Annotated in this window: 48 protein-coding genes (1 of these 48 cut by a window edge); 25 read left to right on the forward strand and 23 right to left on the reverse strand. The window is 71.7% G+C overall.

The genetic code is table 11. The features are described 5' to 3' along the window. Positions 1-210: 210 nt before the first annotated feature. Genes ACZ45T_RS29905 through ACZ45T_RS29915 form a run of 3 tightly spaced genes read right to left on the reverse strand, consistent with a single transcriptional unit; the run spans position 211 to position 993 of the window. Positions 211-591 (reverse strand): nuclear transport factor 2 family protein, encoded by a 381-nt coding sequence (locus ACZ45T_RS29905; RefSeq protein WP_468446718.1) that lies wholly within the window; start codon positions 589-591, stop codon positions 211-213. 44 nt (positions 592-635) lie between these two features. Further along, positions 636-845 (reverse strand): hypothetical protein, encoded by a 210-nt coding sequence (locus tag ACZ45T_RS29910; protein ID WP_468446719.1) that lies wholly within the window; start codon positions 843-845, stop codon positions 636-638. Next, a complete protein-coding gene (locus ACZ45T_RS29915; protein WP_468446721.1) occupies positions 838-993 on the reverse strand; it encodes a hypothetical protein in 156 nt (51 codons plus the stop codon). The genes ACZ45T_RS29910 and ACZ45T_RS29915 overlap by 8 nt, the downstream gene beginning before the upstream one ends. A gap of 134 nt (positions 994-1127) precedes the next feature. Between ACZ45T_RS29915 and ACZ45T_RS29920 the strand changes: the two genes are divergently transcribed. Beyond that, complete coding sequence (locus ACZ45T_RS29920) at positions 1128-2471, forward strand: hypothetical protein (protein ID WP_468446723.1); 1344 nt, start codon at positions 1128-1130, stop codon at positions 2469-2471. 2 nt (positions 2472-2473) lie between these two features. Here the strand turns inward: ACZ45T_RS29920 and ACZ45T_RS29925 are convergent, their stop codons facing one another. After that, complete coding sequence (locus ACZ45T_RS29925; protein WP_468446725.1) at positions 2474-3493, reverse strand: helix-turn-helix transcriptional regulator; 1020 nt, start codon at positions 3491-3493, stop codon at positions 2474-2476. Between the two features lie 50 nt (positions 3494-3543). Between ACZ45T_RS29925 and ACZ45T_RS29930 the strand changes: the two genes are divergently transcribed. Next, positions 3544-3996: a hypothetical protein gene (locus ACZ45T_RS29930; protein ID WP_468446727.1), complete on the forward strand. Its 453-nt coding sequence runs from the start codon at positions 3544-3546 to the stop codon at positions 3994-3996. Between the two features lie 102 nt (positions 3997-4098). Here ACZ45T_RS29930 and ACZ45T_RS29935 read toward each other — a convergent pair whose 3' ends face one another. Further along, positions 4099-5721 (reverse strand): alpha/beta fold hydrolase, encoded by a 1623-nt coding sequence (locus ACZ45T_RS29935; protein WP_468446729.1) that lies wholly within the window; start codon positions 5719-5721, stop codon positions 4099-4101. A gap of 322 nt (positions 5722-6043) precedes the next feature. Between ACZ45T_RS29935 and ACZ45T_RS29940 the strand changes: the two genes are divergently transcribed. From ACZ45T_RS29940 to ACZ45T_RS29970, 7 genes are all read left to right on the forward strand, one after another. After that, complete coding sequence (locus tag ACZ45T_RS29940; RefSeq protein ID WP_468446731.1) at positions 6044-6853, forward strand: TIGR03084 family metal-binding protein; 810 nt, start codon at positions 6044-6046, stop codon at positions 6851-6853. Positions 6854-6921: 68 nt separating this feature from the next. Next, a complete protein-coding gene (locus tag ACZ45T_RS29945; RefSeq protein WP_468446886.1) occupies positions 6922-8778 on the forward strand; it encodes an acyclic terpene utilization AtuA family protein in 1857 nt (618 codons plus the stop codon). Then, entirely contained in the window at positions 8775-10373 is a 1599-nt protein-coding gene (locus ACZ45T_RS29950; protein ID WP_468446733.1) for an acyl-CoA carboxylase subunit beta, read from the forward strand. The genes ACZ45T_RS29945 and ACZ45T_RS29950 overlap by 4 nt, the downstream gene beginning before the upstream one ends. Positions 10374-10380: 7 nt before the next feature. Further along, complete coding sequence (locus ACZ45T_RS29955) at positions 10381-12300, forward strand: acetyl/propionyl/methylcrotonyl-CoA carboxylase subunit alpha (protein WP_468446735.1); 1920 nt, start codon at positions 10381-10383, stop codon at positions 12298-12300. Continuing rightward, the gene (locus ACZ45T_RS29960; RefSeq protein ID WP_468446737.1) at positions 12297-13514 is read left to right on the forward strand and encodes an acyl-CoA dehydrogenase family protein; all 1218 of its coding nucleotides are present in this window, start codon (positions 12297-12299) and stop codon (positions 13512-13514) included. The genes ACZ45T_RS29955 and ACZ45T_RS29960 overlap by 4 nt, the downstream gene beginning before the upstream one ends. 170 nt (positions 13515-13684) lie before the next feature. Further along, positions 13685-14422, forward strand: coding sequence for an enoyl-CoA hydratase family protein (locus ACZ45T_RS29965; protein ID WP_468446739.1), 738 nt, complete (start codon positions 13685-13687; stop codon positions 14420-14422). Further along, entirely contained in the window at positions 14410-15021 is a 612-nt protein-coding gene (locus ACZ45T_RS29970; RefSeq protein ID WP_468446741.1) for a TetR/AcrR family transcriptional regulator, read from the forward strand. Before ACZ45T_RS29965 ends, ACZ45T_RS29970 begins: the two co-directional genes overlap by 13 nt. Positions 15022-15120: 99 nt before the next feature. Here ACZ45T_RS29970 and ACZ45T_RS29975 read toward each other — a convergent pair whose 3' ends face one another. Then, entirely contained in the window at positions 15121-16227 is a 1107-nt protein-coding gene (locus ACZ45T_RS29975; protein WP_326589623.1) for a citrate synthase 2, read from the reverse strand. 200 nt (positions 16228-16427) lie between these two features. Here ACZ45T_RS29975 and pdxH point away from each other — a divergent pair, with 200 nt between their 5' ends. Continuing rightward, complete coding sequence (gene pdxH, locus ACZ45T_RS29980; protein WP_468446744.1) at positions 16428-17090, forward strand: pyridoxamine 5'-phosphate oxidase; 663 nt, start codon at positions 16428-16430, stop codon at positions 17088-17090. A gap of 199 nt (positions 17091-17289) precedes the next feature. Here the strand turns inward: pdxH and iscB are convergent, their stop codons facing one another. Continuing rightward, positions 17290-18693, reverse strand: a complete 1404-nt coding sequence (iscB, locus tag ACZ45T_RS29985) for an RNA-guided endonuclease IscB (RefSeq protein WP_468446746.1) — start codon at positions 18691-18693, stop codon at positions 17290-17292. Between the two features lie 646 nt (positions 18694-19339). Between iscB and ACZ45T_RS29990 the strand changes: the two genes are divergently transcribed. Continuing rightward, on the forward strand, positions 19340-20644 hold the full coding sequence (locus ACZ45T_RS29990; protein WP_468446748.1) for a PAS domain-containing protein: 1305 nt from the start codon (positions 19340-19342) through the stop codon (positions 20642-20644). 24 nt (positions 20645-20668) lie between these two features. On the opposite strand, the gene ACZ45T_RS29995 is transcribed toward ACZ45T_RS29990, so the two are convergent. After that, positions 20669-21424 carry an SIS domain-containing protein gene (locus ACZ45T_RS29995; RefSeq protein WP_468446750.1) on the reverse strand — a complete coding sequence of 252 codons (756 nt, stop codon included), beginning with the start codon at positions 21422-21424 and terminating at the stop codon, positions 20669-20671. 234 nt (positions 21425-21658) lie between these two features. On the opposite strand from ACZ45T_RS29995, the gene ACZ45T_RS30000 reads away from it, so the two are divergent. Together ACZ45T_RS30000 and ACZ45T_RS30005 are read left to right on the forward strand one after the other, a co-directional pair. Continuing rightward, on the forward strand, positions 21659-22351 hold the full coding sequence (locus ACZ45T_RS30000; RefSeq protein ID WP_468446752.1) for a metal-dependent transcriptional regulator: 693 nt from the start codon (positions 21659-21661) through the stop codon (positions 22349-22351). Positions 22352-22635: 284 nt separating this feature from the next. Next, the gene (locus ACZ45T_RS30005; RefSeq protein WP_468446754.1) at positions 22636-23526 is read left to right on the forward strand and encodes an alpha/beta fold hydrolase; all 891 of its coding nucleotides are present in this window, start codon (positions 22636-22638) and stop codon (positions 23524-23526) included. 78 nt (positions 23527-23604) lie between these two features. Here the strand turns inward: ACZ45T_RS30005 and ACZ45T_RS30010 are convergent, their stop codons facing one another. The 3 genes from ACZ45T_RS30010 to ACZ45T_RS30020 all read right to left on the reverse strand — a co-directional run bounded on the left by ACZ45T_RS30010 (position 23605) and on the right by ACZ45T_RS30020 (position 26911). Beyond that, positions 23605-25263, reverse strand: coding sequence for a transporter (locus ACZ45T_RS30010; RefSeq protein ID WP_468446756.1), 1659 nt, complete (start codon positions 25261-25263; stop codon positions 23605-23607). Then, on the reverse strand, positions 25260-26102 hold the full coding sequence (locus tag ACZ45T_RS30015) for an ABC transporter ATP-binding protein (RefSeq protein ID WP_468446758.1): 843 nt from the start codon (positions 26100-26102) through the stop codon (positions 25260-25262). The genes ACZ45T_RS30010 and ACZ45T_RS30015 overlap by 4 nt, the downstream gene beginning before the upstream one ends. Positions 26103-26224: 122 nt before the next feature. Further along, entirely contained in the window at positions 26225-26911 is a 687-nt protein-coding gene (locus tag ACZ45T_RS30020) for a bifunctional DNA primase/polymerase (protein WP_468446760.1), read from the reverse strand. A gap of 214 nt (positions 26912-27125) precedes the next feature. Between ACZ45T_RS30020 and ACZ45T_RS30025 the strand changes: the two genes are divergently transcribed. Next, entirely contained in the window at positions 27126-28508 is a 1383-nt protein-coding gene (locus ACZ45T_RS30025) for a transcriptional regulator (protein WP_468446762.1), read from the forward strand. 585 nt (positions 28509-29093) lie between these two features. Next, on the forward strand, positions 29094-30407 hold the full coding sequence (locus ACZ45T_RS30030) for a hypothetical protein (RefSeq protein ID WP_468446764.1): 1314 nt from the start codon (positions 29094-29096) through the stop codon (positions 30405-30407). 16 nt (positions 30408-30423) lie between these two features. Here the strand turns inward: ACZ45T_RS30030 and ACZ45T_RS30035 are convergent, their stop codons facing one another. After that, positions 30424-31713 carry an ABC transporter substrate-binding protein gene (locus ACZ45T_RS30035; protein WP_468446766.1) on the reverse strand — a complete coding sequence of 430 codons (1290 nt, stop codon included), beginning with the start codon at positions 31711-31713 and terminating at the stop codon, positions 30424-30426. A gap of 73 nt (positions 31714-31786) precedes the next feature. Further along, positions 31787-31930 carry a hypothetical protein gene (locus ACZ45T_RS30040; protein ID WP_468446768.1) on the reverse strand — a complete coding sequence of 48 codons (144 nt, stop codon included), beginning with the start codon at positions 31928-31930 and terminating at the stop codon, positions 31787-31789. 50 nt (positions 31931-31980) lie between these two features. Here ACZ45T_RS30040 and ACZ45T_RS30045 point away from each other — a divergent pair, with 50 nt between their 5' ends. Together ACZ45T_RS30045 and purU are read left to right on the forward strand one after the other, a co-directional pair. Beyond that, complete coding sequence (locus tag ACZ45T_RS30045) at positions 31981-32427, forward strand: SCO4402 family protein (protein ID WP_468446888.1); 447 nt, start codon at positions 31981-31983, stop codon at positions 32425-32427. 14 nt (positions 32428-32441) lie between these two features. Then, complete coding sequence (purU, locus tag ACZ45T_RS30050) at positions 32442-33341, forward strand: formyltetrahydrofolate deformylase (RefSeq protein WP_468446770.1); 900 nt, start codon at positions 32442-32444, stop codon at positions 33339-33341. Positions 33342-33593: 252 nt separating this feature from the next. Here purU and ACZ45T_RS30055 read toward each other — a convergent pair whose 3' ends face one another. After that, positions 33594-34112 carry an EF-hand domain-containing protein gene (locus ACZ45T_RS30055; RefSeq protein ID WP_468446772.1) on the reverse strand — a complete coding sequence of 173 codons (519 nt, stop codon included), beginning with the start codon at positions 34110-34112 and terminating at the stop codon, positions 33594-33596. Positions 34113-34413: 301 nt separating this feature from the next. Here ACZ45T_RS30055 and ACZ45T_RS30060 point away from each other — a divergent pair, with 301 nt between their 5' ends. The 3 genes from ACZ45T_RS30060 to ACZ45T_RS30070 all read left to right on the forward strand — a co-directional run bounded on the left by ACZ45T_RS30060 (position 34414) and on the right by ACZ45T_RS30070 (position 37553). Then, a complete protein-coding gene (locus ACZ45T_RS30060; RefSeq protein ID WP_468446774.1) occupies positions 34414-34992 on the forward strand; it encodes a sigma-70 family RNA polymerase sigma factor in 579 nt (192 codons plus the stop codon). Beyond that, the gene (locus ACZ45T_RS30065) at positions 34989-36338 is read left to right on the forward strand and encodes a maleylpyruvate isomerase N-terminal domain-containing protein (protein WP_468446776.1); all 1350 of its coding nucleotides are present in this window, start codon (positions 34989-34991) and stop codon (positions 36336-36338) included. Before ACZ45T_RS30060 ends, ACZ45T_RS30065 begins: the two co-directional genes overlap by 4 nt. A 357-nt stretch (positions 36339-36695) precedes the next feature. Further along, positions 36696-37553: a hypothetical protein gene (locus ACZ45T_RS30070; protein ID WP_468446778.1), complete on the forward strand. Its 858-nt coding sequence runs from the start codon at positions 36696-36698 to the stop codon at positions 37551-37553. Here the strand turns inward: ACZ45T_RS30070 and ACZ45T_RS30075 are convergent. The 3 genes from ACZ45T_RS30075 to ACZ45T_RS30085 form a co-directional block, all read right to left on the reverse strand. Next, entirely contained in the window at positions 37544-38389 is an 846-nt protein-coding gene (locus ACZ45T_RS30075) for an aldo/keto reductase (protein ID WP_468446780.1), read from the reverse strand. The genes ACZ45T_RS30070 and ACZ45T_RS30075 overlap by 10 nt on opposite strands. Continuing rightward, entirely contained in the window at positions 38323-39534 is a 1212-nt protein-coding gene (locus ACZ45T_RS30080) for a JmjC domain-containing protein (RefSeq protein WP_468446782.1), read from the reverse strand. Before ACZ45T_RS30080 ends, ACZ45T_RS30075 begins: the two co-directional genes overlap by 67 nt. 91 nt (positions 39535-39625) lie before the next feature. Then, the gene (locus tag ACZ45T_RS30085) at positions 39626-39781 is read right to left on the reverse strand and encodes a hypothetical protein (RefSeq protein ID WP_389592851.1); all 156 of its coding nucleotides are present in this window, start codon (positions 39779-39781) and stop codon (positions 39626-39628) included. Positions 39782-40404: 623 nt separating this feature from the next. Here ACZ45T_RS30085 and ACZ45T_RS30090 point away from each other — a divergent pair. Then, entirely contained in the window at positions 40405-41763 is a 1359-nt protein-coding gene (locus ACZ45T_RS30090; protein ID WP_468446785.1) for a hypothetical protein, read from the forward strand. Here the strand turns inward: ACZ45T_RS30090 and ACZ45T_RS30095 are convergent. Next, positions 41733-42266: an NUDIX hydrolase gene (locus ACZ45T_RS30095; protein WP_468446787.1), complete on the reverse strand. Its 534-nt coding sequence runs from the start codon at positions 42264-42266 to the stop codon at positions 41733-41735. The genes ACZ45T_RS30090 and ACZ45T_RS30095 overlap by 31 nt on opposite strands. Positions 42267-42457: 191 nt before the next feature. Next, positions 42458-44014, reverse strand: coding sequence for a class I adenylate-forming enzyme family protein (locus tag ACZ45T_RS30100; RefSeq protein WP_468446890.1), 1557 nt, complete (start codon positions 44012-44014; stop codon positions 42458-42460). Positions 44015-44172: 158 nt separating this feature from the next. Between ACZ45T_RS30100 and ACZ45T_RS30105 the strand changes: the two genes are divergently transcribed. The 4 genes from ACZ45T_RS30105 to ACZ45T_RS30120 all read left to right on the forward strand — a co-directional run bounded on the left by ACZ45T_RS30105 (position 44173) and on the right by ACZ45T_RS30120 (position 48262). After that, the gene (locus ACZ45T_RS30105) at positions 44173-45414 is read left to right on the forward strand and encodes an amidohydrolase family protein (protein WP_468446789.1); all 1242 of its coding nucleotides are present in this window, start codon (positions 44173-44175) and stop codon (positions 45412-45414) included. Continuing rightward, complete coding sequence (locus ACZ45T_RS30110; protein ID WP_468446791.1) at positions 45405-46559, forward strand: acyl-CoA dehydrogenase; 1155 nt, start codon at positions 45405-45407, stop codon at positions 46557-46559. The genes ACZ45T_RS30105 and ACZ45T_RS30110 overlap by 10 nt, the downstream gene beginning before the upstream one ends. A 5-nt stretch (positions 46560-46564) precedes the next feature. Further along, entirely contained in the window at positions 46565-47467 is a 903-nt protein-coding gene (locus tag ACZ45T_RS30115; RefSeq protein ID WP_468446793.1) for an acyl-CoA dehydrogenase family protein, read from the forward strand. A gap of 330 nt (positions 47468-47797) precedes the next feature. Continuing rightward, on the forward strand, positions 47798-48262 hold the full coding sequence (locus tag ACZ45T_RS30120) for an ATP-binding protein (RefSeq protein ID WP_468446795.1): 465 nt from the start codon (positions 47798-47800) through the stop codon (positions 48260-48262). 239 nt (positions 48263-48501) lie between these two features. On the opposite strand, the gene ACZ45T_RS30125 is transcribed toward ACZ45T_RS30120, so the two are convergent. From ACZ45T_RS30125 to ACZ45T_RS30140, 4 genes are all read right to left on the reverse strand, one after another. Then, complete coding sequence (locus ACZ45T_RS30125) at positions 48502-48897, reverse strand: colicin immunity domain-containing protein (RefSeq protein ID WP_468446892.1); 396 nt, start codon at positions 48895-48897, stop codon at positions 48502-48504. Next, positions 48891-53453: a putative T7SS-secreted protein gene (locus ACZ45T_RS30130; protein WP_468446797.1), complete on the reverse strand. Its 4563-nt coding sequence runs from the start codon at positions 53451-53453 to the stop codon at positions 48891-48893. The genes ACZ45T_RS30125 and ACZ45T_RS30130 overlap by 7 nt, the downstream gene beginning before the upstream one ends. After that, positions 53450-54085, reverse strand: a complete 636-nt coding sequence (locus ACZ45T_RS30135) for a hypothetical protein (RefSeq protein WP_468446799.1) — start codon at positions 54083-54085, stop codon at positions 53450-53452. The genes ACZ45T_RS30130 and ACZ45T_RS30135 overlap by 4 nt, the downstream gene beginning before the upstream one ends. Before the next feature lie 681 nt (positions 54086-54766). Next, positions 54767-56257, reverse strand: the 3' portion of a protein-coding gene (locus ACZ45T_RS30140; RefSeq protein ID WP_468446801.1) for a S1 RNA-binding domain-containing protein. It continues 60 nt past the right edge of the window; only the last 1491 of its 1551 coding nucleotides appear in the window; the start codon falls outside the window, past its right edge; it ends in the stop codon at positions 54767-54769.

Below are 56257 nucleotides of genomic sequence, written 5' to 3' on the forward strand. Positions count from 1 at the left end.
GTCTTCGTATGTCCGTGGCGGGACGGTCGGTCAAGGGTGGCCGAAGGCCATCGCGTAGCGACGCGACGTAGGAGCGCCCTTGAGGGACCGGCCCGCCACGGACATACGAAGACTGCCGGGAAACCCCCATACACAGCTCTGATGCCGCCTGAGGGGCTCCCGCCCACACCCGACCCCGCCGCACGTCCCGTCCCGTCCGCAGGCTTCCGGTTAGCCGGCCTTAGGCGGGATGGGGGTGGCCTGGTGGTAGTACATCTGCCAACCCGCGCTCTGTTTGCGCCAGAGCGAACTGCGCCGTGCCCGGTGACCGCCGATCATGGTCTCGTAGGTCAGATGTACCAGCCCGGGCGCCAGCACGACACCGACCATGCCCGAAGGTTCGTAGCGCGGGCCGTCCTCTGACGCGCCGTCCATCTCGGGCAGCGCGGCCAACATTTCCTCGTACGTCCAGCGCCGGCCCGAGGCGCCGACCTCGACGAAGTCCGGGTCGAGGAGTTCCCGGGCCAGCGACCGGGACACGCGCACGTCGGGGTCCATCAGACGCAACTCGCCCGCGATCGCTTCGCCTACCTCGTCGGCTTCTCTGCTCATACGGGCATCTTCGTCCACGGGAGCAGAACAGCGACGAGCGGCTGTCATTCGGCCGGCTCGACGTTGTCGACCGAGGTGGAGAACTCACGGCCGGACGCGCCGCGGATGTAGGCCAGCTCCATCCAGTGCTGGTGGACGGAGTCGGACACGTTCTCGTTGATCACGGCCATCAGCTCGCCCTCGACCCCGGACGCGACATCGCGTACGCGGCGGCGCAGCAGTCGATGAGGCACGTACTCGTACTGCTCAGTCATCGGTCAGCTCCTCAGCGGTGTCGAGGAAGCGTTCCCAGCCGGTGAGTGCGCGGTCGAGGAGGGCCTGGCTGGGCTCGGGCCAGGGGCCCTCCGGGATGTCGATGCCACGCACGCCCATGGCGCAGCTGTGAATGATGTGGCTGGACATGACCACTCCCTGGAGGCGATTAACTTCCGCTTGATCACTGCTCGTTGTGAAGAGGTAACCGCATGCAACCCCGCCGCGAGTACCGTTGGAGGGTCGGAGAAGCATGCAAGCCATGCACCTGTCGGGAGTTGCTCATGGCGCGACACTCACGCACACCCAACGCTGGTCTGCCGAAGCTCCTTGAGCAGGCCGGATGGTCCAGAAGTCAGTTCGCTTCGATCATCAATCGCATGGGAGGGGAGGCGGGCCTCACCCTCAAGTACGGTCAGCCCGCTGTGTCCCAGTGGATTGCAGGTCACCAACCCCGGCCGCAGGTCAGGGCGCTGATCATCGAGGCGTTCGAGCGGAAGCTGGCGCGGCCGGTCACCTACGCCGAGGCGGGGCTCACGTCGCTGGGCAGCGCCGGCGAGGCGGACACTGTCCGGGACCTCGTAGATCTCGGGAGGGCCGACATGGATCCGTCCAGGCGGCGTGTGATTGCCGCAGGAGTCTTCTCCGCCGCGCTGGCCATTCCCCTGTTCCCGGGCCTGGCGCGGGCCGACGGGCCCGAGCCGGTGAGGCCGGGCAAGGCGACAACGCGCGTGGGACAGGCGCAGGTTGCCACCGTGCACGCGATGACGGACCGGATCGCCGACATCCTCGACGAGCTCGGGGCCGGGCACGCCCGGCCCATGGCGGCAGCCTTCCTCGTGAACACCGTAGGGCCCTGGCTGAAGGCCGAGGCGGCCGCTCCGGTGCGGCGGAGCATGCTCGCGGCGGCTTCCGACCTCGTGTACCTCACGGGCTGGATGGCGATGTACGAGCGGCAGCACCGGCTGGGTCAGGACTACTACGTGTCCGCACTCAAGCTGGCGGGGGAGGCGGAGGAGCACGTCACGTACTGCCGGACCCTGCGCGGTATGTCTCTCCAGGCGTCCAACCTTGGATACGGTCGGCGCGCCCTCGAACTCGCCGACTCGGCGGCGGAGGCGGCTCCCGTGGCCGGGCCGCGGCTCGTTGCCTTCCTGCGGGGGCAGCAGGCTCATGGCGCGGCGATGGTGGGGGACAAACGGCAGGCCTTCGCCCGTCTCCGGGAAGCGGAGGAAGCGCTCGCGCGCGCCGACGACCGGCGGGAGTCGATCGGCGGGTACGACCGGACCGCCTATCTGTTCCACGTCGCTCATGTGCAGAACGAGACCAAGGACGTGCCCGGTTCGGTCCGGACGCTGCGGGAGTCGATCCGGGTACAGCCCGCGAACGAGCGGCAGGGCCGCCTGCATGCGTACGGGCTTCTCGCCCAGCGTCAGCTGTCCATCGGGCACGTGGAGGCGGCGTGCGAGTCGTGGGGCCGCTTCCTGGACGAGTACGAGGTGCTCTCGTCGGCGCGGGGTGACGAGCACTTCGAGGTGATGGCTCTACGGCTCCGCTCGTACGGCACGGTCCGGGCGGTAAAAGACCTGCGCGAGCGGGCCCGGCACGTTGGCGCGCTCAAGGGGTGAGGTCAAGGACCGGGATGCCGGTCCGGCGCGTCGGCCGCCCCGGACAGGACCTGGCCGTAGCGGGTCGTCATCGCCGTCAGGGTGGTTCGGATGCGGGCGCGCAGGGCCGGTGGGGAGAGGACCTCGGCTTCCGCCGCCAGGGAGAGGAACTGTGCCTCCGCCTGGGACTGCGACTCGATCGGGAGCACCGCGCGCGTCCAGCCCGGCAGGTCCGGGTCCGGTTCGCCCGTGGCGGCCAGGGCCCGGGCCTGGGCGCCGGTCAGCCGGTCCGCGGCCCGCGCCGAGAGGCGTACGACCGCCTCCTCCGGGTGGAGCCGCGCATGGAAGTCGGCCTGGGTCCGGCGCCAGTGGGCCGCGAGGTCGAAGCCGTCCGGGAGTTCCGCCGACCGGTTCGTCTCGGTGACCGTGAGGATCTGGTCCACCCGGTAGGTGCGCGGCTGCGGCTGCCCGTCGGCGGGTCCGGCCACCAGGTACCAGCGGCCCGCCTTCAGGACCAGCCCGTAGGGGGCGAGGCGGCGGTCCACCTCCCTCGGTTCCTTCCAGCGCCGGTAGCGCACCTCGATCACCCGGCCCCGCCACACCGCGTCGGCGACCTGCGCGAGGTACGGGGTCTCCTCGTGCTCCGCGTACCAGCCCGGCGCGTCCAGGTGGAAGCGCAGCCTCATCCGGTCCGCCTGCGCGCGCAGTTCGGCGGGCAGCGCCGCCCGCAGTTTCAGCTGGGCCGCCGACAGGGCCCGGCCGAGGCCCAGTTCGGCAGCGGGGCCCGGCATCCCGGTCAGGAACAGCGCCTCCGCCTCGCCCGGGCTGAGCCCCGTCAGGCGGGTGCGGTAGCCGGCGAGGAGCTGGTAGCCGCCGCTGTGCCCGGGGTCCCCGTACAGCGGTACGCCTGCGGCGGCCAGCGCCTCCGCGTCGCGGTAGACCGTACGCACCGACACTTCCAGCTCCTGCGCGAGCTCGGCGGCGGTCATCCGGCCCCGGGTCTGGAGCAGCAGCAGGATGGAGAGGAGACGGCTGGACTTCATCGCGACTTCACTGACACAGGATGTCAGTGGAGGGCTCTTACCGTCCTCGCATGAACGAATTCGACTTCCTCGTCGGCACGTGGGACGTGACCAACCGCTGGCGCACCGACTTCCTCGACGCCGACAGCGCCTGGGAGGAGTTCCCGGCCGTGTCCCGCGTCTCGCGGCACTTCGAGGGCGGCGCCAGCTTCGACGAGATCGACTTCCCGACGAAGGGCTTCGGCGGGCTCACGCTGCGGCTGTTCGACCGGGAGCGCGAGGAGTGGTCGCTGTACTGGTCGAGCCGTCGGACCGGGACGCTCTTCCCGCCCGTCGTCGGTCGGTTCACCGACGGCACCGGCGTGTTCGAGGGTGAGGACACGCACGACGGGAAGGCTGTCCGCGTGCGGTTCGTGTGGTCGGAGATCACCGCCGACTCCGCCCGCTGGGAGCAGTTCTTCTCCGTCGACCAGGGCGGGACCTGGCTGCACAACTGGACGATGGACCTCGCCCGTCGCCCCTGAAAGCCGTACGCCCGCCCCGCCGGCCACGGGGGACGGTGGGGCGGGCGTACTCCCTCAGCCGCGCGGCCGGTCAGTCGAGCGGCCGGTCAGCCGGGCGGCCGGTCAGCCGAGCGGCAGGTCCAGGTACGAGGGCGTCGCCTCGGGCGAGGTGAACGCCAGCGTCGCGCGCGGCAGGTTGGCGTCGCCGTAGAACGGGTCGCGGGCGTCGATCACCAGCATCAGCCGGTTGCCGCGCGGCATGTCGTACGCCGTTGCCTGGAGTTCGATGTCCGCGCAGATCAGGCTGTCGGGCGGCGAGTCGAGGTCGGTGTACGGGGCGTGCGTGACGATGTGGGCCGTGCCCTCGGGCGTCACGTCGAGGAGGTACGCGACGAAGGTCGACCCGGGGTTCGCCGCCCGGTAGGTCACGCGCAGCCGCGGTGTGCCGCGCAGCCGGGTGATCTCCGCGGCCGGGGCGGCGGCCCATACGGCGGCGACGGTGCGGTCGATGTCGTCCGTCGGGTAGGCCTTCGGGCTGCCGGCCATCTCCGCGTACCCGGACTCGACGACCTTGTCGGCGACGGTCGCCGGGGTGTCCACCCCGCACAGGACGGTCGCCGTCCAGCCCGCCTGCGCGTCGTCGGCGAGTTCCCCGTCGCCCGCCAGGTACACCCGCTGTACCTGTTCGGTGAGGGAGGGCCAGGTGGGCCGGGGTTCGAGGGTCTTGCTCCACATGACCTCGCCGACGACCTGCCCCTCGGCGCCGATGCCGTCGTCGATCTCCTTGAGGTGGAGGTCGAACCAGCGGTGGGCGTCCGTCCAGATCCGGTTCGGCAGGCCGAGCATGCCCGTCATCTCGGGGCCGGAGTGGTCGCCGATGGAGATGGCGAGGCGCTTGGGGCCGGTCAGCTCGTTGAACATCTTCAGGGTCTGGTTGGACGGGAAGAGCGTCTCGTGCCAGGCGTGCGAGAAGAAGACCGGCACCTGGCGGCGGTTGAGCTCCTTGATGTGGGTGAAGGGCGAGCGCTCCTCCGCCCAGCGCAGGGTCCCCGGTATGTCGCGGTTCGCGAGGACGTTGTCGAAGACGGTCTGCGTCTGCGGGCTCAGCCGCGCCTTCGCGGCCGCCGCGAGCAGCGCCCGTACGGCAGCGACGTGGCGGGTGGAGTTCTCGTAGAACGCCTCCCCGAGATCGCCCCACGAGCTGAGCGCGACCACGGCGTGGACGCGGGTGTCGTGCGCGGCGACCAGCTGGCTGATGCCGGAGCCGTACGAGTCGCCGAGGAAGCCGATCTTCGTCACGGGGCCGGTGCTGCGCTCGATGATGTGGTCCAGGGCCCGGCTGCCGTCGATGACGTCGAGCGGGCCCGCCACCTCGACCTGGCCCTCGGAGCCGCCGAAACCGCGGGCGGAGTAGGCGATGACGTTGTAGCCGCGGAGGGCGAAGACCGTGGCCTGGACGGCGTACGTGAGCCAGCCCAGGCTGGTCCAGGGCGAGGGCATGACGATCACCGGGCGGGGCTGGGCTCCGGTGTGCCGCCAGAGCGCGGCGTCGAGGAGGTCCCCGTCGGCGCCGGTGACCTTGCCGCGGGTGAAGACGGCTATGGAGCGGACCTCGGCGACCTCGGCGGCGCGGGAGGGGGCGAGGCCGGTGACGTCGCCGCTCTCCAGGGCGGTGACGAAGGCGCCGAGGGCGGTCGCGTCGAGTTCGGGATAGAGGGAGAAGGGGGGCTGGGCGGCTGAAGTCACGTCATTCCATCCTCTTCGTTGAGGGACACGAACACGAACATGCAGCGGAACGTCCGGTGCCAGTGTCGGACGGACATCCGTGACGTATCGCGGGTTTCCGGCTTACGGCCTGAATCGCCCCCTGTGTGCCCGGTGGCCGCCGCGCCGTGGGACCTGCGGTCGGCCGGGGCGCAGGGCAACTCCCGTTCGATTAAGGCGCTTTGGTGCGGGTGGCGGGAAGGTGCCGCCCGCGGAGGCTGGCGCCGAGAAAATCATGCAAGCGTGCTTGATTGTTTTCCGGAGGGCTGCCAGTCTTCCCCTCACGCCGAGAGGGGAGCGCACCGTGCCCGATCCGTCCGCCGCCGCCGCCGTCTTCGCAGATCTGCGCGAGGAAGGTCATGAACTCGACGCCCTGGTGGGGGAGTTGACCGAAGCCGACTGGGCCCGGCCCACCCCCGCACCCGGCTGGACCGTCGCCCACCAGATCGCCCACCTGCACTGGACCGACCGGGCCTCGCTGCTCGCCCTCACCGACGCCACCGGCTTCGGCGTCATGGTCGAGGAGGCCCTGAAGTCCCCCGACTCCTTCGTCGACGAGGGCGCGGAGGAGAGCGCGGCGCTGCCGCCCGCCGAACTGCTCGCCCGCTGGCGGACCGGCCGCGCCGCCCTCGACGAGGCACTCGCCGCGGCCCCGCCCGACGCCCGCTTCCCCTGGTACGGGCCGCCGATGAAGGCCGCCTCGATGGCGAGCGCCCGGCTGATGGAGACCTGGGCGCACGGCCAGGACGTGGCCGACGCGCTCGGCGTGCGCCGCACCCCGACCGCGCGGCTGCGGCACGTGGCACGGATCGGCGTACGGGCCCGCGACTACGCCTACGCCGTACACGCACTGCCCGCGCCCACCGAGGAGTTCCGGGTGGAGCTGACCGCCCCCGACGGCTCGCAGGTGTGGACGTACGGCCCCCCGGACGCCCCGCAGCGGATCACCGGCCCGGCGCTCGACTTCTGCCTCCTGGCGACCCGGCGGGCCCACCGCGCCGACCTGGCGCTGACCGCGACCGGCCCGGACGCGGACCGCTGGCTGGACATCGCCCAGGCCTTCGCGGGCCCGGCGGGACCCGGGCGCGGGCCGTCGCCGGAGGGCTCCCGGTGACCCGCCGGCCGCTGCGGATCGCCAACGCCTCCGGCTTCTACGGGGACCGCTTCAGCGCCGTGCGCGAGATGCTCACCGGCGGCCCGCTGGACGTACTGACCGGGGACTACCTGGCCGAGCTGACCATGCTGATCCTGGGCCGCGACCGCCTGAAGGACCAGGACCTCGGCTACGCCAAAACCTTCCTGCGCCAGCTGGAGGAAGGGCTCGGGCTCGCCCACGAGCGGGGCGTACGGATCGTCGCGAACGCCGGCGGCCTCAACCCGGCCGGACTCGCCGACGCCGTACGGGCCTTGGCGGCCAAGGTGGGCGTCCCCGTCTCCGTGGCCCATGTCGAGGGCGACGACCTGATGCCGTACGAGGGCGCCCTGACGGCCAACGCCTACCTCGGGGGCGCCGGGATCACGGCCTGCCTGCGGGCCGGCGCGGACGTGGTCGTGACCGGCCGCGTCACCGACGCGGCGCTGGTCAGCGGCCCGGCCGCCTGGTGGTTCGACTGGGCCCCGGACGACTACGACCGGCTGGCGGGGGCGGTGGTCGCGGGCCACGTCCTGGAGTGCGGCACCCAGGCCACCGGCGGCAACTACGCCTTCTTCACCGCGCACGACGTCCGCCGCCCCGGCTTCCCGCTCGCGGAGATCGCCGAGGACGGCACCTCGGTGATCACCAAGCACCCGGGCACGGGCGGAGTGGTCTCACCCGGCACCGTCACCGCCCAACTCCTCTACGAGACCCAGGGCGTGCGCTACCTCGGCCCGGACGTGACCGCCCGCCTGGACACGGTCCGCCTGACCGAGGACGGGCCCGACCGCGTACGCATCACAGGGGTCCAGGGCGAACCGCCGCCCTCCACCCTCAAGGTGGGCGTCACCCGCATCGGCGGCTGGCGCAACGAGGTGGTCTTCGTCCTGACCGGCCTGGACATCGAGGCGAAGGCGGCCCTGGTCCGCGCCCAGCTGTCGGACGCGCTGGAGGGCGTGGCCACCGCCGACTGGACCCTGTCCCGCACGGACCACGAGGACGCCCCGACGCAGGAAACGGCCGGCGCCCTCCTGCGGCTGGTGGTCCGCGACCCCTCCCCGGACCGCGTCGGCCGCGCCCTGACCTCGGCGGCGATCGAACTGGCCCTGGGCAGCTACCCGGGCTTCCACGTGACGGCCCCACCGGGCCCGGCCCAGCCGTACGGGATCTTCACCTCGGCCCTCGTCCCGGAGGACTCGGTCCCCCACGTGGCGGTCCTGGCGGACGGCACCCGTCGCCCGATCCCCGCTGCGCGGAGCCTGCCCCCCACCCCGCCCCTTCCCGAAACCGGGGCTCCGCCCCAGACCCCGTCGGGGGCGCCGCCCCCGAACCCCCGCGCCTCAAACGCCGGCGAGGCTGAAAATCCAGCCCCTCCGGCGCTTGAGGAGCGGGGTTCGGGGCGGAGCCCCGGTCTTTCAGCCTCGCCGGCGTTTGAGGCGCGGGGTCTGGGGCGGAGCCCCGGTTCGGGAAGGGGCGGGGTGGGGGAGAGCCCCGCAGGGCCCACCACCCGCGCACCCCTCGGGGCGGTGGCGGGCGCCCGCAGCGGCGACAAGGGCGGTGACGCCAACGTAGGGGTGTGGGTCGAGTCCGACGACGCCTGGGCCTGGCTCCACCAGACCCTGACGGTGGACCGGTTCAAGACCCTGCTCCCCGAGGCCGCCGGCCTCCCGGTGGCCCGCCACGAGCTTCCGAACCTCCGCGCGCTGAACTTCACCGTCCCCGGAATCCTCGGCGACGGCGTCGCCTCCGGCCACCGCTTCGACCCCCAGGCCAAGGCCCTCGGCGAATGGCTCCGCGCCCGCCACCTCGACATCCCGACCCGCCTCATCCCGACCCGCCTCATCCCCACCCGCCTCATCCCCACCCGCCTCCTGCCGACCGCCCCGGAGGGGACCCGCCCATGACCCGCCTCGGCACCACCGTCGACCCGCACGCCCCCGAGCACACGCAGGCCCGTACCGCCGCCCTGGAGCGCCTCACCGCCCTCGACGCCGAGCACGCCAAGGCGCTCCAGGGCGGCGGCGAGAAGTACACCGCCCGCCACAAGCAGCGCGGCAAGCTGCTGGCCCGCGAACGCGTCGAGCTGCTCCTCGACCCGGACACCCCGTTCCTGGAGCTGTCCCCGCTCGCCGCCTGGGGCAGCGACTACCCCGTCGGCGCCTCCATGGTCACCGGCATCGGCACGGTCGAGGGCGTCGAGTGCCTGATCACCGCCAACGACCCCACCGTCCGCGGCGGCGCCAGCAACCCCTGGACGCTCAAGAAGGCGCTGCGCGCCAACGAGATCGCCCGCCAGAACAGACTCCCCTGCATCAGCCTCGTCGAGTCCGGTGGCGCCGATCTGCCCTCCCAGAAGGAGATCTTCATCCCGGGCGGCGCGATCTTCCGCGACATCACCCGGCTGTCGGCCGACGGCATCCCGACCATCGCCGTCGTCTTCGGCAACTCCACCGCCGGAGGCGCGTACATCCCCGGCATGTCCGACCACACCATCATGATCAAGGACCGTTCCAAGGTGTTCCTCGGCGGTCCGCCCCTGGTCAAGATGGCCACCGGCGAGGAGACCGACGACGAGTCCCTCGGCGGCGCCGACATGCACGCCCGCACCTCCGGCCTCGCCGACTACTACGCCCTCGACGAGTACGACGCGCTCCGCCGGGCCCGCCGCGTCGTCGCACGCCTCAACCACCGCAAGCCGCACGCGGACCCGCCCCGCGCCGAGGAGCCGGCGTACGACCCCGAGGAGCTCCTCGGCATCGTCCCGGCCGACCTCAAGACGCCCTTCGACCCCCGCGAGGTCATCGCCCGCATCGTCGACGCCTCCGACTTCGACGAATTCAAGCCGTTCTACGGCCCCAGCCTCGTCACCGGCTGGGCCACCCTGCACGGCTACCCGATCGGCATCCTCGCCAACGCCCAGGGCGTGCTGTTCAGCGCCGAGTCCCAGAAGGCCGCCCAGTTCATCCAGCTCGCCAACCAGCGGGACATCCCGCTGCTCTTCCTCCACAACACCACCGGCTACATGGTCGGCAAGGAGTACGAGCAGGGCGGCATCATCAAGCACGGCTCGATGATGATCAATGCGGTCTCCAACTCCCGTGTCCCGCACCTCTCCGTCCTCATCGGCGCGAGCTACGGCGCCGGCCACTACGGCATGTGCGGCCGCGCCTACGAGCCCCGCTTCCTCTTCGCCTGGCCCAGCGCCAAGTCCGCCGTCATGGGCCCCCAGCAGCTCGCGGGCGTGCTCTCCATCGTGTCCCGCCAGTCCGCCGCCGCGAAGGGCCGGCCGTACGACGAGGAGGCGGACGCCGGGATGCGGGCCTTCGTGGAGGCGCAGATCGAGTCCGAGTCCCTGCCGATGTTCCTGTCCGGGCGGCTGTACGACGACGGGGTCATCGACCCGCGCGACACCCGCACCGTCCTCGGCCTGTGCCTGTCGGCCGTCCACAACGCCCCCGTCGAGGGCGCCCGTGGCGGCTTCGGCGTCTTCCGGATGTGAGCCGCACATGACTCAGTCGATCAACTCCCTCCTCGTCGCCAACCGCGGTGAGATCGCCGTACGGATCTTCCGCACCGCCCGCGCCCTGGGCCTGGCCACCGTCGCCGTCCACTCCGACCCGGACGCCGACGCCCTGCACGTCCGCGACGCCGACGCGGCCGTGCGCCTGCCCGGCGCGGCCCCCGCCGACACCTACCTGCGCGGCGAACTGATCATCAAGGCCGCGCTCGCCGCGGGCGCCGACGCCGTCCACCCCGGCTACGGCTTCCTCTCCGAGAACGCCGGCTTCGCCCGCGAGGTCCGGGCCGCCGGCCTGACCTGGATCGGCCCGCCCCCCGAGGCCATCGAGGCCATGGCCTCCAAGACCCGCGCCAAGGAGCTGATGCGCGCCGCCGGGGTACCGCTCCTCGACCCCGTCGACCCGGCCACCGCCACCACCGCCGACCTGCCCCTGCTCCTCAAGGCCGCCGCGGGCGGCGGCGGGCGCGGCATGCGCGTGGTCCGCGACCTCGACGAGCTCAAGGAGGCCCTCGACGCGGCCTGCGCCGAAGCCCGCTCCGCCTTCGGCGACGGCGAGGTCTTCGCCGAGCCCTACGTCGAACGCGGCCGCCACGTCGAGGTGCAGATCCTCGCCGACGCCCACGGCACCGTCTGGGCACTCGGCACCCGCGACTGCTCCCTCCAGCGACGCCACCAGAAGGTCATCGAGGAGGCCCCCGCGCCCGGCCTCCCGGACAGCCTGCGCGAAAGCCTGCACGCGGCCGCCGTCGCCGCCGCCCGCGCCGTGTCCTACCAGGGCGCGGGCACCGTGGAGTTCCTCGTCACCGCCGACGGGCGGCCGTACTTCCTGGAGATGAACACCCGTCTCCAGGTGGAACACCCCGTCACCGAAGCGGTCTTCGGCCTCGACCTCGTCGCCCTCCAACTGCGCGTCGCCGAGGGCGCGGCCCTGCCCCCGTCGCCCCCGCAGCCCACCGGGCACGCCGTCGAGGCCCGCCTCTACGCCGAGGACCCCGCGCAGGACTGGCGCCCGCAGACCGGCGTCCTGCACACCCTCGCCCTCGCCGGCGAGGTCCGCGTCGACACCGGATTCACCGACGGGGACACCGTCGGCATCCACTACGACCCGATGCTCGCCAAGGTCATCGCCCACGCCCCCACCCGGGCCGAGGCCGTACGCGCCCTCGCCCGGGCCCTCGCCGGAGCCCGCATCCACGGGCTCACCACCAACCGCGAGCTCCTCGTACGGTCTCTGCACCACCCGGAGTTCGCCGCCGGGCAGCTCGACACCGGCTTCTACGAGCGCCACCTCGCCACCCTCACCGAAGGCGCCCCGGACGCCACCGCGGCCGCCCTCGCCGCCGCCCTCGCCGAGGCGGCCCCGGCCCCCGGCGCCTCCCTCGCCGCCCGTCTCGGCGGCTGGCGCAACGTCCGCTCCCAGCCGCAGACCCGCCGCTACACGGCAACCGCGACCGGCGCCGCGTACGAGGTCCAGTACCACCCCGTGAACCACCCGGGCATTCGCGTCCTGGCGGCCACGCCCACCCTCGTCACCCTCGAAGTCGAGGGAATCCGACGGCTGTTCCACGTGAAACACAATTCGAACAAGACCGAGATCTACGTGGATTCTGCGCTCGGCGCCCACACCTTCACCCCGGTCCCCCGTTTCCCGGACCCCGAGGACCGCACCGAACCGGGCTCCCTGCTCGCCCCCATGCCCGGCACCGTCGTCCGCGTCGCCGAGGGCCTCGCTCCCGGCAGCCCCGTCACCGCCGGGCAGCCCCTGCTCTGGCTGGAGGCCATGAAGATGGAGCACCGCATCCTCGCTCCCGCCTCCGGCACGCTCACCGCGCTCCACGCCGTCACCGGCCAACAGGTCGATTTCGGCGCCCTGCTCGCCGTAGTCCAGGAGGAAACGCAGTCATGAGCTCCGCCACCAGCACCAGCACCAGCCCCAGCCCCAGCAACAGCAACAGCAACAGCTCCAGCATCATCGAGACCGAAGAGCACAAGGCCCTGCGCACCGCGGTCGCCGCCCTCGGCCGGCGCTACGGCCGCGAGTACCTGACCCGCGTGGCCCGCGAAGGCGGCCACCCCGACGAGCTGTGGGCCGACGCCGCGAAGCTCGGCTACCTCGGGGTCAACCTCCCCGCGGAATACGGCGGCGGAGGCGGCGGCATCGCCGAACTGTCCATCGTCCTGGAAGAACTGGGCGCCGCGGGCTGTCCCCTCCTGATGATGGTCGTCTCGCCCGCCATCTGCGGCACGGTCATCGCCCGCTTCGGCACCGAGTCCCAGAAGCAGGCCTGGCTCCCCGGCCTCGCCGACGGCAGCCGCACCATGGCCTTCGGCATCACCGAACCCGACGCCGGATCCAACTCCCACCGCATCACCACGACGGCCCGCCGCGAGGGCGACGAGTGGATCCTCACCGGCCGCAAGGTCTTCATCTCCGGCGTCGACATCGCCGACGCCACGCTCATCGTGGGCCGCACGGAGGACGCCAAGACCGGCCGCCTCAAGCCCTGCCTGTTCATCGTCCCGCGCGACACCCCGGGCTTCACCCGCTCCGTCATCGACATGGAACTCCAGGCGGCCGAGAAGCAGTTCGAACTCGTCCTGGACGACGTACGCCTCCCCTGCGACTCCCTCGTCGGAGACGAGGACGCGGGCCTCCTCCAGCTCTTCGCCGGACTCAACCCCGAGCGCATCATGACCGCCGCCTTCGCCATCGGAATGGGCCGCTACGCCCTCGCCAAGGCCATCGACTACGCGAAGACCCGCCAGGTGTGGAAGGAGCCCATCGGCGCGCACCAGGCCGTGGCCCACCCCCTGGCCCAGGCCCACATCGAGCTGGAACTGGCCCGCCTGATGATGCAGAAGGCCGCCGCGCTGTACGACGCGGGCGACGACATGGGCGCGGGAGAGGCCGCGAACATGGCCAAGTACGCGGCGGGGGAGGCCTGCGTGCGCGCGGTGGACCAGTCCGTCCACACCCTCGGCGGCAACGGCCTCACCCGCGAGTACGGCCTCGCGTCCCTGATCACCGCGGCCCGCGTGTCCCGGATCGCCCCGGTCAGCCGCGAGATGATCCTCAACTTCGTCTCCCACCAGACCCTGGGCCTCCCGAAGTCGTACTGACCGCCGGGCTCCGCCCGGACCCGCGCCTCAAACGCCGGCCAAATCCAGCCTCGCCGGCGTTTGAGGCGCGGGGTCTGGGGCGGAGCCCCAGGAAGCCGAGCCGCAGGCGACCCGCATACCCTCCCCTGGGAGGACCCCACCCTCACCCGCACACCCCCTCCGGAGGAGACATGGCCCCACTCGTGCCCGTCACAACGGCGGCCGGAGTCAGCACCCTCACCCTCGACTCCCCGGCCAACCGCAACGCGCTCTCCGCCGGCCTCGTCGCCGAACTCCGGGCCGCCCTCGCCACCGCCGCCGCGGACCAGGACACCCGCGCCGTCGTGCTCACGCACACCGGCACCACCTTCTGCGCCGGGGCCGACCTCAAGTCCCCCTTCGACCCCGCCGACTTCGTGGCCCTGCTCCGCGAGATCGCCGAGCTGCCCAAGCCGGTCGTCGCCCGCGTCACCGGCCACGTCCGGGCCGGCGGCCTCGGCCTGCTCGGCGTCTGCGACATCGCCGCCGCCGGGCCGCAGTCCTCGTACGCCTTCACCGAGACCCACCTGGGCCTCGCCCCCGCCGTGATCTCCATCCCGCTGCTGCCGCGCCTCGACCCCCGCGCCGCCGCCCGCTACTTCCTCACCGCCGAGGCCTTCGACGCCGCCGAAGCCGCCCGGATCGGCCTCCTCACCCTGCACGCCGACGACGTGGACGCGGCCCTGACGCCCGTCCTCGCCGGCCTGCGCAAGGCCTCCCCGCAAGGCCTGGCGGCCACCAAGGCGCTGACCACGGCCGCCGTGCGCGAGGCCCTGGACCGCGACGGCGCCCGCCTGACGGAACTGTCCGCGGGGCTCTTCGCCTCCGCCGAGGCCCGCGAGGGCATCACCGCCCGCTTCGAGCGCCGGGAACCGTCATGGGCGCTGTGACCGAGCCCGAGCAGGGCCTCAAGCAGGGCCCCAAGCAGGCGCGCAGCCGCGTCACCCGCCGCCACCTCCTGGAGGCGGCCGTGTCCTGCCTGGCCGAACACGGCTGGGCCGGGTCCACCGTCTCCGTCGTCGCCGAACGCGCCGGCGTCTCCCGCGGCGCCGCCCAGCACCACTTCCCCACCCGCGAGGACCTGTTCACCGCGGCCGTCGAGTACGTCGCGGAGGAGCGGTCCACGGCCCTGCGCGACCTCTTCCACGCCGGCCCCGCCACCCGCGCCGCCGCGGTCGAGGCGCTCGTGGACCTGTACACGGGCGCCCTCTTCCGGGCCGCGCTCCAGCTGTGGGTCGCCGCCTCCAACGAGGAGCAGCTACGCCCCCGGGTCACCGAACTGGAGGCCCGGGTCGGCCGCGAGACCCACCGCATCGCCGTCGAGCTGCTGGGCGCGGACGAGTCCGTACCGGGCGTACGGGAGACCGTGCAGGGCCTCCTCGACATGGCCCGCGGCCTGGGCCTGGCCAATGTCCTCACCGACGACACGGCCCGCCGGGCCCGCGTCGTCGCCCAGTGGTCGCGGATCCTGGACGCGACCCTCGGCTGAGACCGAGGACCGGCAGCCGAAACGGGAGGGCGCCGCACCCCGGTACGGGATGCGGCGCCCTCGCGGTGCCTGCCTGCCTACGGGATCACGCCTACGGGATCACGCGGTCTCGGCGATGTCCGCGTAGCCCTCGATCTCCTGCGGGTTGCGCCGGCCCGGCCCCGTGTAGCGGGCCGACGGCCGCACCAGGCGGCCCGTTCGCTTCTGCTCCAGGATGTGCGCGGACCAGCCCGCGGTACGGGCGCAGCTGAACATCGACGTGAACATGTGCGCCGGGACCTCGGCGAAGTCCAGCATGATCGCGGCCCAGAACTCCACGTTGGTGGCCAGCACCCGGTCGGGGCGCCGGGCGTGCAGCTCCTCCAGCGCGGCCTTCTCCAGCGCGGCGGCGACCTCGTAGCGCGGCGCGTCCAGCTCCTTGGCCGTGCGGCGCAGCACGCGGGCGCGCGGGTCCTCGGCGCGGTACACGCGGTGCCCGAAGCCCATCAGCCGCTCGCCCTTGTCCAGGGCCTTCTTCACGTACGCCACGGCGTCGCCGGTGCGCTCGATCTCCTCGATCATGCCGAGCACCCGCGAGGGCGCCCCGCCGTGCAGCGGCCCCGACATGGCGCCCACGGCCCCGGACAGCGCGGCCGCGACGTCCGCACCGGTCGAGGCGATCACCCGCGCGGTGAAGGTGGAGGCGTTCATGCCGTGCTCGGCGGCCGAGGTCCAGTACGCGTCGACGGCCTTGACGTGCTTCGGGTCCGGCTCGCCCCGCCAGCGGATCATGAACCGCTCGACGACGGACTCGGCCTTGTCGATCTCCCGCTGCGGCACCATCGGCAGGCCCTGGCCGCGGGCGGACTGCGCGACGTACGACAGCGCCATCACCGCGGCGCGCGCGAGGTCGTCGCGGGCCGTCTGCTCGTCGATGTCCAGCAGCGGTTTCAGACCCCAGACGGGGGCGAGCATGGCGAGCGCGGACTGCACGTCCACACGGATGTCACCGGAGTGGACCGGGATCGGGAAGGGCTCGGCGGCCGGCAGCCCGGGGTTGAAGGCACCGTCGACCAGCAGGCCCCACACGTTCCCGAAGGACACGTGCCCGACCAGGTCCTCGATGTCCACGCCCCGGTACCGGAGCGATCCACCTTCCTTGTCGGGTTCGGCGATCTCCGTCTCGAACGCGACGACCCCTTCGAGCCCGGGTACGAAGTCGGACATCAGGCGGCTCCTCAGATAGTGCGAACACGCGCGGCTCCCGGCGTGACTCGCGGTCCGGCGCGGTCATCCCCGTTGATGCCCGGCACGGCCGATGGTCACCCGCACGGGGACCTTCGGACCGGCCCCAAGATTTTGTCCGTTCCACCGGGACTGCGGAAGCGTGACATACGGCACACCGCCGGTGGCCGCCCTGCGGCAGGATGGCCCGCGTGACCCACCAGGACCTTGACCCCGCCATCATGCGCAAGCAGTACCGCTCGGAGATCGTGGAGGAGGACAGCCTCGCCGAGGAGCCGATGCGGCAGTTCAACCGGTGGTTCCAGCAGGCCGCCGCCTCGCACCTCTTCGAACCCAACGCCATGATCGTCTCCACGGCGACCCCCGACGGCCGCCCCAGCTCGCGCACGGTGCTGCTCAAGCAGTTCGACGAGCGGGGCTTCGTCTTCTTCACCAACTACGCGTCCCGCAAGGGCCGTGAACTCGACGCGAACCCGCACATCGCCCTGCTGTTCCCCTGGCACCCCATCTCCCGCCAGGTGATCGTCACCGGCACGGCGGCCCGTATCGGCCGCGACGAGACGGCGGCGTACTTCCGCTCCCGCCCGCACGGCTCCCAGCTGGGCGCCTGGGCGAGCGACCAGTCCAGCGTGATCGCCTCCCGCGCGGAACTGGACCGCCGCTACGCGGAGCTCGCCGCCCGCTACCCGGAGGGCGAGCAGGTCCCCGTCCCGCCGGAATGGGGCGGCCTGCGCGTGGTCCCGCACGAGGTGGAGTTCTGGCAGGGCCACGAGAACCGCATGCACGACCGGCTGCGCTACGTCCTGGACGCGGGCAAGTGGCGCGTCGAGAGGCTGTGCCCGTAAGGGGCGGCAAGCCCGGGAAAAGCAGACGACCCGCGGGCTCGGGTCTCTCCCCTGCAGTGGGAGAAGCCGGCCGGACGTACCGGCGAGCCCGCGGGTCGGGTGACTGCTGTGGATTGGCGCCTGGCGATCCCGCCGGGCACCGCACTGGGTGCGTGCGACGACGGGCGCTTAGCCCGCAGCCACCTCACGCGTCCGGAGTTCATACATTTCCGGGATCACCTCCTTTCAGTGTGCGACCACTGTAAGCAGGCCTCCGCTGTTCGCTCAATGGAATTTCGTCGGCGAATCCGTAGGTGTATCCGTCGGCTCTGTGGAGTAGCCGCAAATTCCGGTGGGAGACATCAAAGCGGCAGGTCAGCGTGGTGATGCGATGCTGGCCGCCGGCCCGGACCGCGACGCGTCCCACCCACTTGCCGACCCACTTCCCCTTGAGGACGACGGCCGCTACCAGGTCCCCGGTCGTGTATCCGTGGTGGACCTTGCCGCGCGGCCGTTGCAAGCGGGGGAACCCGAAGCGGTCCGGGGTGGTCCTGGCGTACGAACCACGCCCTGTCGACGCCACCACGAGGATCCGGGCGGGTACGCGGACGACGGCATCCCCTCGTTCGCGGTCGATGACCCCGATGGCCAGGGCATCGAGCGTGTGGCTCTTCGGCAACCCCATCGCGAACCGGTTCCAGTGGGTACGGCCGCCCGACCACGCATGCACTGGCACGCCCTGGGTCGCGAGAGCCTCCACGAGTTGGAGCCTGGTGGCGTTCATGGCAGCTACGTCATGGAGTGGTCTCCTCAGCTGAGTGATCACGCGTTCCAGACGAGTGGGCCGGCCGGAGAGGAACTCTTCGATGCGTGCCGTCCCCTTCGCCTGATTGCAGGGAACGCAGGCGAGAACGAGGTTCGAGACCCGGTCCGATCCTCCACGGCTTCGCGGTCGTACGTGTTCGATGTTGAGAGGGACCCCTGTGGCATCGCAGTAGGCGCAAGATCTCTTCCATTTGGCCAAAAGGAACTCACGGATCTCCGATCCGGCATGCGGCGGCTCCTCGCCCTCCTCTGCGCCGGATGGCGTGACTCCCGCGAATGCGGTCGTGTCGAACGCGACCTGCTCCACGTGGATCTCGAGCACTGGTGCGTATCGGCACAGCCGCATGACGAGGGACAGGGTGGAGTCGATGCGATGGCGCAGGGACGGCGGCAGCCAACCGGCCGGCCGGGACCGGTTGTCGTGTCGGGGCGCCCGGTAGCGGAGGTTCGCCGAGCGTCTTCGGCGGCGGTATCCGGCGCGTCGCATCATGCCGCGGTGGATCTGTTGTCCCCGGTGCCGGAGCTCGATCGTGATCAGCCCCCGGCGGGCGACGGCGGTTCGGCCCTGCGGGCCGACTCGGCGGTGTTCATCCGTGATGGCGATGCCCGTCGCCTTGGAGCCGGGATCGAGGCGCAGCTGCACGCCCCCGACGGCCGAGTCCGCACGGGTCCGGTGTTTGAGCCGGATGGTGAAGGGAGCACGCCGTGCGACGACGGCGCGCCCACGGTCGAGCAACTCGCGGGCACGGGCGGGATGGCAGGGCATGAGCGGCTCGCCCCCCTTCGCCAGTACGAACACCCGGCTTGCTGCCGGGCGGGGAGCGTCACCGCTCCCGGTCTCTGCCGTCGCCGCTGCCGAAGCAGCGGATCGGGCGTGTCGCCGACGCGTCCCGGTGCGGACTGCGCCGGTCTCCCCTCGCCCATGTTCCAGACCGGTGCCCGGCATGGTGGCCGGGAGCCCGTGAGCCGTTTCGTCCCTGCTCCCAGGGGTGTCTGCGCTCGCGGATTCCAGAGCAGGCTGCTGAGGAAGCACAGCCTGGTGGGTCTGCTCACCTGCAAAGAACGTAGTCATCGAGGCACCTCAACTGATCCGCGGATCGTGATGACTGGGGCTGGTCACTCGTGCGAGGGAGCGAGTGACCTCCCTTCTTGTGGTTCTCGGGACGCTACGCACCGTGGATCGCGCGGTGCGGGCGGTTCGGGCGAGGTCACTCGAACGTGCGGTCGCCCTGGTCGTGGGCCACGGCGGGGGCGGGCGGTTCGGGCGAGGTCACTCGAACGTGCGGTCGCCCTGGTCGTGGGCCACGGCGTCTTCTTCGGCGCCTCCTGAAAGAAACCCGACCGGATTTCTCGTACCCAATCCGGGGAAAGCGGTGTGTGCTGCGTCACGTTCCAGTTGAATGATCCGACGTGCCGCACACGCGAACACCTGCAGGGGGTGCCAGGTGAGTGCTTCCGGACGTAACGAGACCGCCGACGATCTGCTCGCAGCGCTGCTGGACGGGATGGACGCCGCCTTGTGCGCGTTCGACTCCGACGGCGTGATCACCCACTGGAATCGTGAGGCCGAGCGGATCCTGGGCTGGTCCGCCGCCGAGGCCGTGGGGCGCAAGGGGTTCGAGGGGTGGGCGGTGCGGGCCGCCGATGCGCAGGACGTGCAGGACAGGCTCATGGCCGCCCAGCACGTGCCCGGGCGGCAGGTGCACGAGTTCGCGCTGCTGACCAAGGACGGCGGGCGGGTTCTCGTACGGACCCAGTCCGCCGGGGTGCCGGGTGGTGACGGGAAGCCCGCCGGGGTGTACTGCGCCTTCAGCGAGGTGCACGCGCAGATCGACCTGGAGCGGTCCATCGCGCTGAGCGAGGCCCTGATGGAGGACGCCTCGTGGGGCGTGGTCCTCGTCGACGTCGACCTGCGGCCCGCGGTCGTCAACGCGCACGCCGCGCGCGCCTTCGGCACCGGTCGCACCGCGCTGCTCGGGCGGCCGCTCGGGGAGCTGCTGACCCAGGGCGTGGAGGAGCTGGAGGGCGCGCTCCAGCACGTGCTCGCCGAGGGGGCGCCGCCCGCGCCGGTGGAGCTGTGGGTGTCGGTGCGCACGGCGGAGGGGGTGCGGCGCAGGTGCTGGCGGTGCGGGTTCCTGCGGCTGGCGTCGCCGCTCGCGGAGGAGCCGGTGCCGCTGGGTGTCGGCTGGCTGTTCCAGGACGTCACCGAGGCCCGGCAGGCCCAGTTGGACACCGCTCAGCTGCGGTTCAGGGCGCACCAGCTGCACCGTGCGGGGCGGGCCGCCGCCGAGTGCGAGGACCCGGCCGAGGCGGCCGCCGTACGGCTGGACTACGCGCTCGCCGGCTTCGCCGAGCACGTGCTGCTCGACGTGCTGGATCCCGCGGCCGATCCCGAGCGGCGAAGGCTCGTACGGTCCGCCGCGTCACCGCCGGCGCTGCGGGGGCCCGGGTCGATCCCCGTCCGGTACGTGGCCGGGCATCCGGCGTTGCAGGCGCTGGACCGGATCGGGTCGGTGCGGACGAGCGCCCCGCGCGGGGAGCCGGACGCGGAGTGGGCGCGGGCCCGGCAGTGGCCGGAGGGTGCGGCGCACGTGCTGTGCACGGTGTTGCGGAGCCGGGGGCGGACCCTGGGGGCGCTGACGTTCCTGCGCGGGCCCTCGCGGGTCGCCTTCGAGAGCGCGGACGCGGCGTACGCGGAGGAGGTCGCGGCGCGGGTCGCGGCCGACCTGGACCTGGCGGCGGGGGCCTAGCGGCCGGGGCTCAGCGGCCGGGGCTCAGTGGCGGAAGAAGATCCGGTCGCCGTACTCCTGCATCAGGCGGCCGTTCCACTCGTGGCCGCCGTCCACGTTGCCCGAGCGCAGCATCGGGGGCTCCAGCCCGCGGGCGGCGAGCTCGCCGGCGGCCGCGGCCATGACCGCCTGCATGATGGCGCTGGTGACGACGGTGGAGGCGGGGGCGAAGGGGGCGTCGATGCCCTCGGTGCTCAGCTCCGCGTCGCCGACCGCGATCTTGCTGTCCAGGACGATGTCGCAGTGGTCCTTGAGGAAGGTGCCGGAGACGTGCCGCGACTTGGTCTCGGTCGCGTACGCCACGGAGGTGACGCCGATGACCTTGAGGCCGATGGCGCGCGCGTTCATGGCCATCTCGACGGGCAGGGCGTTGCGCCCCGAGAGGGAGATGATCACGAGGACGTCGCCGTCGGAGGCGGGGCTGCTGTCCAGGACCGCCCCGGCGAGGCCGTCGACCCGTTCCAGGGCGCTGCCGAGGGTGGCGGGCATGACGTCGACGCCGACGGTGCCGGGGACGGCGAGGAGGTTCATCAGGGCGAGTCCGCCGGCCCGGTACACCACGTCCATGGCGGGCAGCGAGGAGTGCCCGGCGCCGAAGGCGAAGAGGCGCTTCCCGGCGGCGACGGCGTCGGCGATGACGGTGCCGGCCTCGGTGATCCCGGCGGCCTCCTCGTCGCGCACCCTCTCCAGCAGGCCGATGGCCGCGTCGAAGAACTGACCGGCCAGCTTGCTCTCGCTCATACGCCGATGGCCCTTCCAGGGGTGGGGTGCGTCCGTGTCCGCCGCTCACCGTGCGGTCTGGACCAAGGGCGTGTCAATACGAACGTCAATCCCGGCCCGGGGATGTGTGGGGAGATGTCCGGGGGAGTTCCGGGAGATGTCCGTGACCGGTCTTGGCCGTAGGCACGGGACGGTTGTCTGCCCGATGCGTCAGAATTGGGGGCAGGGCCAGCGCACGCTATCCGAGGGGCATGAATGTCCGGACTGATCGATACCACGGAGATGTATCTCCGCACCATCCTCGAGCTGGAAGAGGAAGGTGTGGTCCCGATGCGCGCCCGTATCGCCGAGCGGCTCGACCAGAGCGGCCCGACGGTGAGCCAGACGGTGGCGCGAATGGAGCGGGACGGCCTGGTGGGCGTCGCCAGCGACCGGCACCTGGAGCTGACGGAGGAGGGGCGGCGGCTGGCGACGCGCGTGATGCGCAAGCACCGTCTCGCGGAGTGTCTGCTCGTCGACGTCATCGGCCTGGAGTGGGAGCACGTCCACGCCGAGGCCTGTCGCTGGGAGCACGTGATGAGCGAGGCGGTGGAGCGGCGGGTGCTGGAGCTGCTGCGTCACCCGACCGAGTCGCCGTACGGGAACCCGATCCCGGGGCTGGAGGAGCTGGGCGAGAAGGCCGAGGCGGATCCGTTCCTGGAGGACGGCATGGTCAGCCTGTCCGAGCTCGACCCGGGCACCGACGGCAAGACGGTGATCGTGCGCCGGATCGGTGAGCCGATCCAGACGGACGCCCAGCTGATGTATACGCTGCGGCGCGCGGGCGTACAGCCCGGTGCGGTGGTGAGCGTGACCGAGTCTCCCGGCGGTGTGCTGGTCGGCAGTGGCGGCGAGGCCGCCGAGCTGGACTCGGAGGTCGCCTCGCACGTGTTCGTGGCGAAGCGCTGACGCCCGCGCCGACTCGCCCGTAGGGATTGTGGTGTGTGGGCGGTCCCGGCGCCTCGCGGCGCCGGGACCGTTCCTCCCCTTGTGACCTGGAGCCCCGAGCTCTCAAGGTCATCCCCTCGGACCGTCTTCCCCGAGCGGCCCGCCTCCCTGTTGAAAGGATCTCCATCGGCAGCGGCGGCCAATCCTTGAGGAAGGTCACTCGAAAGAGCGGTGTTGTGGGCGAGAACCCCGTTTTCGAATGCGGGTTCGATAGTCTGGCGGGGAGCGAAGGGGGTGCATCTGCGGTGGTACAGCGCGTCGATGTGACAGGGGCCGAAGGCGTGCGCCTGGCCGCCTGGGAGTTCCGCGAACCGGCCGCCGCCGAGTCGGCCGCCGAGCCGGACACCCGCCCCGCGGTCCTGTTACTGCACGGGCTGATGGGCCGTGCCTTCCACTGGAGCGGCACCGCCCGCTGGCTCCGCGAGCGCCGCCGGGTCGTGGCCCTGGACCAGCGCGGACACGGCCAGAGCGACCGCCCGGCCGCCGGCCCCGCCCTGCACACCGCACTGGGCCGCGAGGCGTTCGTCGCCGACGCCGAGGCCACCATCGAGCAGCTCGGCCTCGCCCCCGTCACCCTGATCGGCCACTCCATGGGCGCCCTCACCGCCTGGCAGCTCGCGGCCCGCCGCCCGGACCTGGTCGAAGCCCTGGTCATCTGCGACATGCGCGCCTCGGCCCTCGGCGAAGCCTCCCAGCAGGAGTGGGCGGACTGGTTCCACCGCTGGCCGCTGCCCTTCCCCAGCCAGGACGCGGCCCGCCGCTGGTTCGGCGAGGACGACCCCCGGGTGGAGCGCCCCGACCCCGGCCGCGGCGCCTTCTTCGCCGAGGTCATGCACGAGGCCCCGGACGGCTGGCGTCCGCTGTTCTCCCGCCGCCAGATGCTGACGGCCCGCGAGACCTGGGTCCACGACGCCCACTGGGAGGAGCTGGCGCAGGTCCGCTGCCCGACCCTGGTCGTCCGCGGCCTGGACGGTGAGCTCGGCCGCGCCGAGGCCCAGGAGATGGTCCGTGTCCTCCCGGCCGGCCAGTACGCGGAGATCCCCGACGCGGGCCACTACCTCCACTACGACCAGCCGACGGCCTGGCGCGCGGCCCTGGAACCCTTCCTGGACGGAGTCAGAGCCACCGCCCCGTGACGGCCCGGCGAGCGTGCCCCCGGCCAACGGGGCCTCGACGAGCGTCGCGGCCCCGCCACCCGGCCCCGCCCCCGCCCCTCAGCCCTTGCTCACCGCCCACAGGATCTCCGGCAGCTTCCGCGCCACCGTCGGGGCCGCCAGCCGCAGGCCCGCCCAGGTGGCGAGCGAGCCCCAGGCCACGCCCAGGGGGAGCAGCATCCAGGAAACGTCCTGGTGGTCACCCGCGTTGAGCCACACCGTCAGGACGATCACCGGCGCGCAGATCACCGACGAGGCGAACAGCCCGCCGAAGATGCCCGCCCACGCGAGCCCGGCCTGGCCCGGGGCCACGTTCTTGAAGGCGCCGTCCGACGGGATGGAGTACGGGAAGCGGGCCGAGGCCAGCGCCCCGGTGCAGAGCATCGACCCGAGCAGGGCCAGGGACAGGCCCAGGGCCGCCGGGAAAGAGCGCCAGTCGCCGATCATGGCGGCCGTGACCACCGTGACGAGGACCGTGTACGGGACCGTGACCAGGCCGAGCGCGGCGGCACGCGCGCGCAGTTCCACGTACGCGTCCCGCCGGGTCGAGATGGTCTGCGCGACCATCCAGAACGCCGAGGTGTCCTGCCCGAACTGGTTGTACATCTGGACGCCGAGCATGCCCGCGCCGAAACAGGCGAGGTAGACGGATCCCGTGCCCTGCAAGGCGTTGAAGACCGGCACGATCAGGCCAATCGCCAGCGCGGTCACCCACGAGGCCTTGGTCTTGGGGTCGCGGACGACGTAGCGCAGGGTGCGCTGCATGGCCGCGCCCGTCCGGCCGGCCGGCAGCAGCGACCAGAAGCCGCTCGCGCCGCGGTCCTTCGAGGGTGTGGCGGCCGCGATGGTCGAACCGTCCGGCGTGACCATCAGCTTGGTCAAGCTGCGCTCCCAGAACCACAGCAGCCCGGCCAGCGCCGCCAGGGTCAGGGCCAGTTGGGCGGCCGCGACGCCGTACGCGCCCTCGCTCGCCGAATCCACCATGCCGACGGCGGTCGCCGGCGGCAGCCACCGCACCACCGCCTCCGCCGGCTCCAGCTGCGTCAGGCCGCCCGCCTGGAACAGGCGCTGGCTGGCGAAGTTGGCCAGCTGCCCGCCCACCGCGATCAGCAGGCCGCTGAGCAGGGCGAGGTCACGCCCCTTGCGGCTGGTCAGCAGCCGTACGTTGGCCGTGGCCACCGCCCGCGCCAGGGCCACGCAGCCGAGGAGCAGGAGGGGTGCGGCCACCACCGCGGCCACCGCGCCGGCCGCGCCGCGCGCGACGGCCACCACCGAGCCGACCGCCAGGCACAGCGTGAACAGCGGGCCGATGCCGACCAGCGAGGAGGCGAGCAGGGCCCCCACGAGGGCCCGCGGGCGCAGCGGCAGCATGACCAGCCGGCTCGGGTCGAGCGTCTCGTCCCCGGTGGGGAAGAACAGCGGCATGAAGGTCCAGCCGAGCGCCAGGATCGCGGCCAGCAGCACGACGACCGTGCCCGCGTGGGCGTTCCCGTGCAGCAGGGCCAGGCCGAGCGTGATGAAGAAACCGACCAGCAGGGCGAAGGCCAGCGATGTGAAGTAGGCGGCCTTGCGCTTCGAGGAGCCCTTGAGCCCGTTGCGCAGCAGCGACAGCTTGAGGCGGATGAAGATCGGGGTCAGCGGGACCGGGGCGCCGGTGGAAGCGGGCGCGCCGCCGACGAAACCGGCCGTTGCGGCGGCCGTGGCAGCGGGCGTGGTCATCGCGAGACCGCCCCGGAGCCGCCGCCCAGCCACTCCAGCGAGTCCCCGGCCGCATGGCGTCCGTGCGCGCCGACCAGTTCGAGGAAGGCGGCCTGGAGGGAGGGCGCGGAGCCCCGTACGTCGGCCAGCGGGCCCGCGGCGCGGATGCGGCCGGCGGCCATCACGGCCACCCAGTCGCACAGCGACTCGACGAGCTCCATCACGTGGGAGGAGAAGACGACCGTGGCACCGGACGCGGTGTAACGTTCCAGCACCCCGCGGATGGTCTGCGCCGACACCGGGTCGACGCCCTCGAACGGCTCGTCCAGGAACAGCACTTCGGGGTTGTGCAGCAGCGCGGCCGCCAGACCGATCTTCTTCCGCATGCCGGTCGAGTAGTCGACGACCAGCTTGTGCTGCGAGCCCGCGAGGTCCAGGACGTCCAGCAGCTGCGTCGCCCGCTTGTCGGTCTCCTCGCCCGGCAGCCCGCGCAAGCGGCCCATGTAGCCGAGCAGTTCGCGCCCCGACAGCCGCTCGAAGAGCCGCAGCCCCTCCGGCAGCACGCCGATCCGCGACTTCACCACGGTCGGGTCCGCCCACACGTCGTGCCCGGCGACGAACACCCGCCCCATGTCCGGGCGCAGCAGCCCGGTCACCATCGACAGCGTCGTCGTCTTGCCCGCGCCGTTCGGGCCCACCAGACCGATGAACTTGCCCGCGGGCAGCTCCAAGTCGATCCCGGAGACGGCCACCTGCTCGCCGAAGCGCTTCCACAGACCTTCCACCCGCACGGCGGACGGCGCGGTTCGCGCGCCACCCGTCCCGTACGTTCCACCCGTCGCATCGCCCTGGTCCGGCATGCGCCTGCCTCTCGTTACATCCCCGTTTGGTCGTTCGTTCCTCACGATAGGAGGAGGGGGAGAGGCCCGAGCATTACTTATGTCATGAGTTTCCGGTCGAGACCGCAGTCCGCGGTCACCGGTCAGGCGGGGCGCCGCTTCCGGTCCGCCGCCGCCTCGCTCCCGCACGCGTACGCGAGCGCGTCGATCAGCTCCTCCGTGTCCGGCAGCCACCGGTTCGCCGGCGTGGGCCGCCGCGCCCACTGCACGGCGCCCCGGCCGCCGAAGCGGGTGGGCGGGGCCGCCACGTACTCGCCTTCGCCCCGCGCGACCAGGTCCAGCCCGGTCGGCGACCAGCCCAGCTTGCGTACGAGGTCCGCCACCTTGACGCCGGCGCCCGGCAGGACGAAGAACAGCATCCGGTGGTCGGGCGTGAGGGTGACCGGCCCGAGGGTGCGCTGCATCCGCTCCAGCCGCGCCAGCGCCAGGAATCCCGCCGAGTCCGGCACGTCCAGCGCGTCGAACGTCCGGCCCGTCGGCAGCAGGATCGAGGCCTCCGGGTGCTTCGCCCAGATCCGCCGCACCTGCACCGCGCTGCCGGTGGCGTGCGCCGCCCAGTCCTTCACCGCCGCGTGCGCGCCGGGCGCCGGGCAGTCCGCCGCCCCGCAGGAGCACAGCTCCCGGCCGTCTCCGGCCTCCAACCAGGTGCCGGCGAAGACATCCCAGTGCCGTTCTTCCGCGTACCGCACGGCATGGTCCAGCAGCAGTTCGCCGCGCTGCTTGGGGATGGGTGCGGTCGCCGTGACTCCGATGGTCTCTTCCACGCCCATCACAACTACCCGGGTCACCCGGGGTTACGGGCATAAACCGGCCGGTGGGCGGTGCATCGATCCTGCATACGGGGCGCACTGATGCACGCGTGGGGGCGCGTGGGAGGCCGGGGCGCTGGAGTTGGGTAGCGACACGACGCAGAGCGGAAGATTCTCCGCACATCAGGCGGGAAGTGATCATTCCAACGATCACCCGCGGCCACAGGGGGTTTTCATGGCAGCCAGGCCTCTCGTCGCCCGCCAGCCGAACGAACGGCTGCAGGCGCTCATCCAGGAAGCCGGGTGCTCCAACGCCGGGCTCGCGCGGCGCGTCAACATGTGCGGGGCCGAACACGGCCTCGACCTCCGCTACGACAAGACCTCCGTGGCCCGCTGGCTGCGCGGCCAGCAGCCGCGCGGCCGGGCCCCCGGCATCATCGCCGAGGCGATCGGGCGCAAACTCGGCCGGACCGTCACCATCGACGAGATCGGCATGGCCAACGGGAAAAACCTCGCTTCCGGCGTCGGCCTCCAGTTCTCCCCGACCGTCATCGGCGCCATCGAGCAGGTCTGCGAGCTGTGGCGCAGCGACGTCGGCCGCCGCGACTTCCTCGCCGGATCCAGCGTGGCCGCCTCCGCGCTCGTCGAGCCGAGCCGCGACTGGCTGATCACCGGGGCCGATACGCAAGTGGCCCGCAGCGGCGGCTCGCGCGTCGGCATGTCGGACGTCGAGGCGGTCCAGGCGACCACCGAGGCGCTCAAGGACCTCGACCACCGCTTCGGCAGCGGGCACGTCCGGCCGGTGGTCGTGCACTACCTCAACTCGGTGGTGTCCGGGCTGATCGGCGGCTCCTACCGGGAACCCGTCGGGCGGGCCCTGTTCGCGTCCGTGGCCCGGCTGACCGAACTCGCCGGCTACATGGCGGTGGACACGGGCCAGCCGGGCCTGGCCCAGCGCTACTACATTCAGGCGCTGCGCCTGGCCCAGGCCGCGGGCGACCGCGCGTACGGGGGCTACGTCCTGGCAGCGTCCATGAGCCACCTCGCGGCCGAACTGGGCAACCCGCGGGAGATCGCGCAACTGGCGCGGGCCGCGCAGGAGGGGACGCGCGGGCAGGTCAGCCCGCGGCTCGAGGCCATGTTCTACGCCGCCGAGGCGCGCGGGCACGCGCTGCTGGGGGACTCCCGGGCGACGGCGGTGCTGTCCGCGCGGGCGGTGAGCGCGCTGGAGCGGGCCGAGCCGGAGGCGGGCGACGACCCGGTGTGGATCCGCCACTTCGACGAGGCGTACCTGGCGGACGAGCTGGCCCACTGCCACCGGGACCTGGGCCAGGCGGACGCGGCGGGCAAGCGGGCGGAGGAGGCCCTACGTGGTCTCCCCGCGGGCAAGGCGCGCCGCCGGGCCATCGGGCTGCTGCTGCTGGCGGCGGCGCAGGTGCAGCAGCGGGAGGTGGAGCAGGCCTGCCAGACCGCCACGAAGGCGGCGGAACTGCTGGAGGGGCTCCGCTCGAACCGGGGCACGGAGTATCTGGAGGACTTCCGGGCGCGGCTGGATCCCTATCGGGAGGAGGCGGCGGTGCGGGAGTTCGGGGCCCGGCTGGACGCCCGCGCCGCGTAGCGCCTGGCGGCGGGCCGGGCTGATCCGAGGCGGCCCGGGCCCGGCGCGCTCGCCTGCAGCCCGGCCCCCGGGGCGCCGCCCCGGACCCCGCGCCTCAAACGCCGGCGGGGCTGAAGTACCCCGGGGCGCCGCCCCGGACCCCGCGCCTCAAACGCCGGCGAGGCTGGATGGGGCCGGGCGGGGCTGGATGGAGCCGGGTTGGGCTGGATGGGGCCGGGTTGGGCTGGGCGGGGCTGGATGGGCGGTGTGGGGGTCGGTTGGGCTGGCTCTGCCGTGGGGTGGGGGCACTCCGGGGCGTCCCCGCAGGTCGAGCGAACCCACCGCCGATCAGCAGGCCGGTCCGGCTCGGGGTTCGCGAGCCGAGGAGACGTCCCGGAGGGGCCCCGCCCCGCCCCGAAGCCCCCCGCCCCCCGGGCATCGGCCTCGCGGCCCGGCTGCCGGGGCGCGGAATCCAGCCGCCCCCGGACCCCGCGCCTCGAACGCCGGCGGGGCTGGACGGGCCGGGTGGGCTGACCGGGGTGGGGGGTGACCCGGTAGCGTGACCGCACGGTTGCATACGTTCGGGCTAGCGCAGAAGGAGTCCCGGTGACGCAGAGCGGACAAGGGGGCGCCCCCCAGCCGGGTGCCCCGTGGGGTCCGGACCCGGCGTCCGGATATCCGGCGTACCCGGAGCAGTCGCCGGAGCCGCAGGCGCAGCCCGGCGGGCCCGCGTACGGCTATCCGCAGGACGTGCCGGGGCACGTGGTGGGGCCCGGCTACGAGGGGCCGGGGGATCCGCACGGCTACGGCTACCCGCCGCTGCCCGAGGCCGTCACCCAGTACATCCCGCCCGTGCCGGCCGCCCCGCACGAGGAGGCGGCCACGCAGTTCATCGCTCCGGTGCCGGCCGCCCCGCACGAGGAGGCGGCCACGCAGTTCATCGCTCCGGTGCCGGCCGCCCCGCACGACGAGGCCGCGACGCAGTTCATCGCCCCCGTGCCGGCCGCCCCGCACGCAGAGGCCGCCACGCAGTTCATACCGCCCGTCTCCGCCGTCCCCGCCGCGCCCGACGCGTTCGACGGGCTGTTCCGCAGTGACGCCGCCGCCGACGGGCACACCCAGCACCTGCCGCCCGTACAGGAGCCCGTGCTGCGCCGGCCGCCGCCGCGCCCCTACCCGCCGCGCGCGCAGGGCCCCGTACCGCCGCACCCGCACCCGCAGCAGCCGCAGCCGCACCCGCACCCGCAGCAGCAGTACGCCCCGCCCCCGCCCCCACCGCCGGAGGCCCCCCGCAAGGTCTCGGCCGCGATCATCGCGGCGGTCGTCATCGGCCTGGCCGTCGTCGGGCTGGGCGTCGGCTCGCTGCTCGGCGACGACAAGCCGCAGAACAACGATCCCGGCGCGGTGGCCGCCGCGCCGCCCGCGAGCGGCGGTTCCGCGGCGCCCGGCGGCGAGGCCCCGGTCGACCCGGCCCGCCCGCAGGCCGTCCAGCTGGACAAGCTCCTCGCGGACAGCAACGACAGCCGGGCCGCGGTGATCAAGGCCGTGGAGGACATCAAGGGCTGCGCCAACCTCGACCAGGCGGCCGCCGACCTGCGCGACGCCGCCCGCCAGCGCGAGGAACTCGTCACCCGCCTCCAGGAGTTGAAGCTGGATCAGCTCCCGGACCACGCGAAGCTGTCCGCGGCCCTCACCAAGGCCTGGCAGTCCTCCGCGGACGCCGACAACAGCTACGCCGCCTGGGCGGAGGACGTCGAAGACGACAAGTGCAAGGACGGCAAGGCCAAGGCCAGCAAGAACGCCTCCGACGGCAACAAGTCGAGCGGCGAGGCGACGAAGGCCAAGGAGTCGGCCGCGGGCATGTGGAACACGATCGCGGCCAAGTACGGCCTCACCAAGCGCGACAAGTCCCAGCTGTGACGACGCCGGCCGCGGGTCACGCCGCCCGCGGGGCCTGTTCCAGGGTCGGGGTCATGTCCAGGGGCAGCTCGCCGGGCTGTGCCACCAGGCGGCCCGCCTGGACGATCTGGAAGCTGACGCGGCCGTTGACGATGCGGGGGAAGCCGGCGACGGCGCGCATGTCCTGGTAGCGCCAGCTCAGGTCCGGGGTGAGGCCGCCGGTCTTGACGGCCTGCGACTCGTTCAGCGACCGCTTCAGCTTGCGGGCGGTGATGTCCCCGTCGTCCTTGACGTGCTTCAGGACCTCGGTCAGCACGGTGTACGCGATCCACGTGGTCTGCGTCCCGCTGTCGTCGGGGTCGACCGCGTCGTCGCCGAAGGCGTAGTCGGCGACCACCTTCCGCATCGGCTCCCAGAGGGGATCGGTGGCCACCGGGTACCAGCTGGTGACGTACGCGCCCTCGAAGGAGCTCTCCTTGCCGCCCGTGCGGTCGATCAGGGATTGGCTGAGGCTGCCCAGGACCGAGGAGATCTGCGGCTTCCTGCGCTGCGCGTCGGTGCGGCGGAAGGCGTCGAAGAAGGTCTCGGTGCGCTCGCCGAGGACCGCGGTCACGCAGCCCTTCTCCTTTTCCTTCTCCTTGCCGCTGCCGGTGGTGTGGGCGATGGCCTCGCGGGCCTGCGGCACGAAGTCCGCGGAGTCCTCGGCGGCCCGGATGTCGGAGGCGTCGGCCATCTTGTTGGCCCGCAGGCCCGCGTTGAGCAGGACGGGCAGGGTGTCGCCCGCGAGGGTGTCGGGGCGGACCAGGGCGACCTGGTCGCAGGCGCGGCTCAGCTGGTGGCCGGCGCCGGCGATGAGGACGGGCTGGCCGCCGTTGACCGGGTAGGAGAGGGGGGACTGGAACTCCTCGGCGGAGACCCCGTACCCGCCGATGAAGGGGATGCCCTCGGTCTCCAGCGGGGCCATGAAGGCGCGTCCGTGCTGGCTGTAGGAGCCGACGACGGCGACGGCCTTCTCGGCGACGGCCTTGCGGGCGCAGTCGGCGGCGCCGGTGGGCGTGTTCTTCTCGTTGCAGGTCAGGACGCGCAGCTTGTGGCCGTTGATGCCGCCCTTGGCGTTGACCCAGCGCTCGTACGCCTTGGCCATACCGATCATTCCCGGCATGTTGGTCGCTTTGGTGCCTTCAGGGGCGAAGGTCATGACGGTGATGGTCCCCCCGGAGCCCCCCGGGCCTCCGGGGAGCACCCCGCACCCGGCGACGAGACATGCACCCATCGCCGTGGCCACGAACGTGCGGGAGAGGGCTGCTGCGCGTCGCGAGATGGTCATGTCCATGCACCATTCCGCTCCTGCGGTAACTGTCGAGTGAGATGGACACAACATTCGGTGACGCCCAGGTGAATTACGGGGTGCCGTCGAGGGTGGGGGCGAGGGTGGGGGCGAGGGCGGGGTCGGGGCTGTCGTCGAAGGTGCCGTCGTACGTGCCGCCGCCCGTGGGCGCCTCAAGATCGCGCTGAACAGGAACGTACGATCGAAAGCGTGACATTCGCCCAAGGTTCGAAGAACTCTTCCCGACGCGGTGGCCGCTCCTCCACCATGGGCGGCATGCCCCTCAATGACATGCCGTGGTGGCGCTGGCGCAGCAACGTGCGCTCGGCGCTGCACATGCTTTCCGATCCGGCCTTCCACGAGGACACCTGGCTGGCCGGCGACGAAGGGTACGGGGACGTCACCGACGCCGTGTACCGGCTCGTCGAGGACACCTGGCTCGACAGCTGGTCGGCCGAGAAGTACGTCGGCACGGTCTTCCGCGACTCGCAGGAGGCGACCCTCGTCGACCTCGCCGTGCTGCGCGTGCTCCGGATCATGCACCAGGTCGGCCCCGACGCCCCCGTCTCCGCCTACCTGGAGCACCACGCGTGGCCCGAGGCGGTGCGCGCCGCACGCGAGGCGCACGTACGGCTGGCGGAAGCGGACGGAGACGACCCGGATGTCCGGCCGACCTCGCTGGAAGTTCTGAGGATCCTCACCCGCGCGGTGTGAAAGGCTGTGCGGTCATGAGCGACGCGCATTCCCAGGCCCAGGCCCAGCAGCCTCAGTCCGAGCCTCAGTCCCAGTACGTCCTGACCGTGTCCTGCCCCGACAAGCAGGGCATCGTGCACGCCGTGTCGAGCTACCTCTTCATGACCGGCTGCAACATCGTGGACAGCCAGCAGTTCGGAGACCGGGAAACCGGGCTCTTCTTCATGCGGGTGCACTTCGAGGCCGAGCCCGCGGTGACGGTGGAGAAGCTGCGCGCCAGCTTCGCCGCGATCGGCGACTCGTTCCGGATGGACTGGCAGATCCACCGCTCCGACGAGCGCATGCGGATCATCCTGATGGTGTCCAAGTTCGGGCACTGCCTCAACGACCTGCTGTTCCGCACGCGGATCGGGGCCCTGCCCGTCGACATCGCGGCCGTGGTCTCCAACCACACCGACTTCGCGGAGCTGGTCGGCTCGTACGACATCCCGTTCGTGCACATCCCGGTGACGAAGGACACGAAGGCGGCGGCGGAGGCGCAGCTGCTGGAGCTCGTGCGCGCGGAGAACGTCGAGCTGGTGGTGCTGGCGCGGTACATGCAGGTGCTGTCCGAGACCCTGTGCAAGGAGATGAGCGGGCGGATCATCAACATCCACCACTCGTTCCTGCCGAGCTTCAAGGGCGCGAAGCCGTACCACCAGGCGCACGCGCGCGGTGTGAAGCTGATCGGCGCGACCGCGCACTACGTGACGGCGAACCTCGACGAGGGGCCGATCATCGAGCAGGAGGTCGAGCGGGTGGGCCACGAGGTCACCCCCGACCAGCTGGTGGCCGTCGGGCGCGACGTGGAGTGCCAGGCGCTGGCGCGGGCGGTGAAGTGGCACAGCGAGCACCGCGTGCTGCTGAACGGCGCGCGCACGGTGGTCTTCGCTTAGCGGCTCCGCCGGCTCCGCCTGCGGGCACGGGCACGGGTGCGGGCGCGGGTGCGGGCGCTGCGGGCACGGGTGCCGGGGGGCGCGGGTGCTGCGGCGCGGGTGCGTGTGCCGGGTGCGGGTGCTGCGGCGCGGGTGACTGGGGCTCCGCCCCAGACCCCGCGCCTCAAACGCCGGCGAGGCTGGATCTGGCCCGGTGGGCTGGGGCGGCGGCCCCCGGAGCCCCGCCGTTGGTGGCCGAGCGCGCCGCAGGCGTTACGCGTCGGGGGCTTCCACGCCGCAGTAGCCCGCGAACGCCGCCAGGATCTCCTCCTCCGAGATGCGGCCGTCGCCGTCGGTGTCCAGGGCCGTCGCCACCTGGGCGGCCAGTTCGGGCCGGGTGCCCAGGACGCGCAGGACCCGGGTCGTGGCCGCCGGCGTCGCGCCGGCGCCGTCCTCGTCGGCCACCGCGATCACGGCCCGCAGGAACGGGCGCGCGATCTCCGCGAACCGCTGCGGGCTGTCGCGCAGCCGCTTCGCCGCCCCGGTGATGAACTCCTCGCGGGACACCCGCTGGTCCCCGTCGACGTCGGCGATGCCGGCCATCCCCTGCCAGAACGCCTCGGCGCCCGCGAAGACGGCCTGGCCCCTGTCCGACCGGGCGGCGGTGCCGAATTCGGCCAGGACGGCTTTCGCGGCCGCGCTGAAGTCCTCCCGGTCGATGTAGCCGGATCCGTCCTGGTCGAAGGAGGCGAATCGGGCGGCGATCTTGCGCTCGTATTCTGCGCTGTCCATGTTCGGCGTTCCGCCTTCACGTGTGCGTGGGGTACAGATCAAGACAAGGCAGGAGCGTAAGCCCTACGTGGCCTGCGCGTTAAGCGAAGTGGTCAAGCAGACGGCCGCATCGAACCCGCGCACGGGGAGCGCGGTGGGGCGCGCACACCTGTCCCCACGTGCCCTGGGGGGTACCCCCGTTCACGCCCTGCCACGCCTCTATCACGGAGTGCGCTCTTCCAGGGCGAGGTTCTCCCAAAACGGGCGCGAACCGCCATGTGCCCACTACATTCGATGCGTCGACACACGGCTGGGGGCACTTATGCCGAAGGACGTACCACCGCGCTGGGACCGCCGCATGCAGCAGCGCCTCGCCCGCGGCGAGGCGGCCGCGCTCGGGGAGCTGTACGACCGCTTCGCCTCGCTCGTGCACAGCCTGGCGCACCGGGTGCTGGGAGACGAGAAAGCGGCGGACCGGATCACCCGCGAGGTCTTCGGCTACATCTGGGAGAATCCGGACGCCTACGACCCCAAGCAGGGCTCCATGCGCTCCTGGGTCGCCCGCATCACCCAGGGCCAGGCGGTGGCCCGGCTGCGCCAGGCCGAACTGGGCCGGGGCTCCCGCGAGGAACTGGAGCAGAAGGTGCGCAGCGCCAACGCGGCCGCCCGCGCCGACTACATCGTGACCTCCATGCCCGCACCGCTGCGCGCCGCGCTCGAACTCGCCTACTTCCAGCGGCGCGACTACCGGCAGGCCGCCGCCGACCTGCAGATCAGCGAGGACGAGGCGCGCCGCCGGCTGCGGCTCGGACTCCAGTTGCTGTCGACCGCCAACGCCCTCCCGCAGGAGGACGCCGCCCAGTCCGGATACGGCCCGCGCGAATACGGAACCCCTCGATGAACGGCCCCGCCGAGTCACCCGACGACGGATACGAGCGGCCGGGCGGCGGGGCGCGCATACCGGGTCCGCGCGGTGCCGCCGACGACCTGGACCCGGGGCACGCACCGAAGTCGCTGCCCCCGGCGGAACCGAAGTCCGGGCCGAAGTCCGGGCCGGAGTACGAACCGCAGTCCGAGATGAACTCGACGCCCGAGATGAAGCCGAAGGCGGTGCCGAGGCCGAAGGCGGTGCCGCAGCCGTTGTCGCCGCCCTCGCACGCCGTACTGAAGTCCCTGCTCGGCGCGTGGGCGCTGGCCGCCTGCTCCGCCGAGGAGACCCAGGCGGTGGAGGACCACCTCACCGAGTGCGCGCCCTGCGCCGAGGAGGCGCTGCGGCTGCGCGACGCGGTGGGGCTGCTGCACCCGGAGGAGAACCTCGACCTCAAGCCGCTGCTGCGCTCGCGCGTGCTGGAGGACTGCCTGGGCAAGCGGCCGGCCCGTATCCCGGTGCCGGCGTGGGCGAGCCCGTACGACACGGAGACGGCGCGGCTCGACGCGCTGCTCCAGGACTTCGGGGACTCGGAATGGCACACCCCGGTGCGGCTCAAGTGGTTCGAGGAGGAACGGCGCCGGTCGCAGCGGACCACGGTGGCGGGGGTGATCGGCCATCTGCTGACCGTGGACGGGCTGATCGCCAGCGCGCTGGGTCTGGACGACCCGCTGGGGCCGAACGCTCCGCGGGGCGGTCCGACCGTACGCACTGAGCACTTCTGGAGCGCCGCGGCGTACCCGGCCACGCGGCAGGTCCGCGAACCGTGGCGGGAACAGGGCCACACGCTGGTGCGTACGGTCTCCTTCGCGGGCCGCGGCGTCGCCGAGCTGGCGGTGGACTACGGGAACTTCGCGCTGCCGCTCGGGGACGCGTTCCTGGAGCGCGCCTTCGAGTGCTGGGTGCACGCGTGGGACATCGCGGAGGCGGTGGACTACCCGTACGAGCCGCCGTCCGGGCCGCACCTGCACCGGATGATCGACCTGGCGGCGCGGCTCCTGCCCGAGGCCCTGGCGAAGCGTCGGCGCGACGGCCTGGCGGCCCCGGCGCGCGGCCTGGTCGCGGCGGGCGCGCCCGGCCGGACCCTGCACCTGGAGATCGAGGGCGCGGGCGGCGGCAGCTGGGACATCGCGCTGGACTCGCCGGCGGCGAAGCCGTCGCCGGAGCGGACGGTGGCGGAGATCGCCCTGGACGGCATCGAGTTCTGCCAGCTGGCCGCGGGCCACATCTCCCCGGAGGAGGCGGCGGTGGGCCAGCACGGCGACCGCGAGGCCATCCGCGACGTCCTGTTCGCGGCGGCGTCACTGAGCCGGCTGTAGGGGGGCGACCCCGGGGCCGGGGGCGGGCCAAAGCTCCACCAGACGGCGGCCAGACCGAGCTGGCGACCGGTCAGGCGGGGCGGACGCGTCAGATCGCTACGCGCTTCGCACGTCTCAGCGTCCGGCGGCCGTCGGGGCTGGTCATGGACAGTGCCGTCAAGGGCGCCACGCGGTGGTTTGGGCCCCAACCCGAACAGGACACCGACCAATGCCGCTCCGGCCGGCCGTGAGGGTCAGACGGGCTCGTTCTTGCAACGGCCAGCGACGGGGCAGAAGTTGATGTCCTCCATGTTGACGGACGGATCGTGTCGGCGGGCCTCTTCCTGCTACGGTCGTCCGTTCGCCGAGGAGGTCGTGATGACTGGATCCCTGCCCGTTGCTGCCCAGGTGGATCTGCGCCGTCAGCCGGTGGAAGACGTGCTGGAGCGCGTGGAAGAGGCCCTGCATGTGCGGTTGGATCGGCAGGCGCTGGTACGCAAGCGCCGTTCCTTGGGCGGCCGTACGGAGCGGGGTACGTGGGTACGTATCGAGCGGCGGGGATTCGAGCGGATCGGCCCGCAGGGCTGGAACGGGACCGAGGCTGCGGCTGTGCTGCAAGGGGTCGCGATGCCCGAGTGGTACCGGGGCGTGGCGTGGCGCGAGCCGGGCGAGCCGGTGATGTGGCGCGCGGACGAGCTGGAGCTGATTGCGTCGCCGCCTGTCGGCAAGGGCGCCTTGGCGCTCGAAGACCCGGGCCTGCCGGACGCGTGGTGGGAGGCGCTGAACGCTTCGCTGGACGCGCTTGCCGCACAGGAGACGCCGAGGGCCGCGACGCCGGACACGGTGACGATCACCCAGGAGCTGGTGACGCACACGCTCGGAGAGGTCTTTCCCAACGTGGCCGATACGCGGATCGGGCGGTGGGCGCCGGCTCATGCCGATCTGACCTGGGCCAACGTGATGGGACCGGAGTTCTCCATCATCGATTGGGAGGACTGGGGCATGGCGCCCCGGGGCTTGGACGCTGCAACGCTGTGGGGTAACGCGCTGGCCGTCCCGACGCTCGCGGACCGCGTCTGCCAGGAACGGCGTGCGGACTTGGAGAGCCGGGACGGCAAGCTGATGTCGCTGTTCTTCCTGTCGAAGATCGTCGGACCCCACGCGTACGAGGAGGACCCTCTGCTGGCACCGGCCCAGAAGGAGGCCGAGCGCCTGGTGGCCGAGCTTCAGCTCTGACGGTGCCCGTGGAGGGCCCGCAGGTACTGACCGACAGCGGCGGTATCCACCTCGGCGCCCAGGGCTTGGACCAGCTCAGCCAAGTGGCCAGGGTCGTCGGTACCGACCGCCACCGCGGTAGCGCTGGGCAGGTGGAACGCGGTCCGGAACGCTGCCTGTATGCGGGACAGATCCCTGTGATGCGGTCGCAGGAACGGCCGAGGATCGAACTCCTCCCACACCTTTCCGTGGCCGCCACCGAAGGGGCTCATGCCCCAGGTTTCGCCCGCCTGCCAGACGGCGCGCAGGACGGTGGTGGCGTCAAGGAGGTCGATGCCCACGAGGAACCCGGCCCGGACCATGAGGACGTCCGGAGACGGTAGGTCGTCCACCCGGACCATGCCGAGCGGTCTGGGGTCCCAGGAGGCCACACCCCAGGCCCGGCACAGACCATCGCGGGCAGCATCGGCCAGGGTGGTGCAGGCGCTGCCGAGGAGGGCGTGGCCATCGGCAGGGGAAAGATCCGTGATGCTTCGTTCGGGGTTGTGGAGGAGCACGGTGTCAGGTTCCCTGCCGAGCTCCCGGGCCGCCTTCTCGACGGCCAGGCGCAGCCGGCCCGGGTCGAGGGAGTGCTCAGTGCCTTGCGCGCTCGGGAAGATGCCCACCTTTGTGGAGAGCGTGAATTTCGGCAGGAGATCGGCCGCAGTCTCGGCCAGCGCCGTGTGTGAGCGGAAGCTGAAGTAGGGAGCCGCGGTGTCCAGGGCGGTGACGCCGAGGTCGAGTGCGGCCGTCAGGATGTCCCGGTGGTGACGAGACCGGTGTAGGCCGAGGACAAGGCGGGGGTCACCTCCGTGCACAGTTCCTCCTTCAGCAGGATCTCGGCGAGCTGTTCCACGTCCACGCCGGTCTTCTCGGCAGCGTCGGCGATGTTGACAGGGTGGCCGCTCAGCAGCAGCGCGAGGGCGGGGTATGCCTTGCCGGAGAAGGAGAGCCTCTTGCCTGCCGCGAGGACGTCCACGGTGTCGGTCTGCTGCTCGATCACGGGCTCGAAGTCGGTGACGCACACGACGCCGACGGGTTTGCCGAACAGGCCGGTGGCCGGGACGTGCCGGGCGGCCAGGCGTTCCCGCTCGCGGGCATCGAAGAAGTCCTGCGGGGTCAGCTTCGTAGCCATCTCGGCGACGGCGTCGGCCAGGAGCCGCTGCTGCCCCTCCCACTGGCAGGGGGAGTTCCAGCGGTCCAGGTCATACCGGAACAGCTCCTGCGTGCGGGCCTGGTCGGCGAGCCAGGCCAGCCAGTTCACGCCGACGCGCTTCACGATGCCGAAGGTGGCGTGCAGGCTGTAGCCGTCGCCCTGGTCGTCCCGGGTGGCCTGGTGCCAGAAGCCGCGCGGGATGTGCATCACGTCGCCGGGCTCCATGACGCCCTGCCACACGATCTCGTCGCTGGGCTCGGAGTTGGGGGCGGAGTCGCGGTACATCGGCGCCTTGCGCGAGGTATCGCGGACTTCCCAGCTCTTGCGGCCGGCGAGCTGGACGATCACGACGTCGTGGTCGTCCCAGTGGAGCTTGAAGCCGCTGGCGTCCTGGGTGGTCAGGTAGGCGTTCACCTGCACCAGCTCACGGGCCCACCACTGGAGCGCACGGCAGGTGGCTTCCATGGCCGGGTCGAAGAAGTCGACCTCGTCCAGAACCATGGTGCAGCCCTCGCGCATCAGCGCGCCGACACGGTGCATGTCGGCCATGGGGATGGCCTGTCCCCGCCGGGTGACAGAGGGGTGGATGTAGCGACCGGGGTGCAGCTCGGCGCCGCCCTGGAAGATGCGGAACTGGGGCGTGGTGACGCTGCGGCGCATCACCAGGTCCAGCAGCTTCCCGGGGTTGAGCAGGCGATCGAGCAGATCAAGGTTCTCGATCGTTCCCCGGGCGAAAGCGGCTCCGAGTTCACCGGGGCCGTCCCAGTCGAGGGCTTTCTCCATCGCGGTGACGAAGTGGTGGTCCACGTGTTCCTCCGGTCTGCGTCATGGGAGTGAGAGCCGGGGGCCCTGCCGTGGATGACGGGCCCCCGGTTCGTGCTGTGGCGTGCTGGTGGGGCTACTCCTGCGGAAGGTTCAGGCCGTCGCGGTTCTCACCGTCGTCGCCCGCGGAGGTGCCGGTGGAGTCGGACTCGGCCGCCGCAGCGGTGAAGCGGTCCTGGACCTTGATCAGGCTCTCGACGCCGATGAGGAGGTTTTCCGTCTGCGCTGCCATGTGTGTCTCCTTTTCCTGGAAGTCCAGGGCCGACGGGTGCCGGCCCAGCCCGATGGGGCGTGCCTCACCAGCCCTGCTGTTTCCGGGCCTGTGAGGAGACAGGGGGGCGCTGGGCCATGGATCGAGCGAACGGGGCTTTCGTTCCGGAAGCCGGTTGCCGGTCAGCGGCGCTGGGATCACCGGCGATGGCCAGGGCGACCACTACGCCGCCCCCGGCGTGATGGTTGCCGGCCGAAGGGCACCGGCCGACGACGACGTACCGCCACAGCGGGGGCACTCGCACGGGGGGTAGCGGCCGGGGTTGGAGAGGATGTCGAATGGGTCGCCTTCCAGAACCCGCGTGCTCGGCGACCACGTCCGGCCCGAGTCCCGCGATACCCGGATGCTCATCAGGACGCGGGGTTCTATGCCCAGGTCAGGGGATCTCCCGAGGGCCGTTCGCTCTGTGTCAGGAGTGCCCGCCGAATCGTTCAAGGCGGTCGTCCTCGGTCGCTTCGCCATGTCCAGAAGCATCGCGATCAGGGCGACGGACCAGAAAGGCCCAGCGGATTACCCAACTTGGGTAACATCACGGTCGGTTGAGACCTTGAAGCGATCCGTAGTCTTCCTCCGGAGCGTGCCCGATGCCCGAGTCACGTCGCACGAAGGAACTGCCGGCAAGTGTGCTCACCGATCCCGAGATGATCGACGCGTGCCGTGTGCGTGACTTCGCGAGGGTCTTTCGCCTGGTCAAGGCACGCGCAGGCATCTATCCGTCGATGATCGCGCGCCAGTGTGAGCTGACGCCGAGCCGGGTGGGGGAGGTAATCGCGGGCCAGCGGCAGCTCCTCCACATGGACGTGATCGAGCGGATTGCCGACGGGTTGCGCATCCCGGGGCACATGCTCGGGCTTGCCCGACGGGCGTGGGAAACACCGGTCGCGCTTGCCGTAGAGGAGCGAGAGCCACCGGAGTCGGTGAACCCTCCTGCCGGGCTCAGGCCGCTTGCCGCCTTACCCGGGGTGGATGTGGACAGCATCCTTGCCTTGGCTGCCGGAACCAAGCCGAGCCCTGCCACCCTCCAGGCGCTCCGGTCCTCGATCGAGGACTACTGGCGACGCGACGACGAGCACGGAGGGGAGACCCTTCGACCGGCCGTCGTCGGCCAGCTGCGATACGTCGTAGGGCTGCTGAAGGGCCAGCGGCCGACGCCGATACAGAACGGCCTCTACGGCATCGCGGCGGAGCTGGCGCGGCTGACGGGTTGGACGTACTTCGACGCCCGGCAGTACCAGCAGGCCCGCGCGTACTTCTCGGAGGCTCTGCAACTGGCCAGAGAGATTGACGACCATCCGTTCATGGCCAACGTGCTGGCCTGCATGAGCCTGCAAGCGACCTACCAGGACAAGCCGGCGGACGCGCTTGCACTGGTGTCTGCTGCCCAGGACCAAGCCCGTGCCGCCAGCGGGGCGACGCCGAGAGTACGGGCGATGCTGGCCATGCGCGAAGCCTTCGCCCACGCGACCTTGGGGGACCGGAAGGCGACGCATCACGCGATCTCCGAGGCTCACAGTCAGTTCGAGCGCATCCACGAGGGCGACCCGGACCCGGCATGGGTGACGTACTTCGATGAGCCGAAGCTCATCGTGGACACCGGCATTGCGCACGGCCGTCTCGGCGAGGCGGCGATTGCCGAACCGCTGATCGCGGATGCGCTGGCGCGGGAGGATCCTGCGAACCAGCGCGGCCGGGCGTTCCATGCCTTCTGGCTGGCCCGTACGCGGCTCCAGCGGGGGAAGCTCGACCAGGCGTGCCACACAGCGATAGAGGCGCTGGTGCCCGCCGCAGCGGTGTCGTCCGAGCGGGTGGCCGGACACCTTCGCGAGTTCTACGAGCAGCTTGCGCCCTATCGCGAGGTGCCGGCCGCGGTGGCCTTCGAGGCACGTCTACGAGCGATGCTTCCCCCGCAGGGTCAGCGAACCCCTTCGTCCATCAGGACGTAGAGGAGGCCGACCAGGGAGCCGCTGCTGACGATCTCGCGGCGGTCGATCATGCCCCGGATGTTCGCCAGGGGGATCCACTCGATCCGGTCCGACTCGTTCTTCTCGGTCGGCGGACCGTCGTACGTGGCGCCGCCGGCGCGGAAGAGGTGGTGCTGGGAGTCCGTGATGCCGTTCGCCGGTTCGGCGTAGATCAGCGGCTTCATCGGGCCCGGACGCCAGCCGGTCTCTTCGAGGACTTCACGGGCGGCAGCTTCGCCGGGGGTCTCGTCCGCCTCCACCAGGCCCATGGGCAGTTCCCAGGCCCACGCGTCCGTGATGAAGCGGTGGCGCCACATCATCAGGACCTCTTGGCGGTCGTTGACGACAGCGGCCACGGCCAGGTGGCGGAGCTTGACGACGTGGTGTTCCCAGCGGTGCCCGTCCGGCGTCTCGATGTCGGTGAGCCACAGGTTCACCCACTTGTTTTCGTAGATCGGACGTTCCCCGTGGATCTTCCACTGCATCGCTGCGGCCCCTCTCGATCGGCCTCCAGCATCGCAGAGCCCGGTTGAGCGTGGAGCTGATGGTTCACAATGCGAGGCGTGCCCAGCAGAAGAACCCGCTCCCGGATACGCGCCAAGGCACCGCGCTGTGGCCGCCCCACCATGAAGGGACGCCGTGCCGCCTCTGGTGAGCCGGCGCGCGGCCGCCGGGCTCAGGCGTAGTGCTCGCGGAGTTTGTACTTCAGGACCTTGCGCAAGGCTTCGTTGCGGGGGAGGGACTCCACGAGTTCCAGCTGTTCCGGGAGTTTGTGCGTCGCCAGGCCCTCCGCGCGGAGGTACGCCGTCAGCTGGGGGAGGGTCAAGGGGGCGGCGCCCGGGGGTTGTTCCACGACCGCGCAGACGCGTTCGCCGCGGGCCGGGTCGGGGAGGCCGATCACCGCTACGTCGGCGACGCCCGGGAGTTGGTGGAGCAGGTCCTCGATCTCCTTCGCGGAGATGTTCTCGCCCTTGCGGATGATGACGTCCTTGCTGCGTCCGGTGAGGACCAGGTAGCCGTCTTCCGTCAGGTGGCCGAGGTCGCCCGTGATCAGGTAGCCGTCTTGGTCGAAGACCTCTGTCGATGGGTCCCGGTTCAGGTAGCCCCGGCAGACCGCTTCGCCGCGGAGCCGGACCTCCCCGTCCGTGTTCGGGGGGAGCGGGGTGCCGTCCGGGGTGGTGATGCGGATGGACATGCCCGCCGGGGGGCGGCCTTCGGTGGTGGCGAGGTGTTCCGCCGTGTCGTCCGGGGCGCCCATGGTGATCATCGGGACCTCGGTCATGCCGTAGCCGTGGGTCAGCTGGCAGCCCATCTCGCGTACGACGGCGTGGTAGATCTCCGGCGGCTTGGGGGCGCCGCCGCCCGCCAGGAGGCGGAGGGTGGGGATGAGGGGGACGGCCGGGTTCTTGCGTTGTTCCGCCAGGAACATGGAGTAGAAGGCCGTGGAGCCGCCGGCCACCGTGACGCCGTGGCGGCGGTAGCCGTCCAGTGCGTCGGGCATCGCGAACTTCTCGAAGAGGACGGCCGGGAAGCCGTAGAGCAGGAGCATCACGGTGTAGTCGGGCCCGGCTATGTGCGCGAAGGGGAAGGCCATCGAGCCGACGTCGGACGGGGTCAGGTGCAGGGCGTGTGCGAGGCAGGAGCCGCCCGCGATCAGGGAGCGGTCGGTGTGCAGGACGCCCTTGGGGTCGGACGTGGTGCCGGAGGTCCAGTAGATCCACCGGACGTCGGTGCCGGAGGCGGGCGGTGGGGGGAGTACGGACGGGTCGCCGTCGGGGAGGTCGGAGTAGGCCTCGAAGACGCCGCGTGCGCCGAGGCGTCCGGCCATCGCCGGGTAGTCGTACCCACGCCAGACCCCGGGGACGGCGAAGAACTCGGCCTTGGACTCGCGGAGCGCGAAGCCGACCTCCCGGTCCCGGTAGAAGGGGATGACGGGGGTCTGGACGGCGCCGATGCGGGCGAGGGCGACCGAGAGCAGCACGGTCTCGATGCGGGTGGGGAGTTGCCAGGCGACGACCGTGCCGGGGCGGACGCCCATGCCGTGGAGGCCCGCGGCGACGCGTTCGGAGCGGTCGCGGAGCTCCAGGAAGGTGAGCCGGCGGTCTGTGGTGGGGTCTTCCGCCGCCTCGATGAGGACGGTGGCGTCCGGGGTCAGTGCGGCTCGGCGGGCGATCAGCTCCCACAGGGTCGCGGACCGGCTCAGTTCTGCCGCCTGTGTCGCGGTGTCCGTCATCCCAGACGTCATGCCAGACCTCCCCATAGCTGACCCTTACCTGACGGTTAGTCAGATCCAGCGAGAGCGTAGAGCGCTGACGCTTGTCGGTCCAGGGGTGGCGGGGCTAGCTTGTTTCTGACGATCCATCAGATCGGCATGGAATTGGGGAGACGGCCATGGAACTGGAACTGCCTCGGATCATCAGCGTCGACGACCACGTGATCGAGCCCGCCCACCTCTTCGACGTCTGGCTGCCGGCCAAGTACCGCGACCGCGGGCCCAAGGCGCTCACCGCCGGCATCGGCGAGCTCGCGTACACGGGCGGCAAGTACGTGATCACCATGGACCCCGACGGCCCGCCCACCGACTGGTGGATCTACGAGGACCTGAAGTTCCCGTACAAGCGCAACATCGCCGCCGTCGGCTTCGACCGCGACGACATGACGCTGGAGGGGATCACGCGGCGGGAGATGCGGCGCGGCTGCTGGGACCCCAAGGCCCGCCTCGCCGACATGGACCTCAACCACGTCGAGGCCTCGCTGTGCTTCCCGACCTTCCCGCGCTTCTGCGGGCAGACCTTCGCCGAGGCGCACGACAAGGAGGTGGCCCTGGCCTGCGTGCGCGCGTACAACGACTGGATGGTCGAGGAGTGGTGCGGCGACAGCGGCGGCCGGCTGATCCCGCTCTGCATCATCCCCCTGTGGGACATCGACCTGGCGGTCGCGGAGATCCGGCGCAACGCCGCCCGGGGCGTCCGGGCGGTGACCTTCTCCGAGATCCCGACCTACCTGGGACTGCCGTCGATCCACTCCGGCTACTGGGACCCCTTCTTCGCCGTCTGCCAGGAAACCGGCACCGTGATCAACATGCACATCGGGTCCAGCTCCCAGATGCCCGCCGCCTCCCCCGACGCGCCGCCCGCCGTGCAGGCCTCGCTCAGCTTCAACAATGCGATGGCCTCGATGATGGACTTCCTCTTCAGCGGGGTGCTGGTCAAGTTCCCGACGCTCAAACTGGCGTACAGCGAAGGGCAGATGGGCTGGATCCCCTACGCCCTGGAGCGCGCCGACGACGTCTGGGAGGAGCACCGCGCCTGGGGCGGGGTGCGCGACCTGATCCCCGAGCCGCCGTCCACGTACTACTACCGGCAGATGTTCTGTTGCTTCTTCCGCGACAAGCACGGGATCGCCTCGCTGGACGTCGTCGGGCGCGACAACGCGACCTTCGAGACCGACTACCCGCACGTCGACTCGACCTTCCCGCACACCAAGGAGGTCGCCCTCGACCACGTGAAGGGCCTGGACGACGAGACGATCTACAAGCTGATGCGCGGCAACGCCATCCGCATGCTCGGCCTCGACCTGGACAAGGACCGGGGCATGGACCGGGCCAAGGACCGGGGCAAGCAGTGGACCTGACCTACACCGAGGAGGAGCAGGAGTTCCGGGCGCGGCTGCGCGAATGGCTCGGCAAGGTGCTCCCCGAGCTGCCCGCCAAGCCGTCCCCGGACGACTGGCCGGGCCGGCGCGCGTACGACCTCGGCTGGCAGCGCAGGCTGTACGAGGCCGGGTACGCGGGCCTGCACTGGCCGGTGGACGCGGGCGGGCGCGGGGCCACCCCGACGCAGCACCTGATCTTCCTGGAGGAGACGGAGCGTGCGGGGGCCCCGTACGTCGGCGCGAACTTCGTCGGGCTGCTGCACGCCGGCCCGACCATCGCCGCCGAGGGCACCGCGGAGCAGCGGGCGCGCTGGCTGCCGCCGGTGCTGCGCGGCGAAGAGGTGTGGTGCCAGGGGTTCAGCGAGCCGGACGCGGGCTCCGACCTGGCCTCCCTGCGTACGCGGGCGGTCCGCGACGGCGACGAGTACGTGGTCACCGGGTCGAAGATCTGGACCTCGCACGCGGAGGTCGCCGACTGGTGCGAGCTGCTGGTGCGGACCGATCCGGGGGCGGCGAAACACCGGGGGATCTCCTGGCTGGCGATGCCGATGGATGCGCCCGGGGTCACCGTACGGCCGCTGCGCACGCTCGCCGGGTCGACGGAGTTCGCGGAGATGTTCCTCGACGAGGTACGGGTCCCGGTCGCCAACCGGGTCGGGGCGGAGAACGACGGCTGGCGGGTCACCATGGTCACGCTGTCCTTCGAGCGGGGCACCGCCTTCGTCGGCGAGGTCGTCGCCTGCCGCCGCACCCTGGGCGAGCTGGCCCGTACCGCCAAGGCGAACGGGCGCTGGGACGACCCGGTGCTGCGGCGCAGGCTGGGGCGGCTGTACGGGGAGTTCGGCGCGCTGTGGCGGCTCACGCAGTGGAACGTCAGCGAGGCGCAGCGCGCCGGCGGGGTGCCCGGCATCGGCGGCTCCGTCTTCAAGCTCGCCTACTCGCACGCGCGCCAGGAGCTGTACGACGCGGCGGCGGAGGTGCTGGGCGCCGCGTCCCTGTCGCTGGAGGAGGAGTGGACCCTGGACCGGCTCTCGTCCCTCTCCTACACGATCGCGGCGGGCACCTCGCAGATCCAGCGGAACATCGTCGCCGAGCGGATCCTCGGCCTCCCGAAGGGCCGGTGAGGGGCGTGGACTTCCAGCCGACGGAGGAGCAGCGGGACCTGCGGGCGGGCGTACGGGACCTGCTGGCGGGCCGGTACGGGCGCGAGGCGCTGCGGAAGTCGGTGGACGCGGGGCCAGGTTCTTCCGTGGACCGTGCCCTGTGGCGGGAACTGGGGGCGGCGGGCTTCTTCGCGCTGCGCCTGCCCGAGTCCGACGGGGGTGTGGGGCTGGGGCTGCCGGAGGCGGTGCTCGTCTTCGAAGAGGCCGGGCGGGTGCTGCTGCCGGGGCCGCTGGTGGCCACGCACCTGGCCGCCGGGGTGGTCCCGGGGGCGGCGCAGGGCACGGCGGTGGTGACGGCCTGCGACCTGGGCGGGGACCTGGTGACGTACCTGGGGGAGGCGGACGCGCTCCTGGGCGCGTCGGCGCTGCCCGCCGGCGTACCGGTCCGCTCGGCGGACCCGCTGACGCCGCTGCACCGGGTGTCTTCGTACCAGGACGTGTCCTCGTACCGCTCGGAGGGGGCGCTCCTCACGGCGGCGCTCCAGGTCGGCAGCGCGCTGCGGACGGTGGAGCTGGCGGTGCGGTACGCGGGGGAGCGCGAGCAGTTCGGGCAGCCGATCGGGGCGTTCCAGGCGGTGAAGCACCTGTGCGCGCGGATGCTGGTACGGGCGGAGGTGGCCCGTACGGCGGTGTACGCGGCGGCCGTGACGGGGGATCCGGGAGAGGTGGCGGCGGCGAAGCTCCTGGCGGACGAGGCCGCGGTACGGGGCGCCAGGGACTGCCTGCAGGTCCACGGCGGGATGGGCTTCACGTGGGAGGCGGACGTGCACCTGCACCTGAAGCGGGCGTGGGTGCGGGCCGAGCAGTGGCGGACGGCGGGGGAGGCGGAGGAGGTGCTGGCGGCGGAACTGCTCTCTTCCGCCCGGTAGCCGACTGTCACAAGGGGGCAAGGGAGGCTACGGGTAGGACGGCGGAGGACGCATGTCCGATTACAGAGAGTTGATATCGGTTTGTGTCCTTCGCTCGCCCCCGTGCGGCCCGGACGCGGGGGCCTGCTCCGGTACGCTCCCACGATGCGAGCGGTTGAGCGGCGCGGGCGTCGCACAGTATGCACCACGCCTACTCCTTCGCGCGGGAATATGCCCGAAGCGGTTGTTGTGGTGACTGTACGTCAACCATGCTGCTCGGCAAGGGGATCACACTGGGTGATCCCGTCCTGTCGCGAGGCGAAGTGTCCGCCGGTTCGGATGGTGTGAGCGGTGCAGGTGCTTCAGGTTCAGCTGGAAGTGGGAGCGGACCCCGCCGAGGTCGGCCGGGCCCGCCGGTGGGCCCGGTCCCGGTTGGCCGGGTCGGGCATAGGGGACGACGAGCCGCTCGCCGAGACGCTGATCCTGCTGATCTCCGAGCTGGTCACGAACGCGGTCGTGCACACGGGCTGTCCGGCCGTCCTGCGGATGCTGTTCGGCGGCCCGGGGGTCCGGGTCGAGGTGGCCGACGCGAGCGACCGAGCCCCGGCCCGCCGACGGGCGGCCGGCGACGACACGGGCGGGCGCGGCCTGGAACTGGTGGACGGCCTGGCGGACCGCTGGGGCTGGCAGCGCGAGGGCGCGGGCAAGCGGATCTGGTGCGAGATCGACCGCGCGGCGAAATCGACGTCGGACTGCGCCACGGACGGCCCGTCGAAAATTCACCCCTCCGCACGGGAACCACACGTGTACCTCTAACGAGGTGTTGACGTTCCGTCACATCTTGATCACCCTGGTGTGGAGCGATTCGACGCGAGGGGACGCCAAGGACCCACCTTGACGAGTGCGGGTCGCGGGGTGGCGGCCGCGGTGCCGCGCTCGGGGCGTGCACGCGCGCCGCCGCCACCCGCAGTTCTTCTGGCCGGGGTGCGGCCTGTGGATGCGAGGGGTTGTCCCGGCCCACTCGCTGCGGCGATCTGAGCGACGGCGGGGTCTCTCTATTTTTCGGCTTGATCGATTCGGTCGAGCATCTGAATTACGATTTCGAGGAGCTCTGCATCCGTGACGTCGCCGACCTCTCGAAGGCTTGGATCGATCGGATATTCGTCCAGCGCGTAGAAGACTTGGTTGAGGCATCGAGAAAGATGCTCGCCGGTGCGCTCCTCCTCTTTCAGGGCTTTCCTTCGCGAGTCCAGCCATAGTTTGGCGAACTTCTCCGGCTGGATCTCATCGCGAGACAATTCCCTCATGAGGTGCAATTGCTGTCCGGTTGCCGAATCCGCAGGAACCTCTGCAGCACTCTTCCACTGCCTCTGGCGAGCTGCAGTCCTGTCGTAAGGCTGAGCCCTCGAACCATCGGAATCCCTTGGATCGCCGTCCCTCGCCGTCACCATAGCCACCCTTTTTCAACAATGTCGGAGAACTGCCCGTCGCTTAGGCGGTATGCGCTCCAGAATTTTCCGTCCGGACGCAGCATTACCATCTTCAGAGAGTTTGGGTCGATGAATCCAATGGCTGCGTCTCCGGCCTTCCGGTAGTGAAACCTGTATATCTTGGTATCGGGTTCCAGTATGTGCTTTCGTAGCGCTTCCTCGAAGAGCTTGAGGTTCTTGCCGTTCAGGTTTCCAGGGTTGTCGAGGAAGTCGCCCGCATGGGCGTGATATTTCTTGCTCATTGTCTTCTGGCTTGAGAAGTCGGCCTTTTCTTCCCATTTTTCCTTCGGGCACGGGCTGAGCCCCAAGGAATCCGACCACGTGTGCGGGTTGTGGACGTACGTGGCCGGGTTCGGGGCCGGGGTGAGGCCCAGGGGGTCCGGGGAGAGGTAGCGGGCCGTTTCGGGGTCGTACGTGCGGAAGTAGTTGTGGTGGAGGCCGGACTCGGGGTCAAAGTACTGGCCCGGGAAGCGGAGGGGGGTGTAGGCGGTGGCGTTGCGGGTCCACGTCGTGGAGCCCCAGAGGGTGGAGCGGGCGCGCCAGGCGATGGTGCCGGACTCGTCGACCAGTTCCCTCGGGGTGCCGATGAGGTCCGTGACGATGGCGAAGAAGCGGTCGTCGGTGGTGCCGAGGACGCGTTCCGCCTGGGTGAGGGGGTGGAGGCCGTGGTGGGTCCAGGTGAGGGTGACCGGGCCGGTGGTCTCCTCGCACAGGGTGGTGCCGTCCCACGTGAAGAGGGTTTCCTCCGCCACCTCGCCCGTGGGGGCGAGGCGTTGTTTGGCCGTGCGGCGGGAGAGGGCGTCGTAGCGGTAGCGCCAGCGCGTGCCGTCGGGGGTGGTGACCCCGGTCATGCGGTCTTCCGCGTCCCACTCGTAGCGCCAGGTGTCCGGCTTGCGGGAGAGGCGGGTCAGCCGGCGCAGGACGACCCGGCCGAGCGCGTCGTGTTCGTAGCGGATCGCGCCGGCGCGGGTGATGCGGGTGCCGGAGTAGGTCCGGGCGCCTTGGGACTCGGCGCCCGGGTGGCGGGTGGGCCACGAGGCTGACGTCTGGTTGCCGGCGTCGTCGTAGGCGTAGCGCTCCGACCAGTTGGCGGCGTCCACCGCCGAGACCCGGGTCGCCGCGTCCAGGGTGAAGGTGCGGGGACCGGCGAGCGCGTCGTCGATCGCGGTGAGGGCGCCGTCGGCGCGGTAGCTGTAGCCGCGGCGCTGGAGGGTGCGGCCGTCCTGGCCGACGAGGTGCTGGTCGGTGAGGCGCCCCAGCGGGTCGTACGCCTGCACCAGGTCGAGGTCCGAGCCGATGGTGCGGGTGAGCTCCCGGCCCGCCGCGTCGCGCTCGAAGGTGATCGTGCGGCCCGAGGTCGTCAGCTGGGTGCGGCGGCCGACCGGGTCGTGCGTCCAGTGGGACCGGGCGCCCGTGGGCGTGGTGCGGCCGGTGCGGCGGCCCAGCGTGTCGTAGGTGTAGGAGAGCGTGCGGCCGTCCACCGTCTCCGAGATCAGGCGCCCGTACGTGTCGCGCTGACGGGTCAGGGCCGTGCCGTCCGGCGAGACCGCCCGGGCAAGCTCGTCGAAGGCGTCGTACGCGTACGACGTGACGCCGTCCGCCGTGTGCTTGCGGAGGATCTGGGCGAGGGCGTTGTGCTCGTACGTGGTCGTCGCGCCGAGTGCGTTCGTACGGGATGCCAGGCGGCCGGCCGCGTCGTACCCGTAGGTCAGGGTGCGGTCGTCGAAGTCGGTCTCGGAGACGAGGCGGCCCGCCGGGTCGTAGGCGTAGGTCCAGGTCAGGCCCTGGGGATTGGTGACCTTGGTGAGGCGCAGCTCGGTGTCGTGGGTGAAGGAGTGGCGCACGCCGTCCGGGCCGGTGCGGGCCGTGAGGAGGTCGAAGTCGCCGTACTCCGAGAGCGTCACCCCGCCCACCGGGTCGGTGTGGCTGGTGCAGTTGCCCTCGCCGTCGTACGTCCAGGACTCCGTGCCGCCGTCGGGGGTGTCCCGCCGGAGCAGGCGGCCCTCCACGCTCCAGGTGAGGCGCGTGGTGTGGCCGAGGGGGTCGGTGACGGCGGTCGGGCGGCCGAAGGCGTCGCGGGTGTAGCGGGTCGTCGCGCCGAGGGGGTCGGTGACCTCGACGAGGAGGCCCGCCGGGTCGCAGCGGACCGTGGTGACCGCGCCCAGGGCGTCCGTCGCCGAGGCCAGGTGGCCGCGGGTGTCGTAGGTGAAGCGGGTCGTGGCGCCGGACGGATCGGTCGCGGAGGTGAGGTTGCCGAGGGCGTCGTACGTCGAGTGCGTGACCCGGCCGTCCGGGCGGACCACCTTGACCGGCAGGCCCAGCGCGTCGTACTCGGCGCGCACTTCGCGGCCGTCCGGGCGGAGCACCGTGGTGAGCCGCCCCTGCTCGTCGTAGACGTAGCGGGTCGTGTGGCCCAGCGGGTCCGTACGGGTCAGCAGGCGGTTGTACGCGTCGTGCGCGAGGTGGGTGGTGGCGCCCGTGGCGTCGGTCTCGGCCGTGATCTGGGCGCGGTCGTTGACCAGGAAGCGGGTCTCGTTGCCGAGGGAGTCGGTGTAGGTGGTGAAGCCGTCCCCGTAGGCGAAGCGGACGTTCAGGTGGCCGTTGGTGCCGGACTGGGCGATGCAGCGGTGCTGGTCGTCGTAGACGTAGTCGAAGTGACGGTCGTTGGTGTCGGTCCAGGAGGTGATGCGGCCGAGTGCGTCGTAGCCGAAGCGCAGGGGACGGCCGGAGGAGTTGGTGACGTGGGTGAGGTGGCCGTCCGTGTAGGCGTAGCGGAGGATGTCGGTGCCGTCGGCGAGGGACAGGCCGGTGATGCGGCCCTCGGACGATGCGAGGCGCAGCTCGTAGCCGCCGCTGTGGGACAGGGCCGTCGGGGTACCGGACTCGTCGTAGGTGAAGGTGATCCAGGCGCCGCCCCGGTCGTCGAGCTGGGTGAGGAGGCCCTCGTCCGTGAAGTGGCGGACGTGGCCGGATTCCGGGTCGGTGACCGTGTATCCGCCGTCCGCGTCGAGGGTGAGCGGCCAGCGCTGGCCGTGGCCCGGAAGTACGGGGGTCCCGGGCTCGGGATGCGGGTAGACGAGCAGGCTGCCGTCCTCGCGTACGAGGATCACGCCTTCCTCGTCGATCTCCAGGCGCTGGTCGACCGTGGACGCCCAGGTCGGGCCGAACCAGCGGCCCGCGCGGTACGAGGACTCGAACGTCCGGGTGAACACGAGCGGCAGCGAGCCCGGGAGGACCAGGTCGGTCTGCGGCAGCACCATCCGGCCCGTCGCCACGTCGACGGGGTCGCCCTCGCACTTCAGGTCGGCCTTGCGGCGGGCCGCCGCCTCGGCCTCGGCCTTCGCGGCCGCCCGCGCGGCTTCCTTGCTCGCTGCGCTCTCCGCCGCGTTCCCGGCGAGCCGCACCCCGGTCCGGGCAGCGCCGAAGCCCTTGGTGCCGACCATGTCGGGGAGGAGGCGGCCCCAGAATTCGCTGGGGTCCTTCAGGAAGGAGTCGATCACCGGGCCGGGGATGCGCTCGGGGTGGGACGCGGTGGAGACGAGGCCGGCCAGCGTCATGTTGAGGTGCTGCCCGAACTCGGCCGGGTGCGTCAGGTTGTACGGGTCCAGCGGGTTCAGGCCGCGCCCGAAGTTCAGTACGCCGGCGGTGCCCTTGGCCACCCCGCCCACGAAGTGGTTGAGCTCGACGGCCTGAGCGCCCAGGTGGTCGGACAGCCCGGCCATGAGCTGCTGCGACGGCGGGGGCTCGGCCGGGGCGTGCTCCAAGGCGGCCTTGAGGGTGCGTTCGGCCGTCGCCGCGGCGTCGTCGCGCTGCTTGCGGGCCTCGTTCAGGATCTCCCTGGCCCGCTTGCGGGCCGGCTCACCCGGGTCGGCGCCCTCCACCGGCTTCGGGCCGGGATCGCCGCCGGCCTTCGACGCGGCCTCGTGGGCGGCTCGGTAGGCCTCCTCGTTCTTGAGGTGGGCTTGGTGAGCGTCCTTCGACGCCTTCACCGCCGCCTTGTGGAGATCGATGGCCTCCTGGGCCTGCTTCTGCGCCCATTCCACCGTCTCCGCGTACCGGGTGAGCGCGCCGCTCGCCGACTCGCAGGCATCGGAGGCGTGCAGCCACTCGGTGGGGTGCATCGCGAACTTCTCGCGGAAGGCGTCGGCGGCCTGCCCCTTCCACTGGTCCGAGTCGAGGGCCTTCATGCCCTGGCCGACCCGGTCGAAGGCCGTTGCGAAGTCCGTGAAGTGCTTGGCCGATTCGCGTATCGCGGAAGGCGAGCCGTGGACCAGCTCGTTCGCCTGCTCGCTCTCGTCGAGCTCCTGCTCCCGTACCGAGGCGCCGAGACGGGAGGCGACGCCGTCGCCGAAGTCCTCGACCTTGTCAGCCCAGTCGTGTGCGCCGGCATGGTCGAGCAAGCCGCCGACCTCGTCGGTGGCCCTGTCGATGCCGTGGCCGACGGCCTTCGTGGCCGAATCGACCTTCTCCTCGATCTTGCCGAGGCCCTTGTCGACCAGGCGTCCCCAGTCCGTCATCGGCCTTCACCACCCGGCTGCTCCTCGGGTGCCGGGCCGACCATGTCGTCCACCAGGCCGTCCATGTCGTCCCGCAGCCCGGCGGCGTCGAGCATCTGGTTGGACAGGAGGAAGTCGGAGCTGTTCACGTCACGGACGGCGGTCTTCCAGGCCTCGTTGCCCTGCTGCGCGGACCGGTCGAAGGACTCCCGGCTGTAATCCGCGTCCCTGACCTGGGTGTAGGGATTGTCCGAGAGGACCTCGCCCCAGTCCTTGTCGATGACGTCCTGCTCGGAGGCGTACGGATTGCCCATCGCCGCGTTCGTCACCACCTTGAAGCTGCCCTGGATGTACTGGTCCTGCTCGTGCATCACACCCGCCGACAGCCCCACGTTCCACGCGAAGGCGTTGCCCTGCTGCACCAGCGAGCGGACGCCCCAGCCCCAGCGCTCACAGAAGGTGCCCAGCGTGGACGTCAGACCCTCGTGCCCGGTCTGCATCCCGGTGAGCGCCAGGTCGGAGAAGCCGCCGCCCATGCTCGCCGCGCCCACCGACCCGAGCTCCTTCAGCTGGGCCAGGCTGTCCGTGATGCCCTGCGCGATCTGCCCCAGTGCCTGCTTCGAGACATCGAGGTCCGCGCCGTCCCCGCTCATGCCGACACCTGCCCGTCGAGGGCGGCCGCGGCAGGAACGATTCCGCGCATCGGGGGGAACGCCATGCCGTCGGGGCCGCAGCGTCGAGCGCGACCCCGCACGGGAAGTCCAGCGCCGGTATCACCTCGTCCAACAGCCGCGCACCGATCACCCGCCGGTACGTCCACTCCCGCGCGGCCTCGCCCCGCGCCACGGCGAAGCGGCTCAGCGCCTCCTCGTCCGAGAATGCGCAGATCCAGTCCAGGCCGCCGAGTTGGGCCGTCCAGAGCCCGCCCCGCTCGTCCATCGGTACGAGCGCCACCCGACTGCGGAAGTCCGCCAGCCGTGCCGCGGCCGTCTCCCGTGCCGCCGCCACGGAATCGGCCGCGGCCGTAGCCGTAGCCGTAGCCGTAGCCGTAGCTCCGGTTGCGACAGCACCCGGAGCTGCGGCCGCGCGATCGGTCGCCCCCGCCCGCAGCTGAGCCCACTCCTCGTCAAACCCCACCAAGACCCCCCGGTACGCCCCCGTCATACGAACAGACCTTCGCATGATCTTTGCGTACTGGCGAGTTGCATTGTTCGGGAGTGCACACATCAAGCCAGGCGGGAACTTGGCTAGTGGCTGCGCTGCGTACGCCGCCACGTCGGGCGTGGCATTGCGGCAGCAATCGGGATGGCCGCGGTGGCGGCCGGCCGGATGGTTCAGTTCTGAGCCAGCGCGAGGCGGATGCGGCGGCGCTCCAGGTCGATGTCGAGGAGGGTGACGAGGACTTCGTCCCCCACCTTCGCCACGGGATCCGCCTTGCCGCCGGCGGTCGGGTCGGGGTGGTGGAGCAGGCCCTCGACACCCGGTGCCAGCCGGATGAACAGCCCGAAGGGGACCGACTTGGTGACCAGGCCCACGATGGTGTCGCCCACGCGGTGGGTGTCCGCGAACAGTCGCCAGGGGTCGGGGTGGAGTGCCTTGAGGGACAGGCTCACTTGCTCGTCCCCGAAGTCGACGTGGAGGACCTGGGCGCAGATCTTCCGGCCGATCGGGGCGACTTCGTCCACCGAATCGAAGTGCTCCCAGGACATCTCGGGAACGCGCAGGAAGCCGAGGGCCCAGCCCTGCGGGTGGTCGAGGTCCACGTACACCCCGACGTCGTTCAGTCCGCTCGACACCACACCCGTGACCGCGTCCCCGACCCGCAATGAGTGCAGCAGGGCCTGCCGTTCGTCGGCCGGGGTCGGGTTGGTGCGCCAGCGGGCCCGTACGACGCCGTCGGTGTCCGGCAGTACGCCGGCGAGCAGCGGGCGGTGCTCGGTCGAGCGCAGGGGGACCAGTGCGGCACGCCGCCCCGGGCCGTCGCCGATGGACGGGTACGTGGTGTCCGTTCGGCCCATCCAGGGCTCGGCGACACGGGCCGGGCGGATGTGGCCGTCGGCCTCCTGCTGGACGAGCAGCATGAGGTGCTGGGTGCGCTCGGTGCGCTCGGCGCGCTCGGTGTTCCGCAGGGCGGTGCGGACCGCGTCGATGTCCTCGGTCAGGTCCGGCCAGACCGCCATCCGGGCCCGCGGGGTCAGCCCCGTACGCACCGCGGCGATCTGCGAGGCGTCGGTCAGGCGGTGCCAGCGGTGGGCGTTGGCCGCATGGCGCTCCTCCAGCAGGACACCGCCGCGCTCGGCGACGAGCGTGTGGAGGCGGGTCCAGAAGGTGGCGACCGCCGGGGGCTGCGGGTCGGCCTCGTCGAGGAGGGGGTCGTACGGGGACCGCTCGACCGGTACGACGGTCAGCCCGAGACGGCGGGCCCGCGCGGCGGTCTCCTCGGACGGGCGGTCGGTGCCGATGTAGATGTCGTCCCGCTGCCCGATGTGGAGGAAGAACCCGCTCTCGCCACGCAGCCGGCACCAGGCGCCCTGACGCAGCACCATGGCCCGCAGCAGTCCCAGTCCGGTGGCGAGCGGGACGCGCGCCCCGTCGTGGTAGCCGGACAGGTCCGGTGGGAAGAGCCCGGCGAGCCCGTGCCCGCCCCATCTCCCGCGCTCGGAATGGGAGAAGAATCCCGCCACCATCGGGTTGTCGATCACCAGGTGGTCGGCCCCGGCCTCCAGGGCGAAGTCGGCCGCCGCCGCGACGCAGGCGGCCGCCACCCCTTCCCGGGAGCCGGGAGGGATGGCCGTGCCGCCGTGCCCCGCCGACGTACGGTCGGC

It is taken from the genome of Streptomyces sp. NPDC030995, from assembly GCF_055571215.1.

Bases quoted from the DNA above. Each gene is read 5' to 3' on its own strand.
- pdxH (WP_468446744.1), top strand. From the start codon at position 16,428: ATGGCCCGCGTGACCCACCAGGACCTTGACCCCGCCATCATGCGCAAG.
- ACZ45T_RS30085 (WP_389592851.1), bottom strand. From the start codon at position 39,781: ATGGCAGCGCAGACGGAAAACCTCCTCATCGGCGTCGAGAGCCTGATC.
- ACZ45T_RS29970 (WP_468446741.1), top strand. From the start codon at position 14,410: ATGGGCGCTGTGACCGAGCCCGAGCAGGGCCTCAAGCAGGGCCCCAAG.
- ACZ45T_RS29930 (WP_468446727.1), top strand. From the start codon at position 3,544: ATGAACGAATTCGACTTCCTCGTCGGCACGTGGGACGTGACCAACCGC.
- ACZ45T_RS30130 (WP_468446797.1), bottom strand. From the start codon at position 53,453: ATGACGGACTGGGGACGCCTGGTCGACAAGGGCCTCGGCAAGATCGAG.
- ACZ45T_RS29965 (WP_468446739.1), top strand. From the start codon at position 13,685: ATGGCCCCACTCGTGCCCGTCACAACGGCGGCCGGAGTCAGCACCCTC.
- ACZ45T_RS29915 (WP_468446721.1), bottom strand. From the start codon at position 993: ATGTCCAGCCACATCATTCACAGCTGCGCCATGGGCGTGCGTGGCATC.
- ACZ45T_RS30100 (WP_468446890.1), bottom strand. From the start codon at position 44,014: ATGACGGACACCGCGACACAGGCGGCAGAACTGAGCCGGTCCGCGACC.
- ACZ45T_RS30025 (WP_468446762.1), top strand. From the start codon at position 27,126: ATGGCAGCCAGGCCTCTCGTCGCCCGCCAGCCGAACGAACGGCTGCAG.
- ACZ45T_RS30000 (WP_468446752.1), top strand. From the start codon at position 21,659: ATGTCCGGACTGATCGATACCACGGAGATGTATCTCCGCACCATCCTC.
- ACZ45T_RS30065 (WP_468446776.1), top strand. From the start codon at position 34,989: ATGAACGGCCCCGCCGAGTCACCCGACGACGGATACGAGCGGCCGGGC.
- ACZ45T_RS30055 (WP_468446772.1), bottom strand. From the start codon at position 34,112: ATGGACAGCGCAGAATACGAGCGCAAGATCGCCGCCCGATTCGCCTCC.
- ACZ45T_RS29950 (WP_468446733.1), top strand. From the start codon at position 8,775: ATGACCCGCCTCGGCACCACCGTCGACCCGCACGCCCCCGAGCACACG.
- ACZ45T_RS30040 (WP_468446768.1), bottom strand. From the start codon at position 31,930: ATGTCACGCTTTCGATCGTACGTTCCTGTTCAGCGCGATCTTGAGGCG.
- ACZ45T_RS29960 (WP_468446737.1), top strand. From the start codon at position 12,297: ATGAGCTCCGCCACCAGCACCAGCACCAGCCCCAGCCCCAGCAACAGC.
- ACZ45T_RS29955 (WP_468446735.1), top strand. From the start codon at position 10,381: ATGACTCAGTCGATCAACTCCCTCCTCGTCGCCAACCGCGGTGAGATC.
- purU (WP_468446770.1), top strand. From the start codon at position 32,442: ATGAGCGACGCGCATTCCCAGGCCCAGGCCCAGCAGCCTCAGTCCGAG.
- ACZ45T_RS30135 (WP_468446799.1), bottom strand. From the start codon at position 54,085: ATGAGCGGGGACGGCGCGGACCTCGATGTCTCGAAGCAGGCACTGGGG.
- ACZ45T_RS29945 (WP_468446886.1), top strand. From the start codon at position 6,922: ATGCTCACCGGCGGCCCGCTGGACGTACTGACCGGGGACTACCTGGCC.
- ACZ45T_RS30125 (WP_468446892.1), bottom strand. From the start codon at position 48,897: ATGGTGACGGCGAGGGACGGCGATCCAAGGGATTCCGATGGTTCGAGG.
- ACZ45T_RS29925 (WP_468446725.1), bottom strand. From the start codon at position 3,493: ATGAAGTCCAGCCGTCTCCTCTCCATCCTGCTGCTGCTCCAGACCCGG.
- ACZ45T_RS29910 (WP_468446719.1), bottom strand. From the start codon at position 845: ATGACTGAGCAGTACGAGTACGTGCCTCATCGACTGCTGCGCCGCCGC.
- ACZ45T_RS30070 (WP_468446778.1), top strand. From the start codon at position 36,696: ATGACTGGATCCCTGCCCGTTGCTGCCCAGGTGGATCTGCGCCGTCAG.
- ACZ45T_RS29995 (WP_468446750.1), bottom strand. From the start codon at position 21,424: ATGAGCGAGAGCAAGCTGGCCGGTCAGTTCTTCGACGCGGCCATCGGC.
- ACZ45T_RS30045 (WP_468446888.1), top strand. From the start codon at position 31,981: ATGGGCGGCATGCCCCTCAATGACATGCCGTGGTGGCGCTGGCGCAGC.
- ACZ45T_RS30010 (WP_468446756.1), bottom strand. From the start codon at position 25,263: ATGACCACGCCCGCTGCCACGGCCGCCGCAACGGCCGGTTTCGTCGGC.
- ACZ45T_RS30060 (WP_468446774.1), top strand. From the start codon at position 34,414: ATGCCGAAGGACGTACCACCGCGCTGGGACCGCCGCATGCAGCAGCGC.
- ACZ45T_RS29920 (WP_468446723.1), top strand. From the start codon at position 1,128: ATGGCGCGACACTCACGCACACCCAACGCTGGTCTGCCGAAGCTCCTT.
- ACZ45T_RS30015 (WP_468446758.1), bottom strand. From the start codon at position 26,102: ATGCCGGACCAGGGCGATGCGACGGGTGGAACGTACGGGACGGGTGGC.
- ACZ45T_RS30105 (WP_468446789.1), top strand. From the start codon at position 44,173: ATGGAACTGGAACTGCCTCGGATCATCAGCGTCGACGACCACGTGATC.
- ACZ45T_RS30095 (WP_468446787.1), bottom strand. From the start codon at position 42,266: ATGCAGTGGAAGATCCACGGGGAACGTCCGATCTACGAAAACAAGTGG.
- ACZ45T_RS29905 (WP_468446718.1), bottom strand. From the start codon at position 591: ATGAGCAGAGAAGCCGACGAGGTAGGCGAAGCGATCGCGGGCGAGTTG.
- ACZ45T_RS30035 (WP_468446766.1), bottom strand. From the start codon at position 31,713: ATGACCATCTCGCGACGCGCAGCAGCCCTCTCCCGCACGTTCGTGGCC.
- ACZ45T_RS30020 (WP_468446760.1), bottom strand. From the start codon at position 26,911: ATGGGCGTGGAAGAGACCATCGGAGTCACGGCGACCGCACCCATCCCC.
- ACZ45T_RS29975 (WP_326589623.1), bottom strand. From the start codon at position 16,227: ATGTCCGACTTCGTACCCGGGCTCGAAGGGGTCGTCGCGTTCGAGACG.
- ACZ45T_RS30090 (WP_468446785.1), top strand. From the start codon at position 40,405: ATGCCCGAGTCACGTCGCACGAAGGAACTGCCGGCAAGTGTGCTCACC.